Origin of the sequence: Acinetobacter sp. YH12128 (assembly GCF_013418655.1) — a bacterium.
GTDB classification, from domain to species: Bacteria; Pseudomonadota; Gammaproteobacteria; order Pseudomonadales; family Moraxellaceae; genus Acinetobacter; species Acinetobacter amyesii.
This window is the reverse complement of sequence record NZ_VPBO01000013.1, coordinates 1-57,671: the sequence shown is the minus strand read 5'-3', so window position 1 is coordinate 57,671 and position 57,671 is coordinate 1. Positions and strand designations below refer to the sequence as shown.

Genomic DNA, 57,671 nt, shown 5'->3' with positions numbered 1-57,671 from the left:
CATAACCTACGATTTCAATATCTTCAAATTTAAAATCGAAAAGATCGGTAATTTCAGGATTGAGTTTTAATTGGCACAGACCCATTGGTTCACGTGTCAGTTGCAACTGCGCTTGTTCGAAATGGTTGGCATATAAATGTGTATCCCCACCGGTCCAAACGAAGTCGCCTACACCTAGACCACAAACTTGCGCAATCATGTGTGTTAACAGGGCATAGCTGGCAATGTTAAACGGCACACCCAAAAAAACGTCAGCACTGCGTTGATATAATTGGCAGGATAATTTTCCGTTTTGGACAAAAAATTGGAACAAGGTATGGCATGGTGGCAATGCAACATTACCTGCCTCATTTGGGTTCCAACCCGACACGATTAGACGACGAGAGTTAGGATTGGTTTTGATTTCATTGACCAACCATTTAATTTGGTCAAAACCATCTTGTTCATATAGGCCATCGGCTTTTTTGGTTGCACCGAAATTACGCCATTGATGACCGTAAACAGGACCTAATTCGCCAGCAGGACGACCAAAACGCGCAGTTTGTTCTGCTGTAGACCATTCATCCCAAATGGAGACTTTATTGTCTTGCAAATATTGAACATTGGTATCGCCTTTAAGGAACCACAGTAGTTCAATCACGATAGAGCGGAAATGAACTTTTTTGGTGGTGAGTAAAGGGAAACCTTGAGAAAGATCGAAGCGCATTTGATGACCAAATACAGAACGTGTTCCCGTACCCGTACGGTCGCCCTTGTCGCCGCCGTTGTCGAGAATGTGTTGTAAAAGGTCTAAATACTGGCGCATGTCTCTCTCATAATTTGCTAAATTTCTTGTGGCACATATTAGCTTGTTTTGCGTGTGGAAGGAACTGCGATGGGCGCTTGAATATGGTCAGGTTTAAAAAATCAAAAACATACGGTGTTTATTGGGTGATGAGAAAATTTTGCAGGCAACAAGCGCTGGATTTTCTGAGTTGAAGACGTCTATTCATAACAACTACATCAAGCGTTAACGAGACAATATGTCTGTTAAATCAAGCATGAGCTTAGAAGACTTAAACTTTATTGTTTACTTATTAAGCGATGTTCCATTCGCAGCGGTGAAAAAAAATACAGATAAGTTTGATTAAAAAATAAACGTGATTTTTCTCATTATGAAGAGGTGATTTTGAACAACTATTTTTGATTAAAAGTTTGATATCAAAAATAAATCTATTTGAATTAAAAATAGACGGTCGTATTTAATTGTGAAGATTTGTTTAAGAAATCTTACATTTTTTACATGAAAAAACATGATTTACGCGGTACTATCACCCTCGTTAAAATTTTTGAATGCCTAAATATAGGCGGGAGTGTGGGGTAAAGAATGGCTTATGATCACAATGTAAACTTGAGTGAAGTGCATGCTCCAGTTCAGGCAAATATCATAATTCGTTCTCAGGCGAGTAAAAATACGGGCAAGTCCAATACCACTCAAAAAGCAGCGACTAAAAATGTGGTATCCCGAAATGGTCAGCGTATCGATATCGATCGTTTGACTGGATTTTTACAAGGCATTACCCGTCAAAGCAGTACTCAGAAATGTGCCCGCAGTGTTCGTCTAGCACTTGAGTCCGCTGGGGCACGTTTTAACGGTCACCCCGTTGCCGCAGCAGATTGGGGCAGCACATTACAAAAAATTGGTTATCAAAAAATTAATTTAGCGTTTGATCGACCAAAGAAAGGCGATATTTATATTATCGACCGCAATCAAAGTAGTCGTTATGGTCATATCGCAGCATATTCAGGTAAGGATTGGGTGTCTGATTATCGTCAAGCGGGTTATGCGGTCTATCGAACTCCAAATGTGAAATATAGCTATTATCGCTTAGCGGATTGATAGTCCTTCAGTGAAAAAAGGTTAGTCTTCAATTCTTTTTGCACGTTGACTGTAGATCGAGACAATAAATAATCCAATTGCAGTAAAGCCCACACATTGCAGCGCTAAAATCCAGCGTTGCTCATCGGGTAGAAAATAAATTAAGCACACTAAACATAAAATTGGCAAACCAGCCAAACCGCATTTTAATGACGGAGACAGTGTTTTTAGTTTGTCTTGTCTGAGCTTATAAAGCAGATCAATCATCAAACCAATGGCTAAACTTATGCCCGCAAAGCGGGGATCAAGTTGTTTTTGTTCAGCGCATAGAAAAATAAGCACGCAGGTACTGATACAAATGATGAGCTTGATTTGTCGGTTACAGCGCTCAGAGTACCAAAACGTCAGCATTTAAACTTTACCTTCGGGCGAAGAGTTCTCGTTTTTATTCAGCAGTGAAATCGGGGAGAGCAGGCAGATCGCCAAAGCCATAAAGCCAATGCCTTGAGCACCCGGAATCAAAATTTCACCCTTATTCATGTTGATAAAAACCAATGCCAACAGCAGTGCAATCGGAATCCACGTCAATAAACGATAGAGCAAACCTGTTGGATTTTTTGCTGCAAAATGAATCTTGCAATAACGACAAATCAGGAAAATCACGCCTGTACCCATGAACATGAGAATGGCTTGAAGTGTTAGGGGTTCCATCCAATACAGAACACCGGTCAGTACGGCCATCGCAATAAAAAACAGGATTTTTTTAAGTACAGAAACGCTGGGGTTAAACCAAAATTCAAGCATGGATCGATAGTTTAAAAATAAGCTGAATAAACTGTAGCACAGATCGGTTGTCTAATTCAGTCACTTCATGTGCAGTAAATGCGTATGAAGGAGTAAATTTCAGCGCATAAAAAAGCGAGGCTTAGACCTCGCTTGCTTAAAGACTTTTAGAAAATATTAGTGATTCTTTTGTGGACCCCAGTCATAGATTTTTTTCTGGTAGGCATACCACATCATCCATAGGCCAATCAGAATCATTGGAACTGTCAGGAACTGACCTTTACTCATCCATCCAATGAACAGTTGACCATTGTCCGGCTCACGGAAGAATTCAACGGTGAAGCGTGCGATACCATATCCGATGAGGAACAAGGCTGAAACGGCATAACGTGGACGAGGTTTTGAACTAAACCACCACAGCACGATAAACAGAATCAAACCTTCACAGAGGGCTTGATAAAGCTGCGACGGATGGCGCACCAACTGAAGCGGATCGGTCGGGAAGATCATGCCGAAAGCAAAATTAGGGTCGGTCACTGCACGACCATATAGTTCGCCACCAATAAAGTTGCCAATACGACCAAACATTAAGCCTGTCGGAACGCAGGGTGCAATAAAGTCGAGGGTCTGGAACCAAGTCATTTTATATTTCTTGCACCACAGTAACATGGCAATCATGACCCCAAGGAAACCGCCATGGAAGCTCATGCCGCCTGTCCAAACTTGGAACAGCCACAGTGGGTTGGCAAGGAACTGATCGAAACCATAAAAGAAGACATAGCCAAAGCGTCCACCAATCACGACACCCAATGCACCGTAGAAAATCAGGTCAGAGACCATTTCTGCGTTCCAGCCGTCACGTTGTTTTGCGCGGTAGCTTGCCAAGCCCCATGCAAATAAAAAGGCCAATAAATACATCAGACCATACCAGTGAACTTGTAGTGGCCCCAGTGATATCGCCACAGGGTCGATATTTGGATATGTCAGCATTGCTGTTCCTTGTCATTATGTTTTGCACAGATTTTAGCTGAATGCGCTGAAAAATGTTGTACATTCAATGTGTAAAGATATTGAGAATTGAATATGTGCATTGTGGCTTTTGCTTGGCAGGTCTTGGATGACATGCCACTCTGCCTGATTTCGAATCGTGATGAGTTTTATCATCGACCGACGGCAGGCCTAAAACAATGGGTGGATAGTCCGATTATTGCAGGGCAGGACTTACAGTCTGGTGGAACATGGATGGGGATAACCGCTCAAGGGCGTTGGGCGATTGTGACCAATTTTCGTGACGGTCGTGATCAGACCACATATCCCACTTCACGTGGCGCTTTGATTCAGCAATTTTTAGAATCTGAGCAAACGCCCATTCGTTTTGCGCAAGCAATTGAACAAATCCAATGTAATTATGCTGGCTTTAATTTATTCGTTGGCGATGCCACTCAAGCCGTTTATATGAGTAATCGCGGTGAAGCACCACAAGTCTTAGCCAAAGGGGTGTATGTCACATCCAATGGTTTAATGACTGAACATTGGGAAAAGACCCGACATTTACGCAAACGTTTCACGCAAGAATTTTTACCGATGCTACAAAGCCAGCAACCACAGGCGGATATAGACGCTGCTGCGTGGGATATTTTGGAAGATGAACGTAAAATCATTCCATCATTGTTACCCAATACTGGGATTCAGGCGGAAATGGAACATTTGTTGTCTTCAACCTTTATTCAAAGTCCAGTGTATGGCACTCGCTGTTCAAATTTATTATGTATGCGGGATTCACAGTGGCATTGGCAGGAAAAACAGCAGCAAGGTGAGCAACAAGGACAGATCACCCAGATAGAAGTGCATTTAAAGCCATAAAAAAAGCCGACGATTCGTCGGCTTTTTTTTTAGAGATGTCTTATGCGGTTTTTTGCGTTGGCTGAGCTTGTTCTACCGCTTCGCCAGCAATCACACCACCATCTTTACGGGTGATGACTACGGTCGCTGAGCGAGGACGTGAAGTCGCTGCTGCATTGGTTTGTGATGCAGGCCAGTGGCTGGTCGGTTCAGCATAGGATGCTGAATCTTCGCCGGGATGTTGCACATTGATAAAAATCGCTTTGTAGTCAGGTGTCATCGTCACACCTGTGATTTCACATTCTTTAGGTCCAGTCAGGAAGCGACGTAAGTTTTCATCATTCAGTTTTGCACCCACAATGGTTTCTTGACCCGATGATGTCGTGGCTTTTGTGCCATCACCGACTTGACCTGGAAGTGCAGCAAGCATCATACAGTTGGTGGTATCGGTATAAGCACCGTCATCGGTTTGAATCCATAACACACCACGTGGGTCGAACCACATCCCATCAGGTGATGACAAGTCATTATTGTCATTTAGACCAGATAAGTTAATGTTGCTTGCCATTTTTGCTTCAGCACCAAACAGGTAAATATCCCAAGTAAAGCTGAGTGCTGTGGTTGTATCACCATCTTCACGGAAACGGATAATATGACCGTTGACGTTGCCTTTACCACCTTCAGGGTCGGTGTAGTTACGAGGGTTGGCAGCATCTAGTGCATGCGTCGTACCACGGTTCGAGTTATTGGTGAGGGTCACATAGACTTCACCATTGTCTGGATGCACAGCGACCCATTCAGGACGGTCCATTTTGGTAGCACCGACAGCATCTGCGGCAAGACGTGCGAAGGTCAGCACATCTGCTTGTGAGCTAAAAGGATACACGCTGTTGCTTTGGTTTAAACCATTGACGTTATAGCTCAATTCAATCCATTGACCTTTGCCATCATTGTTAAATTTGGCAACGTATAACTTACCGTTGTTCATGTATTTGTCGCCCGCGGCATAGCCACCGTTGACATCTTTTTTATTCCATTTTTGGTCTGATACAAATTTATAGATGTATTCACCGCGCGAGTCATCGCCCATGTAAAACGCAAGGTTGTCATCTTCACGTAAGCGACTTGCACGGCAGTCTTCATGTGCAAAGCGACCCAGTGCTGTACGTTTTACTGGGTTTTCACGGCGGTCAAATGGGTCGATTTCGACAATCCAACCAAAGGTGTTTGGACCATTACGATAATCTTCTGCTGCCTGAGTACCGGTAACATTCGCTGACCAACGGTCATATAAATCTTGTGACTCATTACTTCCAATCGCCGTTTCCCAACCATAGCGTGAGTTTGCACCCGCTTTTAGGCCATAACGGTTGAGTGCCACAATTTCAGCAGGACTACGTTTGGCATCATCGTCTTTTGCACGAGCGAAGTAACCAATGAAGTTTTCTTCTGTTGTCAGGTAAGTGCCCCAAGGGGTATAGCCATTACCGCAGTTGTTGTGTGTACCACGGGTTTGCTGGCTATTGGTTGAAAATTTCGTGCAAACTAAGCTTGAGCCTGCTACAGGGCCTTTAAAGTCCATTACGGTCGATGCGGTAATACGACGGTTAAATGGAGAATTTTGTACCAGTTTAACGGCTTGAGTCTTGCTGTCTTTTTCAATTTGAATCACAGAAACACCGTGTGCATTGACTTCACGGATGACTTCATCTTCAGGGCGACGGCCTTCCACTTTGGTTGGGCCTTGTGGGTGTAAGAAGGTTGGATTGATGTATTCATGGTTCATCACCAACAAACCTTGGTCTGACTGCTTGGCATCATAGCGTCCAGAGGTGGTATTTAAACCAAAGAAGCTCATACCGTCATGGCAGTCACCAGAGCGGAATTGGAAGCTCGGGCCAGAAGGAACATTGTTATCATCCCATGCTGGGTATGCAGGGTTAATCGAGTCACCCATCGCATATAGCACATGCGCTTGATAGCCTTCAGGAACAGTCACAATATCGTCTAAATTCTTTTTCACTGGTGTGAAATTGAACTTGGTCGGTTTTTGATTTGGATCAGTGACAGGTGGTTTGGTATTGCTATTTGAATCTGAGTCATTGTCATCATTACACCCCGTTAATGAAGATGCCAATGCAAGTGCGACTGCACCACTCGCAGTCTTGGTAATCAAGCTACGACGGCTGATGCGCTGTTCTAAAATGTCACGAAAATGAAGGTTATCCGAAGTGTTGTTATCAAGTTCTTGATCTTCGTTATATGGCATGTTTGTCATGAATTTAAATCCTGGCAAAGGTGTGCTGGGTAAAAGTTGATCACATAAAACTATCGATAAAATATGACAATGCTTTGAAGCTAATGTTGCAAACTGATGAAATAGGCATTTGGATTTCGCTGCATGTAAATTGCAAAACATTAAATGGACGCATAAAAAAAGAGGCTATCTCAGCCTCTTAGGTGTAAAACTCACCAAAATTGTCGAAACATCAGTTTGTTTAAGTTGTAGTTGTACGTCGTTTTTCAATCAGCTTGCCAAAGAACAAACCCAGCTCAAACAGCATCCACATGGGGATGGCCAACATGATCATCGAAAGCGCATCGGGTGGCGTTGCAAACATGGCGACAAAAAAACAGCCGACGATAATAAAACGACGCTTCTCTACCAAAGTTTGAGTAGATACCACCCCGATCAAAATCAAAATTAACGTGATGATTGGAATTTCAAAGGTCAGTCCAAACACCAAAAAAAGCTTTAAGCAGAAACTTAAATAACTATTGATGTCCGTCATTGGGGCGACCGTTTCAGGGGAAACACTCATAAAAAAATGTAGGATGGATGGCAGGGCAACCCAATAGGCAAAGGCAATACCGGCATAGAAGAGGACGATGCTGCCGAATAATAAGGGCATCGCCAAATGCCGCTCTTTTTCATACAGTGCAGGTTTGATGAAGGCCCAAAGTTGATAAATCACGAAAGGCATCGCGAGCATAAGCGCGACAAAGAAATTTAGCTTAAACGGCGCCATAAAGGTGGCGGTCACATCCGTTGCGATCATGGATGAGGTCATCGGCAACTGAGCACGCAGAGGCTCTGACATCAATTGATAGCTTTGATTGGCAAAGGGCAATAAACAAAAGAACAGAATCAAAATGAGCCCTGTAATTTTGATCAAATGCCGACGCAAAATCACCAAATGTTTGGTGATCGGCATTTCTTCCAAATCAGGCACAGTGTTCTGTGAATTATTCAGTGAAAGATCTGTCATACGGCCACCTGATATTCTGCTAATGCATCGGTCGAACTTAATGTGGGAGCTTGATCTGTTTTAATTTCGTGCTTTATTTTCATTTGGGGTGTAACCACGGCAAATATCGTGCTCTGACCACGTTCGATGTACTGATAACGTGGGGATAAATTTTTATTGTCAGGTAGGACGGCTTCTTGTTGTTTTTGCGCAGTCTGTTCTATGGGGTGTTGCGTTTGTTGTAATTCATTCATCTGCGCTTGCATACGCGCTTCGAGCTGTTGAATACGTTGCATTTCTTTTTGCATTTCTTCACGAAGTTCGGACATGCGAAGCTCACGATCAATATCTGTTTGCACGTTACTGATCAGTCGTTTAACTTTCCCGTACCATTTACCTGCAAAGCGGATACCTTCAGGCAGTTTTTCCGGGCCAAGTACGATCAGCGCAATAATGCTGAACACCAGTAATTCGCTAATACCAATATTGAGCATTATGACAACTCCTTAGCTTTGAACTGAGGAATTGGTTTTATTTTGAGCTTCATGCTCTAGCGTGCGAGGCTCATTAAGCTGTGTCTTTGCTGCGTCTTCATCACGCATCGATTTTTTGAAATCTTTGACAGCGCCGCCGACATCTTTGCCCAAGTTTTTTAGTTTTGATGTACCAAAGAGTAAAATCACCACAATTGCAAAAATCAGTACATGCCAAATCGATAGTCCAGCCATCTTGTTATCCTCTTGTTGGTCTGCACAACATTTCAGCAGTTGTAGATGACAGTGAAGTGACCAAGATGTTGCAGTTTAAAGACAGCCGCGAAGCTTATGTTCAGTGTTACTATGCATAGATTGAGCAGTGAGGGTGGTGTAGTGGCGTTTCTTCTTCCGATATTGGGTTTTTTAAGTGGCCTCGGATTGGCATCATTATCAGGAACCGCATCGCTCAAATCGATTTTCTCGAGCTTACTTGCACGCTGTTTTATTCCAGCCGTGATCATCTACAACATGGTGTTCTATCAAGCAGGCAGTTTAGCACTCATGCTCTTTAGCTTTAGTGTTGCCGTGCTGATGTTTTATTTATTTCGCTGGCTGTTAAAAGATAGTTTACGTGCCTTGTGTGTCAGTTATTTGAACTTGGCTTGGCTGGGTTTTCCTTTTGCCTTAGCACTGTTTGGCCCTGAAATTAGTGCAGCGATGGTGGCTCTGTATGTCGGTGGCTCTATCTTTGGCAATATGTGGGCCGTGACAGCCGTCAGTTCAGCCCAATTACCATGGTCGAGCGTGATGCAAAAAGTGGCGATGTCTCCCCCTGTATTTGCCTTGATGATTGCAGGCGTCTGTCGAATAGTTGGACTGCAGCATTTAGAAGAACATCAGATCTTAGATTGGCTCTATCAAGCTGCAAAAATTGGAATGAGTTTCACGGGGATGTGTGTCTTAGGCATGTGGCTGCGTCAAACCAAGGTACAATGGCGTGATCTGATTAACAGTAGTCGTATTTATGCGATGAAACTCACCGTTGGCGCGGTGATCTGTAGTTTGAGTTATGCCTTTCTTCCGATTCCCCAGATCGAGAAATATATTGGGGTGATGTTTATGCTGTTCTGCTTACCCCCTGCAGCGAATATTGTGGCTTTAGAAACGCATTATCAAGGAACAGGCACTTCGGCACGTTATATTGCTTCAGGCACGATTATGAGCTGTATCGTCGTCAGTTTTTATGGGTTAATTTTGCATCTTTTTTCGCTTTAAAATGAAAAGTGAATTATAGATGCCCACAAAGGGCGACTACTTGGGCTGTTTTCAAATCTGCCAATCACGCACGAGGGCGTATATCATTGCGATACCTATCAGGCCTGGAAATCCAACCTGACCTTGCGACAGATTAAGCATGATCGACAGTACGATCAACACTGCAAAAATAGCGTAGGTGGCACGAAAGCCTGAGGTGAGCGGGTAGGTTAGTTGCACATGGCAATGAGGGCAGCTTATTTTTTGAAAACCAAGAAAAGAGCGTGTTGGGATTTCAGTTGAGGTGTGATGACATGCGTTGCATATGATCTGTATCGGTTGAAGTGCCATAATTATTCTATTTTTATTCAGGGATTGGAGTTAATCTTTGGCATTAAGATTAACTCCAATTTAAATTATTTCAAACTTGCTTTAAATAATTTCATCGCCTGACCACGATGGCTGATTTTATTTTTTTCTTCTTTTGATAATTCAGCACTAGAAACATTCAGTTCTGGCAGCCAAAACAGTGGGTCATAGCCAAAGCCATTTTCACCACGTGCTGCTTCCATCACTTCACCGCGCCAAACACCTTGGAAAATTTGTGGGAGTGGGTCTTCTGCATGTTGGACCAAAGCCAAGACACATACAAACATCCCTTCGATGGCTTCACCCTCTTTACGGAGTGGTTTGAGGTCAGCAAGCAACTTGGCATTGTTAGCGGCATCATTGCCATGTTCACCTGCATAGCGCGCAGAGTAAATCCCTGGTGCGCCACCGAGTACAGGAACGCAAATGCCAGAATCATCTGCAATGGCTGGCTTGCCTGAAATTTTCGATGCGTGACGCGCTTTGATAATGGCATTTTCAACAAAGCTTAGACCGTCTTCGATGGCATCTTCAATGTTCAACTGACCTTGTGGAATCACTTCAACAGGAAGATTAAGCTCGGCAAACATTTTTTCAAATTCTGCAATTTTGCCTTTGTTATTACTTGCAAGCACCAAAGTGCCTTGAGATAACCAATCAGTTGAAGCCATGTGAATATTCACCATAAAACAAGATTTGAGGCTATTTTAACAAGATGCTGTGGCTGACAGGCAATAAAAAAGCACCCGAAGGTGCTTTTTAAGATTCAAAAAACTTATTGCGCTTGAATCCATTTGTCTGCACGGTCACGTGCTTGACGAATTTGGTCTTGGCTTAAGTTGGCTGCCAAAGCGGTTTTCTTACCTTCAGACAAGCTAATCACTTTGTTGTCGAGCATGCCATCACGAGTAGAAAGCTCATACCATTGGTATGCACCCATGTAGTTTTTCTTTTGCTCTTCCATCATGGCTAAGTTAAAGCTTGCGCGGTTATCACCACGGCTGGCTGCTTTTTCGAAATATTGACGAGCAAGCGCTTCATCTTTTTTAGTCCCAATGCCATCAGCGAGCATACGACCCACATTGAGCTGAGCTGCAGATAAACCTTGATCGGCAGCAGCTTTGTACCATGCAAAAGCTTGACGTTCATCTTTTGCAACGTCTTTACCTTGTTGATATTTAGTGCCTAAGTAAAACTGAGCACCAGGCTGACCTGCTTTAGCAGCTTTACTTAAGCTGTGAATATCCATAATTGAATATTGTGCAGCTTGGCTAGAAACTGAAGATGATGGAGCAACATAATCCGCATGGGCTTGTATGCTAAAAAGTCCAATCAGTAGCGTCGTGCTTAATAATAATTTTTTCATAGAGCGCTCACTCGATAAATTGCGACTTCACCAAATAGATTTGGGAGACGTTTACTCAGTAAACTATCTTGTTGATCCCCATTCACGGCAAGTCGGTTAATAATCCGGATGTTATTTTCAGCACACAGCGCTTCAAAATCACGGAAAGTACATAAATGAATATTGGGCGTGTTATACCACATATAGGGTAACGCGTCTGAAACAGGCATCATTCCTTTTAATGCAAGGAAAGAACGAGTCTTCCAATGTGCAAAGTTTGGAAAGGTGATAATGGCCTGTTTCCCCACACGCACCATGTCTCTTAAAAGAACGTCTGGTGCATCTACAGCTTGCAAGGCTTGTGCCATAACCACATAGTCAAAAGACTGGTCGGCAAAGCGACTTAAACCTAAGTTCAAGTCCTGTTGGATGATATTTAACCCGCGACTGACCGCAATTGCAATCTTTTCTTGATCAATTTCTAAGCCATATGCACGAATATTGTGCTTTTTGCTCATATGTGCAAGCAGTTCACCGTCACCACACCCTAAATCGAGTACGCTTGAATCTGGTTTAATCCAACGTTCAGCCAGTTGATGATCAATACGCATTAGTTGGTCTCCTTCGGTGTTTCTTGCAGGTGTTTTACACCGCCTAGGAATGCACGTAAGCTTTTCACATATAACGGAATCGGGAACAAGAAAGAGTCATGACCTTGTTCAGCATCAATATCCACATAGCTCACAGGCTTATGATTACTAATTAATGCATCTACAATTTCTTGCGAACGAGCAGGGGTAAAACGCCAGTCCGTTGTAAATGAAACAACTAAAAATTGACACTTGGTTTTAGACATCGCGGTTTTTAATGATTGCTCATATTCACGTGATGGATCGAAATAATCTAAAGCCTTGGTCATGATCAAATAGGTATTGGCATCAAAGTTACGGCTAAATTGCTCACCTTGATAACGCAAATAACTTTCGACTTGGAATTCGACGTCAAAGCCATACATAAATTTACCTGACTTTAAGTCACGGCCAAATTTTTGTTTCATGGCTTCTTCAGAGAGGTAAGTGATATGACCGACCATACGGGCCAAGATCAAACCTCGCTTAGGATAACTATCATTTTCTAAATAGCGACCATCATGGAAATCAGGGTCAGACAAAATCGACTGACGCGCCACTTCGTTAAAGGCAATGTTTTGCGCAGACAGTTTTGGTGTACTGGCAATAATCACGCACTTTTGTAAACGATCTGGATAGTCCACAGACCATTGTAGAGCTTGCATGCCGCCTAAAGAGCCGCCAATCACCGCATACCACTGCTGAATTTCTAAACGATCAGACAACATGGCTTGGGTTTTGACCCAGTCACGGACAGTCACTAATGGGAAATCAGGACCATAAGGGCGATTGTCATTTTCAGGATTTGGAGAGGTCGGTCCAGTAGAACCGCTACAGCCGCCAATATTATTTAATGCTACGACAAAGAATTTTGACGTATCAATGGCTTTGCCTGGTCCAATACATGCGTCCCACCAACCCGGTTTACGGTCATCTTCATGATGATAACCTGCTGCATGATGATGGCCTGACAGTGCATGACAAATCAAAATTGCATTAGATTTGTCTGCATTCAGTTCGCCATAAGTTTCAACCATGAGCTCAAAACGTGGGAGTATGCGATCGCATTCGAGCTCTAACGGCTCTTCAAAAATAAACTTTTGTGGGGTAACTAAGCCCACTGAGTCAGCTGGAAAAGACACAGGAATAATTCGCCTTAAATCTTTAGTATGAATAATAAAAGGATACCACTTGAGGGTATCCTTCTAAAGTCATTTTATTGCTATTTGATATTTATAGCATTGAATTAGACTGCAGCAGCAATCACTTGTTCAGTACTCAAAACACCTTGTTCAATTAAACGGTTAGTGCTGGCAATAATCGCCTCGATAGATGCGGTCACGATGTTGTCATGCACACCTGCGCCGAATGCAGACTTACCTGTACCTTTCACTTGAAGCTCAATCAACGCCAAGGCTTTAGCATGTGCGCCTGAACTGATGCTACGTTCTTCATAGTTCAAGACATCAATCGGTAACTGCAAGGCATTTAAGATAGCAGAGATTGGGCCGTTGCCTTCACCACGTAATTGCTGGATCTCACCGTTCACTTCGACATCAAGCTCAATGACTTGTTTGCCATTTTCATCATGTAAGCGGTAGTTTTTCGCCGCATAATGCGTGTCTTTGGCAGCCACATACGTGTCTTTAAATAAAGACCAGATTGCTTGCGCAGAAATCTCGGTACCGTCTTCATCTGTTTTTTGCTGTACGATTTGCGAGAACTCAATTTGAATACGACGAGGCAACACCACGTTGTAATTTGATTCTAACAAGTACGCAATACCGCCTTTACCAGACTGTGAGTTGACACGAATCACGGCATCATAGTCGCGGCCCAAGTCTTTCGGGTCGATTGGCAAATAAGGCATATCCCACATTTCTTCGTTCTTTTGGAACTCGAAACCTTTTTTAATGGCATCTTGGTGTGAGCCAGAGAACGCGGTGAAGACCAAATCACCAGCATACGGATGACGAGGGTGTACCGGCAAGCCTGTGCATTCTTCAATGATTGAAATGATTTCGTTAATGTTTGAGAAATCTAAGTTTGGCGCAACACCTTGGGTATACATGTTCAATGCAATCGCTGCAACGTCCACGTTACCTGTACGTTCACCGTTACCAAACACACAGCCTTCGACGCGGTCAGCACCAGCCATAATGGCCAACTCAGAAGCGGCAATACCACAGCCACGGTCGTTATGACAGTGCACAGAAATAATCACACCGTCACGGCGTTGAATGTTACGGTGCATCCATTCCACTTGGTCTGCATAGACGTTCGGACCTGAAACTTCAACCGTTGCAGGCAAGTTTAAAATCACTTTGTTCTCTGGAGATGCTTCCCAAATTTCAGTGACCGCATCACAGACATCTTTAGCAACTTCTAATTCTGTTGCAGTAAAACACTCTGGACTGTATTGGAATACAAATTCAGTTTCAGGCTGTTTTGCAGCGTATTCTTTGACTTTCGTTGCGGCATTAATCGCTAATTGTTTTGCACCAGCAACATCAACATTCAACACTTTATTGCGGAAAGTTGGAGAATTTGAGTTGTAGATATGCACGATTGCGCGTTTTGCGCCCTGCAATGATTCAAATGTGCGTTGAATCAGATGATCACGCGCTTGAACCAAAACTTCGATGTACACATCATCAGGAATATGGCCGCCTTCGATCAACAAACGCGTGAAATCGAAGTCGATTTGTGATGCAGAAGGGAAGCCGATTTCAATGTGTTTGAAACCAATTTTCACAAGCATTTGGAACATTTTGAACTTTTGTTCAATGTTCATTGGCTCGAAGATCGCTTGGTTACCGTCACGAAGGTCGGTACTCATCCAGATCGGCGCTTTATTGATTTCGTTATTTGGCCATTGACGGTCTGGTAAGTCTACACGTTGGTACATGCGACGGTATTTTTTGCTTGGATCTGCCAACATCATGTGAAAACTCCTTATAGCACCGTGGATAAATGTCGTGGATAAACGGCAAGGTACTACTTATATAGATTGTGTCTATTCTAGCAATTTACAAGTTTAATTTCGGAGTCTTTAGCCGAAAGTCGAAATAAATCTGTAAAGATTCACATGACTTAGCTTTACCGTAAGCTCGTAAATGTATAACTAAATATTAGTCCATATATTCCGGAAATAATTTCCTATTTTTGCGTCAAGATGCCATTACTGGAAAATATTTTTCTATAAAATTAGCTTTTTTGAAAAATATAATCTTTATTAATCTCATCGACGGTGGCTGTTCCCATCAATGCCATCGTAATCTCAAATTCTTCTTTCAGTATTTTGAGTACATGTGCAACGCCTAAAGCACCCGCAGTCGCTAAACCATAAATGCAGGGACGGCCGACTAATACGGCAGATGCACCCAAGGCTATCGCTTTAAACACATCTGAACCACGACGAATACCACCATCATATAAAACTGGGAAATCCAGAGGCACAACTTTTTTAATCAGTTCTAAGGCGGTGAGAGGGGAAATGCAACCGTCCAGTACGCGCCCACCATGATTCGACACAATAATGCCTTGTACACCGTGTTGCAGGGCAAGTTCAGCATCATGTGGACTGACAATGCCCTTTAAAATAATCGGTAATGAGGTGTTTTGACTGAGCCAAAGGATATCCGCCCATGTCGGCGCGATTTTCATCAGACCTTGAAATAATGGGTGTTCATTTTGCTTGCTTTGAGGTTGTTGAATAAAATGATGAGGCTGAGGTTCATACTTAGGAAGTTCAAAAAACGCATGTCTCTCTCGGTCACGAATTCCTGAATGTGGAGAATCAACGGTCACCACAATCGCTTTAAAACCATGTGCTTCTGCCATTTTGACCAGTGATAATGACTTTTCGCGCTCACCTTGCCAATACAATTGGAACCATTTGAATGGATTGCCCTGCTTTAACTCACGCATATCTGTATTGGTAAACGTACTGAGGATCATATTGCTGCCAAGGACTTCGGCGGCGAGGGCTGTTGCAGCTTCAGCATCAGGATGAAATTGTTGTTGATGTCCGATCGGGGCAACAAAAATAGGGTGCGGAAAGCGCTGTCCTAATATCTCAATTTGGGTATGACCTTGGGTCAGATCTCTGAGCATACGTGGTAGAAGTTGTATCTGTTCAAACTGAGACAAATTGCCACGTACACTGTGTTCATCCATAGAACCACCTTGTAGGTATTGCCACACCATGTGTGACAGGTGCAGTTCAGCCTGTTTTTCGTAATCGGCAATGGTTTGTAAATGAGCAGGAATCTGAGTCAGTGGTTGCAATGGAGAATGTTGACTCATAGAACTGCCCATTGACGTAAAAGATTATGGTAGTGATTCGTCAGTTGTAATATTTCTTTGCTATCGCCTAAATTTTGTCGTAATTGCATAATGGTCTGATCTAAATTAAAAAGCATGCTTCTTTGCCAATCATCTTTGACCATGCTTTGTACCCAAGTACAAGCTGCTATACGGGAGCCTGAAGTCACAGGTTCAACACGATGTAGACTGGTCGCTGGATAAATAATTGCATCGCCAGCATCTAACTTAACTTCATGTTCACCATAAGTATCCTCAATGATCAGTTCACCACCTTCATATTCATCGGGTTCTGATAAAAAAATGGTCATTGAGACATCTGTACGCACAGTTATATTTTTTTCATGATAGTAATGGATTGCATTATCGACATGATTACCGTAGTGACCGGTATCTTGGTAGCAATTGAAAAGCGGAGGCAAGATTTCTTTAGGTAATGCAAAAGATTGAATGAGCAGACTTTCTTTAATTTGCGGTAATACTTGCTGACTTAACTGCTGATAGAGCTGACTGTTTGAATTGATTTGTAAATTTTTTTTGATGTTTTGAGCTTGTGCTCCGGCCGAACTTTTTCCTGAAACCCACTGATTATCTTGGTTCATCGCTTGTCTGATGCTTTGAACGTGTTGCTTTGAAAGGACATGAGGGACATGAAGAAGCATAATTTAACCTTAATCTAATTTTAATCAAATCTACATAAGATAAGCATAAATAAAAAAGCCTTAATACAAGATTAAGGCTTTTTTTAGAATATTTAATTTAGAACTTAAAATTAAATGTTAAGCGATAGTTACGTTCAGCACCTGCGATGTAACGTAATCCACCACGGTTGATGCTGTTAATGTAGTCTTCATCAAATAAATTGTTGATGTTGAATTGAATCCCTACATTTGGTGTTGCTTGGTAACTAACCATTGAGTCAAATACCCAGTAGTCAGGGATGACAGCAGGACCGACCTGATTGCCATCTTTGTTTTTAGTCATTTCACCATTGTAACGCGCGCCGCTACCAATGCTCCATTTATCCATATTGTAGGTCGTCCACAATGTGAATGCATCAGAAGGCGTAAATGGCATATTACTTGAACCATCTGCTGAAACTTGCTGGTTACTCGCAGCTTGGGTTACATTTTTAATGTCTGTTTTTTGATGTGTATAACCAGCAATAACTTGCCAATTGTCATTTAAGTTACCAATCACGCCAAGTTCAACCCCTTTAACTGATTTTTCACCAGTTTGGTAGTATTCTTCACCATCTTTTTCCAACTCATTTGTGAGTTCAGTTTGGAAAAGTGCACCTGTTAAGAGTAAACGGTTGTCAAAAAATTCCCATTTAGCACCAACTTCAATGGTTTCAATTTCTTGAGGATCAAGATCTAAGTTGTTATTGCTGCTCGCTGAACCAGATGGGGCAAATGCATTGGCATTACCAATACCGTCACCACCTGTAATAGTACCCGGTGCTTGTTGTTGGATGGCGTAGTTAGCATACAAGCTACCGTTTTCAGTTGGTTTATATAGTGCCCCAACTTTCCAGTTGAATAGGTTGCCGTCATCCTTAAAGCTTTGTGCAACATAATTTGCCGGTTGACCTGAAGCAGCCGTATTCACAAATGTATCGGCATCAAGTTTATAACGATCTAGACGAACGCCACCATTCACAGAAAATTGTGGTGAAATTTCAATAGTATCGAAGGCAAAAATAGAGTAGGTATCCATTTGAGCTTCAGAATCACCATTACCATTGGTATTTCTGACTAAAGCGGTATGTACAGTGCCTTGTGGGTTATACAATGAACTTGTACCGGTAACCGTAGCAGTCCAACCACGTGTTTTCATTTCTTCACGTGTAAATTCAACCCCTGTACTGACATCATGTTTTAAGCGACCTGTATTGAAACTTGTAACCAAGCTAGTTTGGTTAGTTATAATTTCATTTTCAGTATCACTATTATTTGCACTGCCTGAAACGCGCATCGCAGTAGGATCATTCAGGTCAGTTGACGTTGTAGTGAAGGCATTACCTGAGAATGTCGTTAAATATTGATGCTCTGTTTTGCCCCAACGAGAAGTATTTTTGATTTTCGTATTTTCTGATAAATCATACTCTAAACGAGCAGTTGCCATGTCCGCAGTGACATCATCAAAATCTTCAGGTGCACCATAATAATTTGAAGTATCAACTTTATGGCTATTTAGATATGGCGCAAGACTTTTAATACTTGCATTCGTACTTTTATTTGCATCAAACCCTGGTAAACCTACAGTTGGGATACCACCATCCAAGACATTGTCTTGTTCAATATGTAGATAGTCTAAGAAAAAGCGAAGATCTGTGCCTAAACCAAAGCCTGCTGAAAGTGCAGCAGCCCATTTTTCATTTTCAACACCGTCACGACCAATACCGTCTGAGTTTTCACCCATGGCATTAAAACGGATGGCCGTTGTATCGTTTATTGCTTTATTAATATCCGCAGTTGCTCGGTAATATTCATCTGAGCCGAAACCAAGAGTTGCATTGTTAGCGTCTTGAAGTTTTGCTTCTTTTGTTGATAAATTAATTGAACCTGAGGCAGCTGTACGACCATTATCTGTACCAGCAGGGCCTTTAAATACTTCAATTTGTTCGTAATTAAACATGTCTCGAGTAACGTTACCCAAGTCACGTACTCCATCGATGAAGATACTATTTGCTGTATCAAATCCACGCATGGTAACAGCATCACCAGTATTCATTCGTCCGTTTTCACCTAGGGAGAATGTGCCGACACCAGGAACGTTTCGAAGTGCTTCTGTTAGGGTCGTTGCATTTTGTTCTTTTAATACTTTCTCAGGGATAATGGCCATAGTCTGAGTCGTATTTAGTTGAGATTGCGTAAACTTATCTGAAGACGCTTTTTCTACTTTATAATTCTCTTTATTTACAGTTTGATTAATCGTCTCGAGTTGGACAGCTTTTTCTTCAGCCATTACATTGCCTGCAATGATTGAAAGTGATGAAGCAATCGCTGTAGAAACAATTTTCTTACGTGTTTTAATGAAGGCCATTTCGAACCCGATTCGGAGTAGTGAATTTGTATGCGAATAATAATGATTCTTATTTGTTCTTACATCTTTATGTAATTGTTATTCACGATAAATAATCGTATCGTGATAGCCATATTTAATGTAATGATATAACAAGTATTAATTAAGTATCTGTTTTTTATTAAGTATTGATAAAACATATTATTGGTTTGTAATTGATTGAGATTACAAATATAGCCATGATTGTGAATTAAATAAGAATAAATCGTAAATTGTTGATGCAAAAAAACCTGCCGAAGCAGGTTTTTTTATAAAGTGTTATTTAGAATTTAAAGGTTGTACTTAATTGTACGCGGCGGCCTTCTTGAGTATTGCTATAATGGTTGTAATAGCTATTTGCGACTTTCTCATAATCGTTAAAGTCTTTATCAAAGACATTGTACAGAGCAACACCAATATCCCAGTTTGGCGTGACATTAAAGTTTGAACCGACATGTAATAATGCGTATTCCTTGTAGTCACCAAGGGCATCATAAACCTGTTGATTCGCTGCAGTTAGATTGTCATGGGTTGAGGTGAAACGTGCACGTTCACTTCGATACTCACCACGCGCCCATAAATTCATAAAGTCAGCAGCTTGCCATTTAAGCGACGCATTAACTATGTGTTCTGGTGTGTCATTAAGTACAGGATTGCCTAAACTGCTATCTTTAATTTCAGTTTCAGTCCACGTGTAGTTCAGTCCAAATTTCCAATTATCGGCAAATGCCCAGTTTAAACCAGCTTCAATACCATAGACTTCAGCTTCTTCGGCATTCACAGGGCGAGTCACATTCCATGAGTCTGGTGTGCTACGGTTATAATCCATCACCCATGGCGTTCCAACCGATGCCATGAAAGCTTCACAGTCAGCTTTAGACCAATTAATACCCGAAGTCGTTGTGTTATCAGTATTACAGCTAATTTCCTTGTTACCCGTCATGATTTTATCTTCGATTTGACTAAAGAAAGCCGTAACGTTGAAGTCAAAATTATGATTGGTTGAGAAATATGTACCAAATTCAAAGTTTTTACTGGTTTCAGGTTTTAGATTTGGGTTACCAAAAGTTGGTGTACGGCCCTGACCACTGACATTGACCACACCGTCAGTTAAGCGTTCCAAACGTGGGGCTTTATAACCCTCACTATATCCGCCTTTGAAGGTCCAGTTTTCATGTGCATTCCATACCAAATATGCACGTGGCGTCCAAAAATCACCAAACGTATCGTGGTCGTCATAACGAAGACCAAGTGTTAATGCTAGATTGTCGTTCAGCGACCAAGTATCTTCGGCAAATAGACCCAATTGCTCAAAAGAAACTTCTTTTTTTACACGTAAACCATCACTGATACTGGCTTCCCACCATTGACCGCCTAGAGTAATACGGTGGTCTTCAAAATGTTGAGTGGTAAATTTAGTATCAAAAATCGTATCTTCACTTTCTAACACACGAGGAGTGATGGCTGTTGACATCCCTTGTGCACGTGCAGGAATTAAACGTCCAACCGTTTCTGTTTGAGTATTGATAATACTTGACTCAAGTTTACCAATAGCATTATTCCAAGTATGTGCGAGGATCATTTTCTCACGGTTATATTCTTGAGCATCACCATAACCACCGTTTGCACCAAGCGTCCCTAATTGACCTTTGCTATTGTCATACCATTGTTCAGTTTTTTCATATTCAACTGAAATATCATGGTCGCTGTGCGGTGTCAGTGTTAAGCGAGCACCGATAGTTTCTAGATCTGATTTAGTTGGGCTATTTCCGCCACTAAGTTCAGCACCAGTATCATCGTCATCACTACGTATTAAATCTGATTGATCACGTTCCGCTTTACGTGCACGGATTTGTAAGCCCAATAAATCTTGAATGATTGGCCCTGTTAAAAATGCATCGACAGCGCGTTGGTTACCAAAGTCTGAGTGATTTGGCAGCACTGTCCCTTCTAACGTGACCGAACCTGTCCATTCTGGTGAAACTTTTTTGGTAATGATATTGACTACACCACCAATTGCATCAGAACCATATAAAGTAGAAGCTGGTCCGCGGATGACTTCGATGCGTTGGATAGCCGAAACAGGGGGGATAAAACTATTATTCGACTCACCAAATCCATTAGGGGCAATGTCACCTGTACTATTTTGTCGGCGGCCATCAATTAAAACCAAGGTATATTCGGCGTCCATACCACGAATACGAATATTTAATCCGCCGGTTTTCCCTGCTGTAGGGCTAATATCGACACCTTCTACATCACTTAATGCATCTGCAACGGATGTAATTCGTTTATTTTTTAAGTCTTCAGCCGTAATCACGGTAATTGAAGCAGGAGCATCCTTTACTTTTTGTTCAAAGCCCGCTGCAGAAACAACAATGGTCTCCATCTGTTGAGCTTGAGATTCAGCTGTTTCAGCATGTGTGAAACTCGTAGTAGTTACAATTGCCCCAAATAAAGCAGCGGAAAGAGGGTTGAGATTAAATTTACTCATAAAAGAATTCCAAATATGGACGAGATAAATATATGAAAATAAATTAAAAAAAATATCATTAAGAATAATAGTGAGAAAGTTTCTCATTTTTAACAATTAATTAAAAAATAATCAATATTTCTTCGAAAAAAGCTGAAAAATTCTAAAAATAAGAAGGGCATCCATGCCTGAATTTATAGTGTTATAATCCATTTTTGTATATCTTTAATTGTTGTCATATAATGTGGCACTTTTTTTTAAAACTGTTTTAACTAACAAATTATCGAGGAAGCCATGCAAGTAACTTCTGAAGCGGTTTCGGGCGTTGCCCGTCGTTTAAATGTATCTGTACCGACGAGCCGTATTAACGAGCAGTTTGAAGCTCGCTTGAAACGCACTGCCAAAACTGTGAAGATCAACGGCTTCCGTCCAGGTAAAGTACCTGTAAACGTTGTTCGTCGTGAATACGGTGCTGGTATCTATCAAGAAGTTGTAAACGACATCATTCGTGACACAGTATTCGAAGCGATCCAACAAGAAAAAATCAATGCTGTTGGTATGCCAAACATTGAAAAAACTGAAATGAAAGATGATGCTTTAGTTTATGAAGCAACTGTAGAAGTTTATCCAGAAGTTGAAGTTAAGTTCGAAGGTCTAGAAGTTGAACGTAAAACAACTTCAGTTGACGACAAAGACGTTGAGAAGATGATTGAAAATCTTCAAAAACAACGCGCTTCATGGGTTGAAACTAAAGGCATGGCTAAAAAAGACATGCAAGTAACTTTCGACTTTGAAGGTACTGTTGATGGCGAGAAGTTTGAAGGCGGCGCTGCTGAAGACTTTAAACTCGTTCTTGGTTCTGGTCGTATGATCCCTGGCTTCGAAGACGGTATCGTTGGTATGAAGAAAGGCGAAGAGAAAGTTATCGATGTAACTTTCCCTGAAGACTACCAAGCTGAAAACCTTGCTGGTAAAGCTGCTCAATTCAAAATCACTGTTAAGCTTGTTGAAAAACAAAAACTTCCAGAAGTTGATGCTGAATTCTTAAAAATCTTCGGTCTAACTGAAGAAGAAGGCGTTGAAAAGCTGAAAGCTGACGTGCGTAAAAACATGGAACGTGAAGTGAAAAACGGTCTTCGTAACCAAGTGAAAGGTGCAACTTTTGATGCGCTTGTAGCTGCAAACGAAGTAGAACTTCCAGAAGCAATGGTTGCTCAAGAAATTGACCGTCAACGTCAACAAATGATCCAACAATTCACTCAACAGTTTGGTGCTCAAGGCGCTAAAGCGTTTGATTCAAGCATGCTTCCAGATGACCTATTCAAAGAGCAAGCTGAAAAATCAGTTAAACTTGGCGTATTAGTCAGCAAAGTATTAGCTGATGCTAAAATTGAAGTTGATGCTGCACGTGTTGATGCTTACATCGAAGACATGGCTTCTTCTTACGAAGATCCTAAAGAAGTAATTGAATACTTCAACAACGATAAACAGCAACGTGCTCAAATCGAAGCTGTTATTCTAGAAGACCAAGTTGTAGATCACATCTTAGCTTCTGCTAAAGTAACTGATACAACTGTGAGCTATGAAGACTTATTGAAAGAGCAACAAGCTCGTCAACAAGGCTAATTTCTAGCTTTCAAAAAAAGGCGCATTAAGCGCCTTTTTTTATCGAAATTTGCCCCCAAATAAGTTGTCCTGATTTCACAATGCTTATGAAAAAAATATCTGTTATTTAATTGGGAATCTTTTGCAATTTCGACAAATATCCCTCATATTGTGAATTATGGGTTGAGTCAGAAAAATTTAGGAATAAATAACGTATGTATGTTCCAACAATTGAAAACGCACTAGTGCCAATGGTGGTAGAACAGTCATCTCGTGGCGAGCGTTCTTTTGATATTTATTCACGCCTTTTGCGTGAACGTGTGATTTTTTTAACCGGTGAAGTTGAAGACAACATGGCAAATTTGATCGTTGCCCAAATGTTGTTCTTAGAAGCAGAAAACCCAGATAAAGATATTCATTTATATATCAACTCACCAGGCGGTTCGGTTACAGCAGGTATGGCGATTTACGATACCATGCAATTTATTAAACCTGATGTTGTGACTTATTGTATGGGTCAAGCAGCATCGATGGGTGCATTCCTGCTCAATGCTGGTGCTAAAGGCAAACGTTATTGTCTTGAAAATGCCCGTGTCATGATTCACCAACCACTTGGTGGTTTCCGTGGTCAGGCATCTGACATTGAAATTCATGCACGTGAAATTCTATTCATTAAAGAACGTTTAAACCGTTTGATGGCAGAGCATAGTGGTCAAGACTACGATACTGTTGCTCGAGATACTGACCGTGACAACTTTATGACAGCGCAAGCTGCAAAAGAATACGGTCTTGTGGACGAAGTTTTATCTAAACGTCCATAAGTTTTAAAGAATTAATTATTGGAGTGAATATGTCCGAACATCCTCAAGGACAAAAGCATTGTTCATTTTGCGGTAAAACGCAGTCTGAAGTCGGGAAACTGATTGCAGGTGAGGACGCGTACATCTGTAATGAGTGTGTGGACGTATGTCTTGACCTAGTTCAGACCAGTCAGCAAGTTGAATCAAATGACTGGGCAACTCGTCCTTTACCAAAACCGCATGAAATCCGTGCTGCGCTTGACCAATATGTGATTGGGCAAGATGTTGCGAAAAAGACCCTCTCTGTTGCGGTATACAACCACTATAAACGCCTAAAAGTTGGCACCAGTGGTAAAAAACCAGAAGACGGAGTAGAGATTTCGAAAAGTAACATTATGTTGGTTGGACCAACAGGTTCAGGTAAAACGCTGCTTGCTCAGACACTTGCGCGTCTTTTAGATGTGCCATTTGCGATGGCAGATGCAACGACTTTAACTGAAGCCGGTTATGTGGGTGAAGACGTTGAGAACATTGTTCAAAAACTCCTTCAAAAAGCCGATTACGATGTAGAAAAAGCACAAAAAGGCATTATCTATATCGATGAAATCGACAAAATTACCCGCAAGTCTGAAAACCCATCGATTACTCGTGATGTATCGGGTGAGGGTGTTCAGCAAGCGTTATTGAAAATGATCGAAGGTACGGTTGCGTCGATTCCGCCTCAAGGTGGTCGTAAGCATCCGCAGCAAGAATTTATTCAAATTGATACTTCAAATATTCTGTTTATCTGTGGTGGCGCATTCTCTGGTCTAGAGAAAATCGTACAGCAGCGTCAGGAAAAAGGTGGTATTGGCTTTACGGCTGAAGTGCGTAAGAAAGATGAAACTAAAAAATTATCTGACTTATTCCGCCAAGTTGAAGCGACAGATTTGGTTAAATTCGGTCTGATTCCTGAATTTATTGGTCGTTTGCCAGTCATTGCAACCTTGGAAGAACTCGACGAAGAAGCATTGATGCAGATTCTGACTGAACCAAAAAATGCATTGACACGTCAATACCAATATTTATTTGAAATGGAAAATGTTGACCTCGTATTTGAAGACTCAGCATTGCGTGCCGTGGCTAAAAAAGCCCTTGACCGTAATACGGGTGCACGTGGTCTACGTTCGATTTTAGAAAATTCATTGCTTGAAACGATGTATGATCTACCAAGTCGTTCAGATGTGGGTACGGTTGTCGTCAATGAAGCGGTGATTAATGGTGAAGCGGAACCTGAATTTAAATCAGAACGTCAACCAAAGAAAACTGAAGAAGCTGCACCGAAGTCAGATTTAAAAGTTGTGAACTCTAAATCTGCTTAGCGCTATTCGTCTGAAACGTGTGTAAATCCAAGATTTGCACACGTTTTTTATTTCCAAAAATAAAAGCAGAATGTTAATCTCAGCAGGATGGCGTGGATGCCTGAATGTAAAAAACTGAAAACAAAAGTGTAAAAATAAAAAAAGACGCAGTGAGGGATAATCATGCGTGAAGTTGCAATTCTACTTTTAAGCAGTGTAGCGCTGCTGGGTTGTCATGGAAAATCAGCCGTTGAGCAAACGTCATTGGCTTCGACATTAAAGCCTGTGGATCCTGAAAGTACACCGGGTCATATTGAGCAATATCGATTGGGTATGTTTACCATTGGTGGTTGGGTCAATCAGAAACAAGGCCGACATTTTCAAGAAGTAAAAGCTCAGCATGATCAAGCAGCGATCGTGTATTTATATCGTCCAGACAGTAAATGGAATCGTCAAGAAATTGTGGCCAGCAGCTTATTTCTGAACAGTGAGCGTATTCCAAGTTTATTGAATAATCATTATTACTGGGTGGAGTTACCGGCAGGGAATTACCGCTTATCGTCCAGTCGCCCTTTGGGGGTGAATCATTTTCAAAAGCCTAAATATTTAGACTTTGATGTTGAAGCAGGTCAATCCTATTTCATCAAATATGATGAAGAGAATTTATCCAGTAAAAGAACGGTTTCAGGGCCATTGCTGCTCATGCCTGAAAAAATTGGTCGAAATGAAATCGCATTTACAGAGTTGAAATCCAACAGTTTTAACTTTGTGGCAGAAGATCAAAACACTGGAAAAGTGCGGAAAAGTGCGCAGAAGTTGAAGGCACCTCATTATGATCCTGCGGAAGATGTACAGTTGACCAAGCCTTTTAAACTGTGGAATCCATTAACTTGGTAATGTAATTAGCTCGTGTTTTTTAGTGTAGGAAAATATTAAATAGAGAATGTCATTCGGCAAACAGCCTAAATATTGACATTAAAAAAGCACCCGATGGGGTGCTTTTTTAGATCTTGAATGTGGCGAAATTAGTTCGCAGCAGCATCAACTACTGGGATTTTACCAATTTTTGCTTGCCAGATTTTTGGTGCAGTTGCGTGTACAGAAGTACCATTCACGTCAACAGCTACCGATACAGGCATGTCTTTTACAACAAATTTGTAGATCGCTTCCATACCTAAGTCAGCAAATGCTACAACTTCAGCTTCACGAATCGCTTTCGATACTAAGTAAGCAGCGCCGCCGACAGCCATGAGGTAAGTCGCTTTGTTGTCTTTGATTGCTTCAACAGCAGCAGGACCACGATCCGCTTTACCAATCATACCGAACATGCCAGTTGCTTCAAGCACTTGACGTGTGAACTTATCCATGCGTGTTGCAGTTGTTGGGCCAGCAGGACCAACGACTTCGTCACCGACAGGATCAACAGGGCCAACGTAGTAAATAAATTTACCTTTTAGGTCAACTGGAAGTTCTTCACCTTTGTTTAACATGTCAACCATACGTTTGTGCGCAGCGTCACGACCTGTATAGATTGTACCGTTAAGAAGCAGTGTGTCACCCGGTTGCCAAGAGTTCATTTCTTCTTGAGTGATGTTATCTAAGTCAACACGTTTAGATGTTGATGAATCCCAAGTCACCGCTGGGTAGTCTTCAAGGCTAGGCGCTTGAATATGTGCTACACCTGAACCGTCTAATTGGAAATGTGCATGACGAGTTGCAGCACAGTTAGGAATCATACCTACTGGTTTACCCGCAGCATGACATGGGTAGTCTTTGATTTTGATATCAAGAACAGTCGTTAAACCGCCAAGACCTTGAGCACCAATACCTAAAGCATTTACTTTTTCGAAGATTTCGATACGAAGTTCTTCGATTTGGTTTTGTGGGCCACGACGAAGTAATTCGTCCATGTTGATTTCTTCCATCAATGCTTCTTTTGCAAGCATCATGGCTTTTTCAGCAGTACCACCAATACCGATACCGAGCATACCAGGAGGACACCAACCTGCACCCATTGTTGGAACAGTTTTAAGTACCCAATCTACGATAGAGTCAGAAGGGTTAAGCATTGCAAGTTTAGATTTGTTTTCTGAACCGCCACCCTTAGCAGCAACAGTAATATCAACTTTATTACCCGGAACGAGCTTGTAGTGAATTACAGCAGGGGTATTGTCTTTGGTATTTTTACGACCAAAAGCAGGATCAGCTAATACTGATGCACGAAGAATGTTTGAGTTTTCAAGATAACCTTGACGTACGCCTTCGTTGATTGCATCGTCTAGGCTCATGGTTAAATCAAATTTAACGTCTAAGCCCACTTCAAGAAATACGTTCACAATACCCGTATCTTGACAGATAGGACGATGGCCTTCTGCACACATACGAGAGTTAATTAAAATTTGTGCAATCGCGTCTTTTGCGGCTTTGTTTTCTTCACGGTCGTACGCACGGCTCATCGCTTGGATGAAGTCTTGTGGATGATAGTAAGAAATGAACTGAAGCGCATCTTTTACCGATGTGATCAAGTCATCTTGCTTGATAATAGTTGTCATACAAATATCTCTTGAGCGGGCTGTTAGCTAGCGGGCTAAATTATAAGACAAAAACACAGTTGTGTGGGTATTTCGCTTAATCTTTGGCCGAAAGTTTAATAGGCTTAAACAGCGCCATGTTTCGCAGTCATAAATGGCCTGAAAATGACGTTTTAACTGTCATATTTCATGAAATATTTGTCACAAAACTAGAGGGAGAGATATGTTTTTATTTTCAAACTATTGAAAATAAATGATATTTTTTGTTTTTGAATATTTCATATTTGTCATATAACTGTCATAAAACTTTTACATAATGACGTCATCAAAGTTAGAGTGTGAAATATATGGTTACTCCAGTGTTGTCAGTTATTGGTTTTTCTCTGTTTATCGCAGCAACTTGGTTCTACGGTCAACAAGAAGATCAAGCCTAAAGCTTTATCTTCTTTTTTTTGCTTTAAATTTTATAAAAATAATATTCTTCTTCAAATCTTCAAATCTTCAAATCTTCAAATCTTCAAATCTTCAAATCTTCAAATCTTCAAATCTTCAAATCTTCAAATCTTCAAATCTTCAAATCTTCAAATCTTCAAATCTTCAAATCTTCAAATCTTTAGTTTCAATGATCAATTTTGTGTAAAAGTGCTTTAAAATTGAGTCTAAACGCGACAACATTTGATTATTTAACATATTGCCAAACATCAGGATCTTCATAATTTTCATCGATACGGTAGCCTTGTACTATAACTTCTTTTTCATCAATTTCTCTTGATTTTTTATTTCTTATCAGCTCATTTGCAAATGCTTGTTCTAACTCTTTTGAGGTCATTTTGTAAGTATCAATATTATTCTCTGAATCATCCATTGAATTTCTTTCATCATAACGAATCGTATTGAAAGCATAACGAACCATATATTGTTCTTTACCATCTTCAGTTTTTTGAGTTTGTTTTATACTCAGATCCAAAAGGATACCATTGGCATATAATCGGTAGCCAATAGAGTTCCCTCCAACTGTATTGATTATTTTTTTCCATTCTTCATAATTAAAGATATAAGTCGGGTCAATGACATCACCTGATTTCATTAGATATCGAATATTATCTTCCTTTGCTATTCGTGCAGAAAAACGATAGAAATAATTTTTCCATTCGGCCTGATTTATACGTTTCATTAAGTCAACATAAGCTTGGTGGGCTTGTTCAGGACGTACAAATTCTTCTTTGTTTAGCCCTGCATTAACATCAAGCCCTTGTATTCCATCCTCATTATTAAACGATGTTCCTAGAACTGAAAATACATGATCTATCACTAAGCTATTCTCACCATTTTCAACTTTAATCTGACCTAAGTTGGGCGGTGTAAAATCTAACTCTTTAAAACCTGCTCCAGATGGATGACTATCGGGATGCCCAAGATTATGTTGAGAAAAATCTTTAAATCCTTGTTTGCCTAAATGTAAACTAAAACGCAGTTGATTCATGACATTATTCTCTGTATTTTTTGCACTAGGTTGACAAGCTGAAAGGAGATAACCCACCATAAAAATAACAATGCAGTAATTAAATTTTTCCATCATTACTATCCTTTCCAACTGTAAAATTAGCTTTGCTATCGCCCCATTTCGCAATAATTTTTAGTTCTTCTTCTAAAAAGTATCTTCCTTTATCACTTTGCATTAAACGATGATATTTTTCTGTTGCTTTATTAATCCATTCCATACGGCTATCATAATTGGCGACTTTAGTGTTTGATAATGGTTCGCTGTATACTGTTTCTGGTACCTTATCAAGTACACCGGCGTGTCGCCCCTGATATTCTCTTTCCATGTTTTTGATATTATAAGAACTCGGCAGAATACTTTTCAATTTTTGGTAGATATTCAAAAGCACTTTTAATTTCTAAAGTGCTTTTAAGTTTTTAATTATGGGTAAACAATTTGACCAAGGAATGTTTATAACTTCTTCTTTAATATGAGTAAATTTGGAAACATCACGTTGAGTTCGGCATTGATTGAAAGAGGTTGAAGACATGCTCCAAGCATAATGCCAAGGTGCAATATCCATAAATAACCATAAGTTACCTTTTGCAAAAGTATGTACAGGATCACGAATTACCCCTAGTGGAATCCATTTATATCCCCATGCAGTTAAACCATGTTTAACAATGGCAGCTAAGATTATTTGAAGCAAATGCACCTAAGCCCATCCAATAGTAACGACCAACTAAATCCTTGTTTCCATGTTTTTCTTTTTCTAGATAAATATTGGCATAAACTGAAGCAAGACGTCACGCCCTAGCTTCATATCCAGGCTCTAATTTATGTAAATTTTTCCTTTTATTTTTTAAATTAGATATGTGTATCAGAGCTTTGATTTCTTTTTTTAAGCGAAGAATGAATATATTATTGGTCATGTACCAAATACTCAAAATTCAGCCATAGAATTTAAAAGAAATTTCCACTAATTCTGAGCCATTTTTAATATAATGGAAGTTATATAAAACAAAAAACCACCCAATCTTTCGAAAGGGTGGTTAAGAACTCGAAACTAAAATTAAGCTTCTTGTTGTTCGGATTGGATTGCCGTTAATGCAATGGTAAACACGATGTCATCGACCAATGCGCCACGAGACAAGTCATTTACAGGCTTGTTTAAACCTTGCAGCATTGGGCCAACACTGACTACATTTGCAGAACGTTGAACTGCTTTATATGTAGTATTACCTGTATTTAAGTCAGGGAAGATAAACACATTGGCACGACCAGCCACTTTCGAGTCAGGTGCTTTAGAGCGTCCCACACTTTCCACCGATGCAGCATCGTATTGAAGCGGGCCATCAATAAGTAAGTCTGGGCGGCGTTCTTTGGCAATACGTGTTGCTTCAGCCACTTTCTCGACATCTGCTCCTGCACCTGAAGTACCTGTTGAATATGAAATCATCGCAATACGTGGGTCAATACCAAAAGCTTTCGCTGAATCTGCAGATTGAATCGCAATCTCTGCAAGCTGTTCTGCATTTGGATCTGGATTAATGGCACAGTCACCGTAGACATAGACTTCATCTGGTAACAGCATAAAGAATACAGAAGAAACCAATGAATAATCAGGTGCAGTCTTAATCAATTGGAATGCTGGACGCACTGTATTCGCCGTAGTATGTACTGCACCAGATACAAGGCCATCCACTTGATCGAGTGCAAGCATCATGGTGCCTAAAACCACGGTGTCTTGTAGCTGTTCGCGTGCTTGTAGATCATTGAGTTTGCCTTTACGCAGCTCAACCATTTTAGGCACATAGTTTTCACGAATCAGGTCTGGATCAATGATTTCCAAATCATGAGGAAGTTCGATATTACGTGCTTTTGCAACTTCAATCACGGCTTCAGGTTTTGCCAATAAAATACAGTGTGCAATGCCACGTGATTGACAAATGGCAGCCGCTTGAATGGTCCGTGGTTCATCACCTTCAGGTAGAACAATTCGTTTTTTCGCAGCAATGGATTTTTGTACCAATTCATGACGGAATGCAGAAGGGGATAAGCGTGGTTGATATGAACCATTTAATACTTCAGTAATCCACTCAGCATTAATGTGGCTTGAAACAAAGCGGGTCACTTGTTCTGCACGTTCTACGTCATCGACAGGAATTTCATTGCCTAAATTTGAAAGTTGTTGTGCCGTTTCAAAAGTGCTTAAAGGCGTATGTAAAATCGGTAAGCCTTGCTTAATCGCGGTTTGGCAGAAATCCAAAACTTGTGGGTTCGGTTGATGATGTTCAGTCAAAACTAAACCGGCAAGTGGAATACCATTGCTACTTGCAAGGCTAGAAGCCAACAACACATCAATACGGTCAGAGGCGCTGATAATCAGTTCGCCTGCCACAAATTTGTGAAGTTCATGTTCAATATTCGACGCAACTAAGCTGCTATGTAGTACACGGCGATGAGCAGCATCGCCTTGGTTGATCCATTCCGCTTGAATATGCGTCGCCAAGTCAGACATGCGCGGTACGCTGAGCGTATTACTAAATGGAACGAGGCCAATAACAGGTAGCTGTGTAGAACCAATTTGCGGATTACTTTGTTGTAATTCGAGTACAAATTTATTGGTGTCACTAATTAAACGCAGATTTGGATCAAGTGTGACAGGAATTTGCGCAGACTCTTCTGGCAAGCCACGTGTGCGCATAAACAAAACACCCGCAGTACGTTCAGATGCAGCACCACCAAATTGGCGTAGTGAACTGTCAATTTTCTCAGCCGTTTTCGTGGCATTTTGAATATCTGCTGTGCTGACAATAATCACTTTGGCATCGAGTGCTTTTGCTACAGTCGCATTCAGTTCTGAGGCAAAGTTATCTCGGCTGTTTGGAACCAAGCCTTCAACAATAATTAGGTCATGCTTTTTTGCAATTTCACGGTGCAAACGAACCGCTTCTTCGAGCAGTTCATCACTTTCATCATGACTGAGTTGTTTCACGATGGTGGCATGGTGAATGGGTTCTACCGTTTCATTATTAAATAAATGACGATAAAGAGCCGTTGTACGGTCTACAGTATCTGCGACATTTTCCTGTGAAAATGGTTTCAGAAAACCTGCTTTGACCCCTTGGCATTCCAAAGCATAAATTAAACCTAAGCATGCAGATGTTAAACCTACACCTTCCCCAGTTGGCACGAGTAAAATTGTTTTCATACGGTGTCTAAATTAAAGCTAAAAATTAATATTGAAGGCGAAGGGGCTGATGCGATTGCTTATGCAATCGCAGCTTCAGCATCAGGCTTTTTTGTAGCAGACGCTGTCACCTCGTCTACAACATGCTCAGTTTCTTTGGCAATACGGCCTTCTTCATCGGTAGGAACAACCCAAATTTGTGGGCCAGTACCGTGGTCAATACGACCTTCAGTACCGCGTTTTAAGTTGTCATTTAATTCTTTACTCAGGTTGAAACCAAAGTGCGGTAAGTATGAAACCGTTTTTTCACGAATGTAGGCAGAGTTTTCACCAATACCACCTGTGAAGAATAAACCGTCAATACGTGGTAGACCACAGCTGAGGCCTGCCAAAGATTTTGCTAAACGGTAGCAGAATACTTCAATGGCAAGTGCGGCATCTTCGTTGCCTTGTTCTGATGCTTCGATCAATGTACGCATGTCATTTGATAGATCAGACAAACCGAGTAGGCCTGATTGGCTGTTCAGCATTTTGTCGATTTTGTAGATATCCCAACCTAAGTTGCTCGCAAGGAAGCTATGAATACTTGGGTCGACATCACCACTACGCGTGCCCATTACGACACCTTCAAGTGGTGTTAGACCCATTGACGTATCTACAGATTGACCATTCCAAATCGCACAAGTCGAGCTACCATTGCCCAAGTGAGCAGTTAACCAGCCACCTTGTTTAAAGCTGCCTGCCAACATTGAGCCACGCTCAGATACGTAGGCATGGCTAGTACCGTGGAAGCCATAACGACGCACGTTATGTTGTGTGTACAAAAATTTTGGTAATGCATAACGGTATGCATGAGACGGCATGGTTTGGTGGAATGCTGTATCAAATACGGCTACTTGCGGAAGTTCAGGGAACAAACGCATGGTTGCTTCGATACCCACCAAGTGAGCAGGGTTATGCAATGGAGCAAGCGGTGTTGCTTCACGAATACGTTCAATAATTTCTGGTGTTAATAGCTCAGCTTTGGTTAATGTACCGCCGTGAACAACACGGTGACCAATCGCTTGAGGATTATGGTGAGCCAAACGCTCTAAAATAGTTTCGAGGGCTTTTTCATGGTCAGCATGTGGAATAGACAGCTCAAGCGCAGCACCACCCGTAGTGACCCCTTTAATACGTGCATCAGCAGAACCTAGGTTCTCGGCCAGACCAAAAATACGATCTTCACGGCGCTCAGAAACTAACGCATATTTGATAGAAGAAGATCCGCAGTTAATTACTAATACTGATGTAGACACGTTTAAATACCCGAATTCTAATTGAAATACTTATCCATAATGTTGATCTGATTGCAGTTGTATTGATTGATGCAATTTAGATCTGTGATGATGTTTTATCATGGGTTTTTTTATCGTCCTAGATAGACTTTAGGAGATTAGACTTAAGCACTATCGACCCTGAGCACAATAATAATTAAAATTTATCAGTTCATAGTTTTCATTTATTAATAAAATAATCCTCAAAATTTATACGATTTAAGAGATATACATAGAACATAACATGCGGTTGCTGCGCTGTAATCCTAAAATTGTTGCAAAAAAGCAGGTAATTTGAACTTCTCTTATTTTTCTGAAGCATTTAATTGTCAAAATATCTGTTTTTCGATTCTAGATCCTGTGTGTTTGCAGGCTTATATTTCAATATGTGAACCTTGGGTCTAGTTTTTTAAATTGCCATAAAAAAAGCTGTGCCTTTAATCAGAAAAGCACAGCTTTCATTGTCTTATTGGGTGTTATTGGCGAATTTGACCATCACCAAATACAATCCATTTTTGAGAAGTCAGACCTTCAAGACCGACTGGACCACGTGCATGGATTTTATCGGTTGAAATGCCGATCTCAGCACCAAGACCATATTCAAAACCATCTGCAAAACGCGTCGAGGCATTGATCATCACTGAACTCGAATCTACACGCGCCAAGAACTGACGAGCCAGACTAAAGTTTTCGGTAATGATCGAGTCGGTATGGTGTGAGCCATATTTGTTGATGTGCTCAATCGCTTCATCTAAGCCAGTAACGACTTTCACTGCCAAAATCGGGCCTAAGTATTCGGTATACCAATCTTCTTCAGTTGCAGGAACAATCGATTCACCCAAAATGCGCTGCGTTTCAGCACAGCCACGAAGTTCAACTTTTTTCTCCGCATAAAGTTCAGCAATGCGTGGTAAAAACTCTTCAGCGACATTTTCATCGACAAGTAAGGTTTCCATGGCATTACATACGCCATAACGGTGTGTTTTGGCATTGAGCGCAATAGGTAATGCTTTTTGCAAATCAGCCTGAGCTTCCACAAAAACATGGCAGTTACCATCAAGATGTTTGATGACCGGCACACGTGCTTCATTGGTAATACGCTCAATTAAGCCTTTACCACCACGAGGTACGATCACATCGACATATTCAGGCATAGTAATTAATTGGCCAACCGCAGCACGGTCTGGGGTATTAAGCACTTGAACGGCATGCTCAGGTACACCTGCAGCAGTTAAGCCATGTTGAATCGCTGCTGCAATTGCTTGGTTAGATTCCAAAGCTTCAGAACCACCACGTAAAATAATCGCGTTACCTGATTTAAGCGCTAAAGATGCGGCTTCAAGCGTTACATTGGGGCGAGATTCGTAAATCATGCCGACAACACCTAGCGGCACGCGCATTTTGCCCAGCTGAATACCTGTCGGACGAAAGGCCATATCGGTAATTTCGCCAATCGGGTCAGTGAGTGCGATTACATCTTTTAGACCTTGGAGCATGCCTTTAAAGCGTGTGGGGGTAAGTTCTAAGCGATCAAGTAGAGCACTATCCAAGTTGTTGTTATGCGCTTTGGTCATATCCACTTGGTTAGCTGCCAAAATTGCAGTTTCACTGTTTTGTAAAGCAGTATAAATTGCTGATAAGGCATTATTTTTAGTCTGGGTAGAAGCCCCTGCGAGCACACGTGATGCTGTGCGTGCTTGCTGTCCTACCGTTTGCATGTATTGTTCAATAGACTCTTGCATAGCGGTTTGATCACTTAGAAATTTCAACTCGATATTAACAGCCTGTGACTGAACAATGAAGCACTTAAGTGCATATTCGACTGTACTTGCTGACCAGAATTAACATTTTGAAATTGTTTTTAGAACAAAAGTAGATAAGCGGCGGGGATATCAGTTGCTTGTAAAATGAACCTCTGTATAGAATGAAACAATAGCGACATTGAAGTCGTACAAATAACGATTAAAGAGCAGGACGCTAAGTCGAGCAGAGTCTCTAAATGAATTCCTGACAATAAAAATAAGGCAGGAATGGAGGAAAGGAATATGAATTCCATTATCCAAATGGATCCCACCGTACAGGAAAGTACGCATTACAGTTTTTTCGATCTATATGACAAGCAAAGCTTTAAACAGCCTGCCAGAACGACATGGATTGATGGCTGGAAGGTCGAATATATGGCCATTGCACAACCTGAAACGATTCATCGCACCCCGATTGTTATTATTGGTGGGGCATTTCAAAACTTTAATTCCTACAAATATTGTGTCGAACAATTATTTGCGGCAGGCCCAATTATTTTAATTGATTTACCCTCCATGGGCTCAAACCAGCAAATTACCAATGTCGATACTTCGGTGTCGGCAGGGACTTTAGAGTTGGGTGATCTGGCGCAGATGTTGGGCGTTTGGTTGGATATCGTCGGGCTAGAAAAAGTATCCGTGATGGGGATGTCACTAGGTTCAGTGGTGGCAGCAGGTCTGGCCGATCAACGTCCTGAATTGATTGATCGCATGATTTTAATGGGCGTGATGCAAAAAACGCGCAAGAGCTGGCGCATGTTGCTTGAAGAATCCTTGCACTTAATGAAAGAACAGCGCATGGATGAATTTGGTCAAGCGGTGATTTTGTATTTGGTCAATCATGCCAAACTGGATGTGACGCGGATGTCACCGACAGCGAAGCGTTTGTTCTTTAGACAAATGGCTGAATTCACCAATACCGAACAAGAGCGTTATGACATTAACTGTAATCGTTTGCTGCGTTTGCAAGACGTGCCGATTCCACAGTGTGATGTATTGGTGTCATGCGGGCAGTACGACAGTTTTACTTTGCCACATGAAAATGCGGGCTTTGCATTGCAATGTCCGAATATGCAATTTGCTATGATTGCCAATGCGGATCATTTACCGCAGTTGCAACGCCGTAAGGAAACCATGAATTTGTTTGCAACTTATCTACGCGGTGAGTCTATTCAGCAGTTGGAAGGGATCATTCCAATGAGCCGTGAGCAAATGCAAAATATTGAACGCCGTGGCGAAGCGCGTGTAAGTGTACAACAGCCATTCACGCATTTATCTCATCGCCATTCAGACCTTGTGGTTGATACTCAAATTATGGATTTAAATTATTTTGGTGTGTTGTTGAATGTGCAGGCTGAAATGTTGGACTCCATGCACGCATATCCACGAGATTTGGCTTTACATCTAGAAGACGAAGAAGGTGAGTTTAAAATTGAATGTCTCATCTTTGACGTTGTGGATACACAGGTTCGCGCTTTGTTTAAGCATGGTAGTTTTGAGTTGGCAGAGCGCTTATTACGCTTTGTACAACGCCAAAAAGAAGATGTATTGTTATTAGAAGCCGTCAGTTAAAACATGAACAACTAAAAAAAACAGCGCTTTAGCGCTGTTTTTTTGTTTTGGCATGGACCATCCAAACCAAATCGCCACAGTGCTGCTCTGCATCGTGGAAAGGAATCACTTGTTCATGTTGCTGTTGTGGAAAGTATAAGGCCGGCTGAACGACTTTTACTTCTTCAAATCCTGTATGGGTGAAAAACTGCTGTAATTCAGCAGGGGATTGAAAATGAAAAGTAAAAGCGCTGCGAGACATGACTTTGAGTAATTTACTACTGGCCCAAATAAAACGTGCTAAACGGTTTTTAACGGGTTCTGGATAGATGTCGGTCAGATAATGTAATTCCTGAAACGAGGCGCCATATTCGGTGATCCCTTGCAATAACTTATTCAGTAGCGTTTGATCAAAATAATTAATTAGCCCTTCACTAATCACCACCAAAGGACGTTCAGGGTTGAAACTCTGAAAAATACGTTCAAAATCTTGTGTGAAAATGTCGCCAGTTAAGACCTCGGGGGCATGCGGGTCAATCTGTTTGAGTGCCTGTGTTTTGATTTTTGCCATATCTGGCAAGTCGAGTTCACGATAGTCAATTTCAGGATGTTTGGTGCGAAAATTCCAACCGCGCGGGGAGAGGCCACAGGCAATTTCAAGGACTTGTAGCTGAGGGTGTTGGGCAATGAGTTGATCTAAATGTTGATCGATCATGGCATGGCGCTGTTTGAGCGTCGAGCGCATGCTACCGCCCACATTCTTTTCTGCCCAGCTTTCTAAAGGATGGACTAAACGTGCTAAAAATTTGCCTTTACGTGTGGCAAAAACGGGATGCGAAATCCCCATGCTGTACCAAATATAGCCGGTGTAATGTGCAGTAAAGGAAATGTGTCGATGTTCCGATAAACTTTGTGTCATGTCGTCCTGACCTAATGTTGTTTTTATTGGCAATTTTTGTATAGCGCCGAAGCACTTATTTTGTCTTCATCATAAATCAAAAAGGAGCACCTTGTCGTGCTCCATTTTCTAGAATTTTGAAAGTCTTGGATTAGCAATATTGATTTTTAAAATCCACAATACGGTTACGCACGTTTTGCCAGTCCGCCCCGAGTTCAATGCTTTGTCCAATCTCAATCTGTGGGATTTTACCGCGCATACGTTCTAGGCGTTCTTGATTTGGGAGAGCCAAGTTTTGAATGCCATCCAGCGCAATGCATGCAGATTCACGGTTATTACATACAAGGCCCATATCACAACCTGCATTTAATGCTGCTTGCATACGAGCATCTGCGCCGCCAGCGACACAAGCGGCTTGCATGCTTAAATCATCGGAGAATAAAACGCCATCAAATTGGAGCTCTTGACGTAAGACTTTCTGAATCCAATACGGTGAAAATCCAGCAGGATTAGGATCAATATTTTCATAAATCACATGCGCAGGCATTAAGGCATCAAGCTGTGGTTGCAGTTGAATAAAGCTTTGCATGTCTTTTTGGTAGATCTCTTCATAACTACGATGGTCAATAGCAGCAGCGACGTGTGAGTCTGCTTTCACTGAACCGTGGCCTGGGAAATGCTTACCTGTAGATGCCATTCCTGCACGTTTCATACCTTTTAAGAAAGCACTTGCCAGTGGAATGATATCTTGCATATTTTTGGCAAAACTACGGTCACCAATCACATCACTAACATCATTTAGGTCCAGCACTGGTGCAAAACTAAAATCGATGCCGACCGCAAGGACTTCAGCTGCCATCAACCAGCCACATTGTTCAGCCAGTTCAACAGCTTTTTCAGGTTCAGTTAAGTAAAGTTCTCCAAACTTACCCATAGCTGGTAGGAGTGTGAAGCCTTGTTTTAAGCGTTGTACACGACCACCTTCCTGATCGACCGCAATTAAAATATCAGGACGAATTTGACGCATATGGTCGGTTAGGGCACGAACTTGTTCAGGAGATTCAATGTTACGACCAAATAAAATCATGCCGCCAACTTGTGGTGCCTGTAATAGTTCAATATCTTCTTGGGTAAGTTCTGTGCCAGCAATGTCGAGCATTAATGCGCCAATCATATTCGGTGTCCGTGTTGGAATTTTTAAGGAAAAACAATACCTGAATTCTGCAATGATTTGCTACACTTTGTCAGCAGAGAATATGATAAAACTACACGACATAAACATATTAAGTTGTTTAAGATTTTGAATCTATTCAATTCAGGTCGAAAACCAACACGGTAATATTGGTCTTAATACCAAGGAAGTACAAATTATTTATGAAACTTCAAACATTAGCTTGTGCCGTTGCGATTGCGACAGGTGGATTCTTTTTCACTCATGTGGTGAATGACGCAATTGCTGCCAATAATACAGAAGCAGTGAGCGCGGGTACCATTCAGCCCACACAAGAGCAAGCCTTGGTCTCACGTCAGCTTGCAACATTGGTAGACCGTCAACACTATTTAAATCAGCGTTTAGATGCCAATACCTCTAACCGTATTTTAGATTTTTATATTGATAGTTTAGACGCTGAACATACGTTGTTCTTGGCATCGGATATTGAAAATTATAAAAAACGTTATGGTTCAACTTTTGGTGCAAATCTCAAAGCGGGCAATTTAACAGGGCCGTATGCGATTCATGCGCAATATCGTGAGCGCTTAAAACAGTTCTACACCTATATGTTGGAAGAGCTGAAAAAGCCACAGAATTTAAATCAACCGAATAACTACATCGAAACTGATCGTGAAAAAGCACCATTCTTTAAATCGACAGAAGAGCAGCGTGCGCATTGGAATAAAATGTTGGTCTCTCAGCTGATCAATTTAACCATCAGCAAAGAAGAAGAGAAAGCCAAACAAAAAGCGTTGAAAGATGACCCAACACTGGCAAATGGTCAAGACTTAACAGGTCCTGAAGACTTAACACCTGTACAGACTTTAACCAAGCGTTATACACGTCAGTTAGAGCGGATTAGTCGTTTAAAAAGCGATGATGTGCTTGATAAAACTCTGAATGCCATGATGCTGACGTATGATCCGCACAGTAACTATTTTCCGCCTGTAGATGCGATGGAATTGAACCGTCAAACCACGTTGCAATTGGAAGGGATTGGGGTGTCGATTCGTCCTGAACGTGGTAACGAAGACTACACCAAAATTGAAACGATCGTGGAAGGTGGTCCAGCCAGTAAGTCAGGGCAAGTCAAGTCGGGCGATCGCATCGTTGGTGTTGCTCAAGATGGCGACAAAATGGTGGACGTGATCGGCTGGCCGAGCAATGAAATTGTCGGACTGATTCGTGGTAAACGTGGCACCAAAGTGACTTTACGTTTATTGGGTGCTGGTGCGTCCATGAATCAAGCGCGAAATGTCACGATTGTACGTGATGTAATTCAAGAAGAAGATGCAGGCGTGCGTTCACGTACCGTTGAAATTGAGCGTGATGGCAAAAAACATAAGTTTGGTGTGATTGAAATTCCATCGTTTTATTTAAATTATCGTGCACGTCGTGCGGGTACAGACTACCGTTCTGTGTCGGAAGATACCAATAAAGCCTTAAAAACATTAGATGCGCAAAATGTTGAAGGCATCATCATTGACTTGCGTAACAACCCAGGCGGCTCACTTGAAGAAGTGGCACGTATGCTTGGACAAGTGATTAAATCAGGTCCAGTGGTGCAAATCCGTGATGGTAATGGCAATGTCAGCGTGTTTGAAGATGATGATGGTGGCGCGCAAACTTATGCAGGCCCATTGGCGGTATTGATTAATTTGGCTTCGGCTTCTGCGAGTGAAATTTATTCTGCTGCGATTCAAGACTATGAGCGTGGTGTGGTGATTGGTAGTACCACAACGGGTAAAGGAACAGCGCAGGTACAACTTGACTCTTTAGCCTATGGTCAAGCAACCTTAACGCAACGTAAATTTTACCGAGTGACGGGCGGCAGTACCCAAAATAAAGGGGTCGTACCGGATATTAAGCTGGTCGATATTTACAATGAAGAGTTTGGTGAGCGTAAATCGAAAAATGCTTTACAGTGGGATACTATTCCAACCGCACCGTTTAAACGTGAAGGCTCGATCCAAGCCTATGTTCCCGATTTGATTAAGTCATCTCAGCAACGTGTCAGCATTGATCCGCAATTTAAATATTTAGAACAACGTACTGCGATTGCGAAAAAGACAGAAGAGCAAAAGCGTGTGGTGCTTGACTTAGCGAAGCGTAAAGCCGAGCTGTTGGCACTAGAGCAAAAGTCTTTGGATGCTGAAAATCAGCGTCGTAAAGTGGTGGGTCAAAAACCTTATGCCAACTGGGAAAGCTACCAAGCGTCTATGGATGCATTGGTGGAGGCACGTGCAAAAATGAAGGCAAACCAGCGTCCAGCACTGCCTGAAGAAGAAGTCTTTGTGACGGAAGCAGCAAACGTGCTAATGGACTATGCCAAATTACAAGGCAAAACGCATACAACAACAGCCAAAAAGTAAGTAATTCATCCATAAATAACATTGAGATGATTGCTTGAGTTTTTGACAGAAAAGATGAATTTATCCATTGAGAAATAGCGAGCTACGGCTCGCTATTTTTTTGTGAGTAGGGCGGTGTTCGATTTAAATCTAGAAAGCAATCTATAAATGATTCTAACTTATTCATTTTATTATGGTTAGAAACTGTTCTAAAATAAAAACCACCTGATGCATTTTTTATCAAAAGTTTAAGTTTTAGTGAACTTCATCAAGCTTTCTTTTTTTAAATTAATCAGTTGCTTAAAATCTTGAAAGAAAGACTTGACCATTATCGTAGACTAATAGATTCTAAGGGAAAATAAGTAAGTAATTGAAAACGTAACAAGTTAAAGGGAAGAGATAGATTGGGTAATTCGGTTAAAGAAAGTGCCACGATAACCTAAGCGGAACGCTTGATATGACCCATATTCATTATGATTACAATCTGGTCGTTGGTTCAATCGTAGTTGCATTATTAAGTTGTTACTTAGCGGTTTCACTCGAACAAATGTTGTTTCGTGGAACACGACCAAGATATGAAAATGTCATTTTATTATTCAGCGGCGCAATTTTAGGTGCTGCGATTTGGTGCATGCATTTTGTAGGTATGATGGCCAGCCATTTGCCTTCAAATCATAGTTTTGATACCAGTCTGACTCTAACTTCCTATTTTATCGCCTTTGTTGCGTCCACTTTTGCAGTGTGGCTGACCACTCGTCCGACCTTACCTTTTCCGCGTTTAATTTTAGGCTCCGTGTTAATGGGACTTGGCATTTCCGGCATGCATTATACCGGCATGCTGAGTTTAGCCGTTCAGGGCTATGAACAACGCTACGAACCTTTAATTGTTATCTGTTCAATTTTGGTCGCGATTTGTGGTTCAGGTTTAGCATTTTGGCTGACATTTAAAAATAAGTATTCGTCTAAACGTAACATCATGAATGCCTTTGTTGCAGTCATGCTGACTTTTAGCATTGTCGCTATGCATTATATAGGAATGGCGGCTGTAGATTTTGTACCGCTAAACTCGATGGATGTATTGGTCGCGGCTCAAATTAATCACAATTTATTGCTGTTTATTGTCTTATTTGTCACCAGTTTATTGTTGATGGCAGCCTTTAGCGTTGCAGTACTAGAGCAACGTTTAGAGCATCGCAGTTTGCAGTTGATGCGCGCAAATCGAGAACTGGCCAATCAAGCGGTACAGGACAATTTGACTCGTTTACCTAATCGACTGTTTTTGGCTGAATATGCACATTTCCTATTTACAGAGCATCGCTTAAGACAAGATAAAATTGCTTTTATTTATATTGATATTGACCGTTTTAAAGCGGTCAATGATGTGTTTGGACACCATGTCGGTGATCAACTGCTGATTCAAATTGCTACGCGTATTCACCGTTTAATCGATGATCAAGCCAAATTGCTACGAATCGGTGGCGATGAATTTCTGATTGTGCTCGAGTCGGCAAGCAATGACTCTGCCACAGCAATGTCTGAAAAAATATTGGAATTGATGCAAGAAAGCTTCTTGATTGCAGGCAAGGAAATCAATATTTCAGGCAGTATTGGTATTGCGATGTACCCTGAACATGGTGCGAACTTGCAAGATCTGCTGATCAATGCAGACACTGCAATGCTGAGTTCGAAGTATCAGGGGCGTAATACCTATTCGTTTTTTAATTATACTGCCGACCAATTTGAAGAAAAAAGTCAGACGAAACTGATCAATGATTTATATAAAGCGGTAGAAGAACAGCAGTTTAGCTTGTTTTATCAGCCAAAATTTAATGCCACTGATCTTGAAATTTGTGGGGTTGAGGCCTTAATTCGTTGGAATCATCCAACCTTAGGTATGCTGACGCCAAATAAGTTCATTAATGGCGCGGAAAAAACAGGACTAATTATTGCCATGGGCTATTGGGCGCTTGAAGAAGCCTGTAAGCAAATTCAGCACTGGGAAAAGCTGAACATGCCGCTGTATCCGATTGCGGTCAATTTATCAGCGATTCAGTTTGAGCATAAACATTTATTTAGTACCTTAGAGTCGCTTTTTGCAAGGTATGAAATTAACCCATCAAATTTAATTATTGAAATTACCGAGTCAACAGCGATGCATCATATCGATGCCAGTATCTTGACTTTTGAACATTTGAGAAAGATGGGAATTAAAGTTGCGATTGATGACTTTGGTACGGGACATTCAAGTTTCTTGTATTTAAAAGAACTGCCTGTAGATGAACTGAAAATTGACCGTGAGTTTATCCGCAATTTGAGCGTCGGCTCTAAAGAAGAAATTATTTTAGAAAGTATTATTCACTTGGCAATTCGACTGGGTTTAACGGTCACTGCAGAAGGTGTAGAGACAGAACAACAAGCAGAAATTTTAAAACGTTTAGGTTGCCAACAGTTGCAAGGATATTTGTTAGGAATGCCGATGCCAGTGGCACAGCTTGAAGAACGCATGAAAATGAAAGTTGAATAAAGTCCTCGTAGTCTGATCGCATTGCCAATGAGTGAGAAAAAAAGACAGAGAAATGCTTTATATCGTCGATAAAAACAGGTCGTCATCCAATGTAAAACATCAAGACACACCACGCTAAGATTTTGACTCAACCCGATGTGGTTGATTATTTTTAATGGTCAATCTGATACAATATCGCCAATTTTCCATATTGATCAGATCTGATCTTTTGCACTGCGAGTTTTGCAGTAGGTGTCTTTCATGAGTTTTAAAGAAGAATTAGCGACACAGGTCGCTCAGCGACGTACTTTCGCTATTATTTCCCACCCCGATGCCGGTAAAACCACAATGACAGAAAAACTGTTGTTATGGGGACAGGCGATTCAGGTTGCAGGTATGGTAAAAAGCCGTAAATCTGATCGTGCGGCAACGTCTGACTGGATGGAAATGGAAAAAGAACGTGGGATTTCGATCACCACCTCTGTTATGCAGTTCCCGTTTAAAGACAAGATGATTAACTTGCTCGACACCCCAGGGCATGAAGACTTTTCTGAAGATACTTACCGTACATTAACCGCTGTTGACTCTGCGCTTATGGTGATTGATGGTGCAAAAGGTGTCGAAGATCGTACGATCAAATTGATGGAAGTGTGTCGTATGCGCGACACGCCGATTATTTCATTCGTCAACAAAATGGACCGTGAAATTCGTGAGCCATTAGAACTGCTTGATGAAATCGAAAACGTATTAAAAATTAAATGTGTTCCGATTACTTGGCCACTGGGTACAGGTCGTGACTTTGCCGGTGTATTTAACCTACTCGAAGAAAAATTCTACGTTTATAAGGCAGGTTTCGGTTCAACCATTACGGATATTGAAGTCCGTGATGGCTATGACTATGCAGATTTGCGTGAAAAAGTCGGCGATCTCGCTTGGGCCGCATTTGAAGAATCATTGGAGTTGGTTCAAATGGCCAATGAGCCTTTAGACCGTGATGAATTTTTGGCAGGTCGCCAAACGCCAGTCTTGTTTGGTACGGCACTCGGTAACTTTGGTGTAGACCATGTTCTGGATGCATTTAGTCAATATGCGCCTGAACCTAAAGCACATCCGACTCAAGACCGCAAAGTTGAAGCGACTGAAGAAGGCTTCACAGGTTTCGTCTTTAAAATTCAAGCCAATATGGATCCAAAACATCGTGACCGTATTGCATTCATGCGTATCTGTTCAGGTAAGTATGAAAAAGGCTTAAAAATGAAACATGTGCGTCTAGGTAAAGATGTACGTATTAGTGATGCCTTAACGTTCCTTGCCGGTGACCGTCAACATCTTGAAGAAGCATGGCCGGGTGACATTATCGGTTTGCATAACCATGGTACGATTCAGATCGGCGATACCTTTACTTCAGGTGAAGATTTACACTTTACCGGTATTCCTCACTTCGCACCTGAAATGTTCCGTCGCGTGCGTTTAAAAGATCCATTGAAGTCAAAACAGCTACAAAAAGGCTTAAAAGAACTGTCAGAAGAAGGTGCGACTCAGGTCTTTATGCCGCAAAACAGTAACGACTTAATCGTGGGTGCTGTGGGTGTGCTTCAGTTTGAAGTGGTGGCTTATCGCCTGAAAGAAGAATACAAAGTTGATTGTATTTACGAGCCTGTAAGTATCAATACCGTACGTTGGGTATCTTGTGATGACGAGAAAAAATTCAACGAATTTAAGAAAAAAGCACATGACCAATTGTCTGTCGATGGCGGTGGTCATTTAACTTATCTTGCACCAAGTCGTGTGAATTTACAGTTAATGCAAGAACGTTATCCGGATATCGTGTTCCGTAATACACGTGAACACTAAGTTGTTCTTTTACAGAAATAAAACAGCTTCTTCGTGAAGCTGTTTTATTTTGTGGTAGAGTTTTTAAATCCATACATTACGCAATCATTTGGTCGTTTAGGACATCATGAAAATATTCAAGGATGCTACAGTTTTTGCACTTTTGGGGAGTGTTTTGCTGCTCAGTGCATGTGATTCAGGAAAAGAAAACAAAGCGACAAAGCCGGCCGATGATGGCGCTTCTGAAGCGGCCGTGATCAATCCAGATGTTTTGCCTTATTTAAATATCCAAGAGCAAGCCGCTAAAATTGCCAAACCGTTTTGTGAAAATAAAAGTTGTATTGATTTAGAGATACAAACCATTCAGACCGTAGATACGTGGTTGAATAGCTGGATTGAAAAGAATCAGGCGAGCGTCGTACAAGATCAGATTGCACTAAAGCAGAATATGAATCTCCAACAAGCTGTCGATGCGTATGTGAAAAAATCAGATGCTTGGCAGGCCGAGTTTAAAACCAATAAAGCCTATGAATTGGCGATGTACACACGAGTTCCATATCAACGGAATCAATATGTGCTGCTGCAAATCGGTGTCGATACCAAACAGGAAAATATCACGGTCAAAGAGCGCTATTATTTTTTTGTGGCAGACCGTCGTGCGAAAAAAAATCTCAAACCCTTAGATATTATTGATGCAAAGCAGCAGCAAAATATGGATGCCATTGTGCAGCAAGCCTATGGCAAATGGTTAGATGAACAAGAGGTGGATGTCAAAAAATCGGCACCGAAAAAGCTCTATTGGGGCCAAGCAGATTGGTTCTTTGATCAAGAAGGTGTCGGTTTGCATTACCGTACAGATGAAATTATCAAAGATAGTACACAACTGGATATTTATCTCAGCAAAGCGCAAACACAACAAGTCTTGAAAGCTGATGTGTATCAGCATATGTTCTAAACAACGAAAGTATTTAATTTGATGAGATATTTACTGAGATAAATATCAATTATTCGAAATGAAAGGTTGAAGCAATGGTGCAAAAAAATAAAATTTGGGCAAGCTCAATATTGGCAGTTTCTGTTGCATTCACGGCGTGTCAGCCACAACAAGCTGAACCTGAAAAAAAGCCGGATCAAGCCAAAACTGAACAGCCAGATTTGAGTGCAAAACTGATTGGTGATGCGGAAAAATTACAACTGAATTTACCTGAATGTGATGGCGGGGTCTGTCCTGAAATTTCAGTTGAACGCTTAAACAGTAATCAAGCCTTTATTGATGAATTTATTGATGCGGAAATTTTAAAACAGTTGGGAGAGATCCTGTCTGTTTCGCCTTTAGAAGATAAAACGCTGAGCAAAGACGCTCCCGCTGCAAGTGAAGTACCTGCAGCGTCTGAAGCAAAATCTGCTTTGGCAAAGGTTGAAACGCCCAAATTAAAATTGGAAAAAGCCACGCAGCCTTATATGCAAGCATTTTTAAATTTAGATAAAGAATTGAAATCTTTAAGTGCCAATCAGCAAATCAGTTTGATGATTAAACCTAAAATATTGAATGCTGAAAAACCCTTGGCAACAGTGGTTTTAAATACCAGTTCATATTTAGGTGGAGCGCATGGTTCTTCTGCACAGCAATATTATAACTTCGATTTAAGCACTCAAAAATTGGTGCAGCTCAACGACATATTATTGCCAAATCAACGTGCTGAGCTTGAAAAGCGGGGCTATGAAGTCTTTAAAACTTGGGTTAAAGATGCCAAGTTGGCAGACAATATTCAAGAATACGAACAGATTTGGAAATTTAAACTTTCTGATAATTTTTATCTGAGCCAGCAAGGTTTAATTTTGCAATATGCCGAATATGAAATTGGGCCGTATGTGGTGGGTTTACCACGTTTGACCATTCCGTATGATCAATTGCAAAGTGTATTGAAAAAACAATATCTACCACCAGTTGAAGCTGCTGAAGCCTCAGCCGCAAAAGCAAATTAATTAGTTCAATGGCTTACTCACTGTTTGATACGCATACACATTTTGATGTTCCCGATTTTGACGCTGATCGGGAACAGTTGGCGTATGCTGCCAAACAGGCGGGTGTCGATGCTTTGGTATTAATTGGTTTTTTACAGTCACGTTTTCAAGATTTGCTGCATACCCAAGAGTTTTTAGCTCGTTTATCTAATGCTCCAACAAGCTATTTAGCTCCCGGCTTACATCCGTTTTATATTGAGCAACATCGTACAGAACATTTGTTGGATGTGGAACAGATGCTAAAGCAGCATGATTGTGTTGCTGTCGGTGAAATTGGTTTAGATACCTTTTTGAAACAGCATAAGCAGCCTGAACTTTTTCAAAAGCAGCAGCAGTATTTTTCCGCACAACTTGAGTTAGCACAGCAGTTTGATAAACCGATATTGCTGCATATTCGCAAATCCCATGCGGAGGTGCTTTCGATGTTGAAAAAGCATCAATTTAAGCTCGGTGGTATTGCACATGCATTTAGTGGTGGTGTTGAAGAAGCGAAGGCATTTACCAAGCTAGGTTTTAAAATTGGTGTAACGGGGCAAATCACCAATCCCAATGCAAAAAAATTACGTCAAGTGGTTCAGACTTTGGGTGCAGCGCATTTGGTCTTAGAAACCGACTGTCCCGATATGACACCCTTATGTTGTCAGCATTCGACGGAAGGGCGTACCCGTAATACGCCGGTCAATTTGCCCTATGTCTTGCAGGGGCTAGCTCAGAGCTTAAACCGTACTGAATCTGAGATTGCAGATATATTATGGAAAAATTCATTACAAGCATTGCATCTGGACGCTTAAGCGGCAACAAATATTGACGCCGCTTGATTGAATCTGATTTTATTCGCATCGTGCATGCAATGATGGTTTTATAAAAAAAGGCGCATTATGCAATTTCTAAAATGCTTTAGACTTGGCATTATGCTGTTAAATTATTTTGAGTGAGTTTCACATGGCACAAGGACTATTGGCTGGCAAACGCTTTTTAATCGCGGGTATTGCAAGTAAGTTATCAATCGCATTTGGTATTGCGCAAGCTTTACATCGCGAAGGTGCAGAACTGGCTTTTACTTATCCAAACGAAAAATTAAAAAAACGTGTAGATGATTTTGCTGAACAATTTGGTTCAACTTTAGTTTTCCCATGTGATGTAGCAGTGGACGCTGAAATTGATACCGCTTTTGCTGAACTTGCTAAACATTGGGATGGTCTAGATGGTGTTGTGCATTCAATTGGTTTTGCACCGGCACATACTTTAGATGGCGATTTCACTGATATTACCGACCGTGAAGGTTTTAAAATTGCTCACGACATCAGCGCATATAGCTTTATTGCGATGGCTCGTGCGGCAAAACCTTTATTGGCTGCACGTCAAGGTTGCTTATTGACGCTGACTTACCAAGGTTCTGAACGCGTAATGCCAAACTATAACGTTATGGGTATGGCAAAAGCGTCACTAGAAGCAGGCGTACGTTATTTGGCTACAAGTCTTGGTGCTGAAGGTATTCGTGTAAATGCAATTTCAGCAGGTCCGATTCGTACCTTAGCGGCTTCAGGGATTAAATCTTTCCGTAAAATGTTAGATCTAAATGAAAAAGTTGCACCGCTTAAACGCAATGTCACCATTGAAGATGTCGGTAATGCAGCATTGTTCCTTTGCTCACCTTGGGCAAATGGTATTACAGGTGAAATTCTGTATGTTGATGCAGGCTTTAATACTGTAGGTATGAGCGCTGATCTAATGGCAGATGCTGAGTAATTTGCTCCTCCCTTTTTAAAAGGGAGGGTGGGAGGGATTTTGTTAAGTAGAAGTAAATCCCCCTCATTCCCCCTTTAGTAAAGGGGGAAGCTAAAAGGCAATAAAAAAGACCGCAAAAGCGGTCTTTTTTAGATTTGAAGATAAGCGATTAAGCTTGGCCTTCAGCAGCAGTTTGCGCACGTTGCAAATTCGCTTCGAATTCAGCATCGAAGTTAATTGGTGTAAGCAACAATTGTGGGAAGCTGCCTTTAGTAACCATATCGTTCACTGCTTCACGTAGGAATGGGAACAAGATATTTGGGCAGTAAGCACCAAGAATGTACGGAAGACGTTCTTCTTCAACGCTATCGATCAGGAAGATACCTGCTTGAGTAACGTCAACGATAAATGCTGTGTCACCCGCATTGTTCGCTTGAACGACAACTTTCAGTGAAACTTCGAAGTGTGTTGGATCAACTTTTTCTGCAGAAGAAGAAAGGTTGATATTTAGTTCAGGCTGCCATTCTTTAGTAAATACTTGAGCCCCAGGTACTTCGAAAGAAATATCTTTAGTATAAATACGCTCTAATGCCAATTGTGGTTGAGCTTGTTGTTCTTCACTCATTGTTTATTCCTTAATATGAGGTGACGATTTATGTTTAAAATTAAGATAGCATGCCGTCGAGTTTGCCTTCACGCTCTAAAGCATAAAGTTGGTCAAAACCGCCAATAAACTGATCATTAATAAAAATTTGAGGAACGGTACGGTGGTTGGTGCGTTGCATCAATTCAACACGTACTTCAGGCGCTTCATTTGATAAATTAATTTCTTTATAAGCCACGCCTTTACGCTCTAGGAGCTGTTTTGCACGAATGCAGTAAGGACATACAGTTGTTGAATAAATCGTAACTTCAGCCATGTTAATCTCCTAAGAAGCGCTTATTTGCTTTTAACTAAAGGTAAGCCTTGAGCTTTCCAGTTGCTAATGCCGCCGTCTAAACGGTATGCATCTGCATGACCGACTTGTTGCAATGCAGAACCTGCCACTTGACCAAGGTTACATACAAAAACCAACGGGCGATCAGAAGTTTTTAACTCTTCAATGTGTTTTGTAATTTGGCTATATGGAATATTACGGCTACCGCTAATATGACCTTCGCGGAAGTCTTTCGCATCACGTAAGTCAATCAATTGAGCATTTTTAGCTTTAACTAAAATCCCTAAAGATTGAGGTGAAATTTTGCGACCATTACGCTGGCCTTCAAGAATAAAGAACAGCACGACCAATACAGCCAGCGTTCCAAATAAGAAGGGGTGATTCCCCATAAATTCGAACCAACGTTCCACAATTCACCTAACTACAATTTTAAATTGCCAAGAGTATAGCCCATAAATATGGTGATCAAAATCACCCCTTCAAGGGCATGAACAGAATAAAAATTAATTTTTTTGCTGCGCTTCCGTGATTTCGTCGATCAGACGTAAATAACTGTCTAATCGGCGCGGCAAAATTTCGCCATTTTGAGCTGCTATTCTAAGCGCACATTGCTTTTCATGTTTATGCGTACAGTTACGGAACTGACAATAACCCAAATGTGACTCAATCTCAGGGAAACCTTGTTGAACTTTCTCCAATTCTAGGTGCCATAAACCAAATTCACGGATTCCCGGTGAATCAATCAATGCAGAACCTTCACCAAACGCAATTAAGCGCGTAGACGTGGTGGTGTGCTGACCGAGCGCGGAGTTTTCCGAAATAATATTGGTTTTTTGCGCGGCATCCGGAACAATGGCATTAATTAAAGTGCTCTTACCAACCCCAGACTGACCTACAAATGCGACAGTTTCACCTGAAAGGCGAGCAGAAAGTGCGCTTAAGTCACCATCAGATTGGGTTTGCATGACCTCATAGCCCAAGTCACGATATTCTTGTAATAGCGTTAAAATCGGATCATTGTCTTCAAGCAAATCGGATTTATTTAAGACCAATAAGGCTGGAATATCAGCATCTGCACAGGCCACCAAATAGCGGTCAATCAGGCCAGGTGCTGGCTCAGGAAGCGGTGCAAATACAATCACAATCAGGCTGACATTGGCTGCGACAGGTTTCACTTTGTGATAACGGTCAGGGCGTGTCAGTAAAGATTGGCGTGGATGAATCGCGGTAATAATCCCTAAACCTGTAATCGGGTCAGCTTGCCATTTGACACGGTCACCCGTCACCAATAATTCGAGATTGGTACGGGTATGGCAGCGCCAAACACTGCCTAATTCGATGGGTTTCCAATGTGGTTCAGGTTCACCTGCTTGCACAATGGGTTTTTCAGGATGCTGGTCGGGTGTAGACAGCGCTTGAACTTCAAGTTGACGACCATAATGTTGGACGACCAAGCCTTCCAAATCTGCAGAAGTATCGATTTCTTCCTGACGAGATTTATGTTGCTTCTGAATGCGACGTTGCTGCTGTTCAGTCAGTCGGCGCTTACGAATTAAAGCCATTCATATCCTAAAAAACCATGAAAACTAGATGGCAAAAATAGCATGAAAGCAGGGTCTATTTACAGCGCAAGCCCAATAAATTTGCTACTATGTTCATTTTTACAGCCTAATAAGATTGCACATTTATGAGCAGCACACCTGATACACGCCTGATTTGGATTGACCTTGAAATGACAGGTCTAGATACAGATAACGACCAGATTATTGAAGTTGCAACAATTGTGACGGATGATAATTTAAATATTCTGGCGGAAGGGCCTGTGCTTGCGGTACATCAGTCTGACCGTGTGCTCAATGCGATGGATGAATGGAATACTCGCCAACATGGTCAATCAGGTCTGATCGAACGTGTACGTCGTAGTAAATTGACAGCACAAGATGCTGAACAGCAAACTTTAGAATTTTTGAAAAAATGGGTGAATCCAAAATCATCACCGATGTGTGGTAACTCAATTTGCCAAGATCGTCGTTTCTTACATCGTTTAATGCCTGAAATGGAACAATACTTCCACTACCGTAATCTTGATGTATCATCAGTGAAAGAATTGGCGAAACGCTGGCGCCCAGAGATCATGGGTGGCTTGAAAAAGAATGCCTCGCATTTGGCGATGGATGATATCCGTGACTCCATTGCAGAGCTTAAATACTACCGTGAATATTTCTTTATTATGAATAAAGACTAAGGTTGTAAGATTGAAAAAGAGGCGAAAGCCTCTTTTTTTAGCGCTACTTTCTCAACTTTTCTGCATTGAGTTTTTTGAGGTTTAATGCCTCGAAAACTACCCATAAACACAACATAATTATAAATTGTTGTTCACTTTCATAGTGTGCAAAAGCCACCAATGCGAACAGAGTGAGAAATAGAATTCGGATGATATTGCTTAGATTCAAATTTTTCTTTTGATATATCACGATCAGTGTGGCGTAGGCCAAAATAAGTAGGGTATTCAGACACAATAAAATAGAAAAAAACATGGCGATCCTACATAGGCGGATAACAATATTATTTGAGTTTTAGTATAAATTTTAATCGAAATTATTGTGCTTATTTTCATTTGTTGGATCAAGCCATCTGTGTGATAGAAATATTACCGCAGTCAAAATGAAGGAGTTTTGTTAGAATGGCGCTTCTGTTTCCTGCTTTTGTACTTTTATGACTGAACTGCTCCAAGATGATGAATATGACCGCCGTTTTGCTGGCGTAGCCAAAATATATAGTGATGAAAGTTTTCATCATTATGAAAAAAGTCATGTCATGGTGATCGGGATCGGTGGTGTAGGCTCATGGGCGGTAGAAGCTTTAGCACGTACAGGTATTGGTGAGCTAACCTTGGTCGATATGGATGTGGTTGCTGCATCGAATATCAATCGACAATTGCCTGCCATGAGCACGACACTGGGACATGAAAAAATTGAAGTGATGGCAGAGCGCTGCCGTGCGATTAATCCCCGAATCAAAATAAATTTGATTGATGATTATCTTACGCCTGAAAATGTCAAAGAAATTTTGGCAGGTGCTCCTGACCTAATTTTAGATTGCATTGATGATGTGAAGGCAAAATTTGCCTTAATGCTACATTGCCGTTTTAATAAAATTCCGTTGATCGTTTCGGGTGGAGCAGGGGGTAAACTTGATCCGCTGAAAATCCGAGTCGCAGATTTATCAAGAACAGAGCAAGACCCGATGTTAGCTAAATTGCGGACACAATTACGCGGCAAAGGCATTTGTAAAAAGCCGAAAGAAAAGTTTGGCATCACCTGTGTTTATTCAATTGATAATCCATTTTCCAGTGCTGATGTTTGTCCAAGTGCAGGCTTACGTTGTGGTGGATATGGTTCAGCAGTAGTCGTGACGTCCAGCTTTGCGATGGTGGCTGTGTCAGAGGTGCTCAAAAAACTTGATGCAAAACGAGCAAAAGCATGACAGCTATCTCATTTTGAAAAAAATAAAGCACCGAATTCGGTGCTTTTTTTGTATATAGAATTAAAATCAGACACAATGTTGGAATAATTAAAATATTGATTTTTTTGGGGCGAGTATGTGGTTTTTACTGATACTAATTTTGGGGATGGGAGCACTTGCGTTTTGGATGTGGAAAAGACCCGATCCAGTTAAACGCGATCAGGCTAAAGCGGTTGGGCATGACTTGTGGATAGACCAATTAGATGCACAGCTGAAATTTGCAGAACGTTTAATGCTTGATGCACCAACCGACTATGCGCGTGCCTATGAGTTGTATCAAAATTTGGCCAAACAGCATGAAATTCCGCAGGCCTATGTCGCTATGGGGCAGATGCATTTACAAGGCTTAGGCAGAGAAGTCAGTGTGGAAAATGCGCTGGCTTTATTGGAAAAAGCCAATAGTTTAGGTAGTGATGATGCTGCATATGTGTTGGGGCAAGTTGAAGAAGGTATCTATGGCGGTGTGCCCAATATTGAAAAAGCGCAATATTGGTATCGACATGCGATTTCACGCGGTCATTTGGATGCACAATATCGACTCGCCGAACTAAACCCAGAAGATCAGACACATGCCGAGCAGCAACATTTAGATTTGTTGCAAAAAAATGCGGACAATGGACATGCCAATTCACAGTATCAATTGGCACAGTTCTATTTAAAACAAGCCACGCCAAATATTGCTCTGGGATTGGAATATTTACTGAAAGCTGCCCAACAAGACCATATGGCGGCTATTCAGCAATTGCAGCAATTCTATGCACAAGGAAAGTATCTTGCGCAAAATGATGAAAAGTCATTGCAATATTTAAAGCGAGGATTGCTACTCGGGCACCAGCAGCAGTTGTATGAATATTATCAAGCAGTATTGATGGGTAAAATCGACGTCGATCAGCGTCAGCGGGTTTATCATGATCTTTTGCAGCAGGCCAAAGAGCACAAAGTTGCAGCAGCCAGCCGATTATTAGGCATTGCACATTTTCATGGTTGGTACTTGGAGAAGCAGGAAACTTTAGGTTTTCGCTTTCTGACCGAAGCTGCTCAACTTAAAGATGCTGATGCAATTAGTCTTATTGCAGCGCTGTATTTTGAAAAGTATTTGGTTAGTGATGATCCACAAAAAGCATTTGAGTTATATCAAACAGCGTATCAATTCAAACCATTATTCATTAACCAAGTCGGTTTGGCACTATGCTACCTACATGGGGTCGGTGTTGAGCGAAATATCAAGCAAGCACAGCAACTTTTAATTGAAGCTGCTAGGCATTTAAATGATATGTCCATTACTTGTGTGGCCGATCAGAATTATGTGATTGGGCGTTTTTATGCATTGCCAGAGTATCCATTAGCACATCGTGATCAGTGTTTGAGTTATCTCGAAAAAGCCGCAGAACAAGGTTCGCAGGATGCTGCTTGGTATCTCTACCGTTTAGCCGTGGACAATATCTTGCCTGATGTACAGTTTGATGAAGCTCAAACCCAGCGAGCATTGTTGAAGGCGGCGAAATTAGGCCATCCTGATGCACTTACGCAACTAGGTCTAGTTAATTTAAAAGGACAATGGGGAACACAAGATTTCCAACAAGCGTTGCAGTATTTCTCGCAAGCGGCGGGATTAGGAAATGTGACTGCCTTGTACCAGCTTGGTGAAATGTCAGAACATGGTTTGGGTGTGCAGCAAGATTTAACTCAGGCACATAGTTATTATGCACAAGCTGCTCAGGGGATGAATGCGGCGGCGTTAACGCGATTGGGCTATTTATATATTCATGGCATGGGCGTAGAGCGTGATCTTAAAATTGCACAGCAATATTTGGAAAAAGCGGCCTTGCAAGGCTATGTCGAAGCACAAGAACAATTGGAGAATATTCACGCATTTTTAAATACCAATTAATATTGATGCAAGGCAGTAAGGTGGTATGAAGAGACCTGAAGTTTAGTTTGATGGTCTCTATATTTTTTTAATGCAGAAATAAATAGAGTAAAAATAACATAAAGAATTAATGTGGAAATTTGAATTTTTACTTACATAAAACCCAACAAAGCAGGCAGTTTATGCCTAGAAAAATATGAGTTTTTTTGATTAAATACCCCGCATATTTTATAAAAATCTGATTTTAGATAATAACGATGCTGAACAATATATATTCTGCAATTGAAAAATTGGGCATTAGTCCACAAAAACGTGCTTTGCACATTCAATTTTCCAATACCACGCTGAATGAACAAGTATTCTTGCAACGTATTGATGGGGAACATGCCTTAAGTGAAGGTTTGAATGTTCAGCTCATCTGTCTCTCAACTTCTGCCACGCTCGAACTGAAACAATTTATTGGCACGCAAGTCGCAATCGATCAGGTGACCGATGCGGGGCAACTTTTTCGTATTACCGGGATCATTACAGAAGCATTTCAAGGCCAAAGTGATGGTGCATTAACGCTATATAAGTTGACCTTAGAAGATGCAACGGCACTATGGCATAAGCGTCGTAATAGCCGCGTGTTTATGAATAAATCGGTCAAAGATGTGGTCGAGATTATTTTTAAGGAATGGCAAAAAAAGAGCCCACTTTTTGCAGCGAGCTTAAGTTTGGACTTAAGTGGCTTAAAAAAAGAGTATGACGTTCGACCATTCATGATGCAAAGTAATGAAACCGACTATGATTTTATTACCCGCTTACTACGCAGTGAAGGCATTCATTGGTTGGTCGATGAAGCTCAATCTTTTGTAACATCGTCTGCGACACCCATAGCAGCTCAAAAGCTACGTTTGATTGATGAAAATAGCCAATATCAAGCTTTGGAGCGACGTAATATCCGTTTTCATCGCAGTAGTGCAACTGAAAAAAATGACAGTATGACCAGTTTTATCGGTCAGCGCAGTCTGCAACCGACGTCGGTACATGTGCAACGATGGCAAGCGGATGTGCTTGAACAGGACGAGGGTGGTGGTGCAGTACAAAGCAAGCATCTACATAGTCAAAATCAAGATAATGCGAGCTTAAGCTTAGAGCAGGCATGGCATGTGAGCCCTGCATGGATGCAAGATCTGAATGGTGAAGATGCTGCAACTGCCTCTAATAGTGCTCAAGTTGAACGTCTCAATCAAAATTTTAGTGATTATTATGCGGCTCAAGCCAAACAATTTATTGCTAAAAGTACCGTGCGTGATACACAAGTTGGTTATTGGTTCAAATTGGATGAGCATCCAGAGATTGACCAACATCGTGGTGCCGATCAAGAATTTTTGATTTTATCTAAGTCTTTTTATAACCAAAATAATTTACCCAAAGACTTAACCGATCAAGTTACACAGTTAATCCATCAAAGTCAGTGGCAAGTCAAACAAAGCGATGCGGATGAACGCCAAG

The 57,671-nt window shown here is 41.2% G+C and carries 47 protein-coding genes and 1 pseudogene (1 of these 48 running past the window's edge); 19 read left to right on the top strand and 29 right to left on the bottom strand.

Going from position 1 to position 57,671, the window contains the following annotated elements; genetic code table 11:
* Window positions 1–805, bottom strand: the 5' portion of a protein-coding gene (gene thyA, locus FTU64_RS08240; protein ID WP_078189681.1) for a thymidylate synthase. It extends 38 nt beyond the left edge of the window; only the first 805 of its 843 coding nucleotides appear in the window; its start codon is at window positions 803–805; its stop codon lies beyond the left edge, outside the window.
* A 561-nt stretch (window positions 806–1,366) separates the two neighbouring features.
* On the opposite strand from thyA, the gene FTU64_RS08235 reads away from it, so the two are divergent.
* The gene (locus tag FTU64_RS08235; protein ID WP_078189680.1) at window positions 1,367–1,879 is read left to right on the top strand and encodes a peptidoglycan amidohydrolase family protein; all 513 of its coding nucleotides are present in this window, start codon (window positions 1,367–1,369) and stop codon (window positions 1,877–1,879) included.
* Between the two features lie 21 nt (window positions 1,880–1,900).
* Here FTU64_RS08235 and FTU64_RS08230 read toward each other — a convergent pair whose 3' ends face one another.
* The 3 genes from FTU64_RS08230 to lgt all read right to left on the bottom strand — a co-directional run bounded on the left by FTU64_RS08230 (window position 1,901) and on the right by lgt (window position 3,631).
* Complete coding sequence (locus FTU64_RS08230; protein WP_180059547.1) at window positions 1,901–2,269, bottom strand: hypothetical protein; 369 nt, start codon at window positions 2,267–2,269, stop codon at window positions 1,901–1,903.
* Complete coding sequence (locus FTU64_RS08225; RefSeq protein WP_180059546.1) at window positions 2,270–2,662, bottom strand: hypothetical protein; 393 nt, start codon at window positions 2,660–2,662, stop codon at window positions 2,270–2,272. It abuts the gene before it with no gap.
* A 156-nt stretch (window positions 2,663–2,818) separates the two neighbouring features.
* The gene (gene lgt, locus FTU64_RS08220; RefSeq protein WP_180007176.1) at window positions 2,819–3,631 is read right to left on the bottom strand and encodes a prolipoprotein diacylglyceryl transferase; all 813 of its coding nucleotides are present in this window, start codon (window positions 3,629–3,631) and stop codon (window positions 2,819–2,821) included.
* A 93-nt stretch (window positions 3,632–3,724) separates the two neighbouring features.
* Between lgt and FTU64_RS08215 the strand changes: the two genes are divergently transcribed.
* Entirely contained in the window at window positions 3,725–4,504 is a 780-nt protein-coding gene (locus tag FTU64_RS08215; RefSeq protein WP_180059563.1) for an NRDE family protein, read from the top strand.
* Between the two features lie 40 nt (window positions 4,505–4,544).
* On the opposite strand, the gene FTU64_RS08210 is transcribed toward FTU64_RS08215, so the two are convergent.
* The 4 genes from FTU64_RS08210 to tatA all read right to left on the bottom strand — a co-directional run bounded on the left by FTU64_RS08210 (window position 4,545) and on the right by tatA (window position 8,459).
* Window positions 4,545–6,761 carry a PhoX family phosphatase gene (locus FTU64_RS08210; protein WP_180059545.1) on the bottom strand — a complete coding sequence of 739 codons (2,217 nt, stop codon included), beginning with the start codon at window positions 6,759–6,761 and terminating at the stop codon, window positions 4,545–4,547.
* 220 nt (window positions 6,762–6,981) lie between these two features.
* Window positions 6,982–7,752: a twin-arginine translocase subunit TatC gene (tatC, locus tag FTU64_RS08205; protein WP_180059544.1), complete on the bottom strand. Its 771-nt coding sequence runs from the start codon at window positions 7,750–7,752 to the stop codon at window positions 6,982–6,984.
* Window positions 7,749–8,225, bottom strand: a complete 477-nt coding sequence (gene tatB / locus FTU64_RS08200; protein ID WP_168377875.1) for a Sec-independent protein translocase protein TatB — start codon at window positions 8,223–8,225, stop codon at window positions 7,749–7,751. The genes tatC and tatB overlap by 4 nt, the downstream gene beginning before the upstream one ends.
* Before the next feature lie 12 nt (window positions 8,226–8,237).
* Window positions 8,238–8,459 (bottom strand): Sec-independent protein translocase subunit TatA, encoded by a 222-nt coding sequence (tatA, locus tag FTU64_RS08195; protein WP_168377874.1) that lies wholly within the window; start codon window positions 8,457–8,459, stop codon window positions 8,238–8,240.
* A gap of 141 nt (window positions 8,460–8,600) precedes the next feature.
* Here tatA and FTU64_RS08190 point away from each other — a divergent pair, with 141 nt between their 5' ends.
* A complete protein-coding gene (locus FTU64_RS08190; RefSeq protein WP_168377993.1) occupies window positions 8,601–9,482 on the top strand; it encodes a permease in 882 nt (293 codons plus the stop codon).
* Window positions 9,483–9,877: 395 nt separating this feature from the next.
* Here the strand turns inward: FTU64_RS08190 and rdgB are convergent, their stop codons facing one another.
* The 9 genes from rdgB to FTU64_RS08145 all read right to left on the bottom strand — a co-directional run bounded on the left by rdgB (window position 9,878) and on the right by FTU64_RS08145 (window position 21,690).
* The gene (gene rdgB / locus FTU64_RS08185) at window positions 9,878–10,501 is read right to left on the bottom strand and encodes an RdgB/HAM1 family non-canonical purine NTP pyrophosphatase (protein WP_180055642.1); all 624 of its coding nucleotides are present in this window, start codon (window positions 10,499–10,501) and stop codon (window positions 9,878–9,880) included.
* A gap of 104 nt (window positions 10,502–10,605) precedes the next feature.
* Window positions 10,606–11,196, bottom strand: a complete 591-nt coding sequence (locus FTU64_RS08180) for a tetratricopeptide repeat protein (RefSeq protein ID WP_078189669.1) — start codon at window positions 11,194–11,196, stop codon at window positions 10,606–10,608.
* On the bottom strand, window positions 11,193–11,786 hold the full coding sequence (gene metW / locus FTU64_RS08175) for a methionine biosynthesis protein MetW (protein ID WP_067763682.1): 594 nt from the start codon (window positions 11,784–11,786) through the stop codon (window positions 11,193–11,195). Before metW ends, FTU64_RS08180 begins: the two co-directional genes overlap by 4 nt.
* Complete coding sequence (locus FTU64_RS08170) at window positions 11,786–12,946, bottom strand: homoserine O-acetyltransferase (RefSeq protein WP_168377871.1); 1,161 nt, start codon at window positions 12,944–12,946, stop codon at window positions 11,786–11,788. The genes metW and FTU64_RS08170 overlap by 1 nt, the downstream gene beginning before the upstream one ends.
* A 104-nt stretch (window positions 12,947–13,050) precedes the next feature.
* Entirely contained in the window at window positions 13,051–14,748 is a 1,698-nt protein-coding gene (leuA, locus tag FTU64_RS08165; RefSeq protein ID WP_111884051.1) for a 2-isopropylmalate synthase, read from the bottom strand.
* A 263-nt stretch (window positions 14,749–15,011) separates the two neighbouring features.
* The gene (locus FTU64_RS08160) at window positions 15,012–16,112 is read right to left on the bottom strand and encodes an alpha-hydroxy acid oxidase (protein ID WP_180007180.1); all 1,101 of its coding nucleotides are present in this window, start codon (window positions 16,110–16,112) and stop codon (window positions 15,012–15,014) included.
* Window positions 16,109–16,792, bottom strand: coding sequence for a Fe2+-dependent dioxygenase (locus tag FTU64_RS08155; protein WP_180007181.1), 684 nt, complete (start codon window positions 16,790–16,792; stop codon window positions 16,109–16,111). Before FTU64_RS08155 ends, FTU64_RS08160 begins: the two co-directional genes overlap by 4 nt.
* A 97-nt stretch (window positions 16,793–16,889) precedes the next feature.
* Window positions 16,890–19,178 (bottom strand): catecholate siderophore receptor Fiu, encoded by a 2,289-nt coding sequence (locus FTU64_RS08150; protein WP_180050499.1) that lies wholly within the window; start codon window positions 19,176–19,178, stop codon window positions 16,890–16,892.
* 301 nt (window positions 19,179–19,479) lie between these two features.
* Window positions 19,480–21,690: a TonB-dependent receptor domain-containing protein gene (locus tag FTU64_RS08145; RefSeq protein ID WP_180055645.1), complete on the bottom strand. Its 2,211-nt coding sequence runs from the start codon at window positions 21,688–21,690 to the stop codon at window positions 19,480–19,482.
* Window positions 21,691–21,963: 273 nt separating this feature from the next.
* Here FTU64_RS08145 and tig point away from each other — a divergent pair, with 273 nt between their 5' ends.
* The 4 genes from tig (at window position 21,964) to FTU64_RS08125 (ending at window position 26,311) form a co-directional block, all read left to right on the top strand.
* Window positions 21,964–23,295, top strand: a complete 1,332-nt coding sequence (tig, locus tag FTU64_RS08140; protein ID WP_078192708.1) for a trigger factor — start codon at window positions 21,964–21,966, stop codon at window positions 23,293–23,295.
* Between the two features lie 194 nt (window positions 23,296–23,489).
* Entirely contained in the window at window positions 23,490–24,095 is a 606-nt protein-coding gene (gene clpP / locus FTU64_RS08135; protein ID WP_078189662.1) for an ATP-dependent Clp endopeptidase proteolytic subunit ClpP, read from the top strand.
* A gap of 29 nt (window positions 24,096–24,124) precedes the next feature.
* Window positions 24,125–25,435 carry an ATP-dependent protease ATP-binding subunit ClpX gene (gene clpX / locus FTU64_RS08130; RefSeq protein WP_078189661.1) on the top strand — a complete coding sequence of 437 codons (1,311 nt, stop codon included), beginning with the start codon at window positions 24,125–24,127 and terminating at the stop codon, window positions 25,433–25,435.
* Window positions 25,436–25,597: 162 nt separating this feature from the next.
* The gene (locus FTU64_RS08125; RefSeq protein ID WP_168377865.1) at window positions 25,598–26,311 is read left to right on the top strand and encodes a DUF2846 domain-containing protein; all 714 of its coding nucleotides are present in this window, start codon (window positions 25,598–25,600) and stop codon (window positions 26,309–26,311) included.
* 128 nt (window positions 26,312–26,439) lie between these two features.
* On the opposite strand, the gene FTU64_RS08120 is transcribed toward FTU64_RS08125, so the two are convergent.
* From FTU64_RS08120 to FTU64_RS08095, 6 genes and pseudogenes are all read right to left on the bottom strand, one after another.
* Entirely contained in the window at window positions 26,440–27,966 is a 1,527-nt protein-coding gene (locus FTU64_RS08120; protein WP_078189659.1) for a fumarate hydratase, read from the bottom strand.
* A gap of 658 nt (window positions 27,967–28,624) precedes the next feature.
* Window positions 28,625–29,524: a hypothetical protein gene (locus FTU64_RS08115; protein WP_180059543.1), complete on the bottom strand. Its 900-nt coding sequence runs from the start codon at window positions 29,522–29,524 to the stop codon at window positions 28,625–28,627.
* Window positions 29,508–30,360: pseudogene (locus FTU64_RS16495) on the bottom strand (DUF2515 family protein). The gene FTU64_RS08115 and the pseudogene FTU64_RS16495 overlap by 17 nt, the downstream one beginning before the upstream one ends.
* 140 nt (window positions 30,361–30,500) lie before the next feature.
* Window positions 30,501–32,642, bottom strand: a complete 2,142-nt coding sequence (pta, locus tag FTU64_RS08105) for a phosphate acetyltransferase (RefSeq protein WP_168378405.1) — start codon at window positions 32,640–32,642, stop codon at window positions 30,501–30,503.
* Window positions 32,643–32,701: 59 nt separating this feature from the next.
* Window positions 32,702–33,919 carry an acetate/propionate family kinase gene (locus FTU64_RS08100; protein WP_078189653.1) on the bottom strand — a complete coding sequence of 406 codons (1,218 nt, stop codon included), beginning with the start codon at window positions 33,917–33,919 and terminating at the stop codon, window positions 32,702–32,704.
* 494 nt (window positions 33,920–34,413) lie between these two features.
* A complete protein-coding gene (locus FTU64_RS08095; protein WP_078189652.1) occupies window positions 34,414–35,679 on the bottom strand; it encodes a glutamate-5-semialdehyde dehydrogenase in 1,266 nt (421 codons plus the stop codon).
* A 303-nt stretch (window positions 35,680–35,982) separates the two neighbouring features.
* On the opposite strand from FTU64_RS08095, the gene FTU64_RS08090 reads away from it, so the two are divergent.
* The gene (locus tag FTU64_RS08090) at window positions 35,983–37,311 is read left to right on the top strand and encodes an alpha/beta fold hydrolase (protein WP_180055650.1); all 1,329 of its coding nucleotides are present in this window, start codon (window positions 35,983–35,985) and stop codon (window positions 37,309–37,311) included.
* Between the two features lie 28 nt (window positions 37,312–37,339).
* Here the strand turns inward: FTU64_RS08090 and FTU64_RS08085 are convergent, their stop codons facing one another.
* Together FTU64_RS08085 and nagZ are read right to left on the bottom strand one after the other, a co-directional pair.
* The gene (locus tag FTU64_RS08085; RefSeq protein ID WP_180021060.1) at window positions 37,340–38,209 is read right to left on the bottom strand and encodes a class I SAM-dependent methyltransferase; all 870 of its coding nucleotides are present in this window, start codon (window positions 38,207–38,209) and stop codon (window positions 37,340–37,342) included.
* Window positions 38,210–38,339: 130 nt separating this feature from the next.
* Window positions 38,340–39,362 (bottom strand): beta-N-acetylhexosaminidase, encoded by a 1,023-nt coding sequence (nagZ, locus tag FTU64_RS08080; protein ID WP_180055651.1) that lies wholly within the window; start codon window positions 39,360–39,362, stop codon window positions 38,340–38,342.
* A gap of 200 nt (window positions 39,363–39,562) precedes the next feature.
* Between nagZ and FTU64_RS08075 the strand changes: the two genes are divergently transcribed.
* The 7 genes from FTU64_RS08075 to FTU64_RS08045 all read left to right on the top strand — a co-directional run bounded on the left by FTU64_RS08075 (window position 39,563) and on the right by FTU64_RS08045 (window position 49,862).
* On the top strand, window positions 39,563–41,773 hold the full coding sequence (locus FTU64_RS08075; protein WP_180055652.1) for a carboxy terminal-processing peptidase: 2,211 nt from the start codon (window positions 39,563–39,565) through the stop codon (window positions 41,771–41,773).
* 436 nt (window positions 41,774–42,209) lie between these two features.
* Complete coding sequence (locus tag FTU64_RS08070; RefSeq protein WP_180055653.1) at window positions 42,210–44,276, top strand: EAL domain-containing protein; 2,067 nt, start codon at window positions 42,210–42,212, stop codon at window positions 44,274–44,276.
* Between the two features lie 240 nt (window positions 44,277–44,516).
* Window positions 44,517–46,109: a peptide chain release factor 3 gene (locus FTU64_RS08065; RefSeq protein WP_078189646.1), complete on the top strand. Its 1,593-nt coding sequence runs from the start codon at window positions 44,517–44,519 to the stop codon at window positions 46,107–46,109.
* Between the two features lie 106 nt (window positions 46,110–46,215).
* Window positions 46,216–47,043, top strand: coding sequence for a hypothetical protein (locus FTU64_RS08060; protein ID WP_180010218.1), 828 nt, complete (start codon window positions 46,216–46,218; stop codon window positions 47,041–47,043).
* 74 nt (window positions 47,044–47,117) lie between these two features.
* A complete protein-coding gene (locus FTU64_RS08055; RefSeq protein ID WP_180059542.1) occupies window positions 47,118–48,074 on the top strand; it encodes an RsiV family protein in 957 nt (318 codons plus the stop codon).
* Between the two features lie 8 nt (window positions 48,075–48,082).
* A complete protein-coding gene (locus tag FTU64_RS08050) occupies window positions 48,083–48,904 on the top strand; it encodes a TatD family hydrolase (RefSeq protein WP_180059541.1) in 822 nt (273 codons plus the stop codon).
* A 151-nt stretch (window positions 48,905–49,055) separates the two neighbouring features.
* Entirely contained in the window at window positions 49,056–49,862 is an 807-nt protein-coding gene (locus tag FTU64_RS08045; protein ID WP_078189642.1) for an enoyl-ACP reductase, read from the top strand.
* 148 nt (window positions 49,863–50,010) lie between these two features.
* Here the strand turns inward: FTU64_RS08045 and secB are convergent, their stop codons facing one another.
* From secB to rsgA, 4 genes are all read right to left on the bottom strand, one after another.
* Entirely contained in the window at window positions 50,011–50,466 is a 456-nt protein-coding gene (secB, locus tag FTU64_RS08040; RefSeq protein WP_078189641.1) for a protein-export chaperone SecB, read from the bottom strand.
* Window positions 50,467–50,506: 40 nt separating this feature from the next.
* Window positions 50,507–50,761, bottom strand: a complete 255-nt coding sequence (grxC, locus tag FTU64_RS08035) for a glutaredoxin 3 (RefSeq protein WP_078189640.1) — start codon at window positions 50,759–50,761, stop codon at window positions 50,507–50,509.
* 20 nt (window positions 50,762–50,781) lie between these two features.
* The gene (locus FTU64_RS08030) at window positions 50,782–51,189 is read right to left on the bottom strand and encodes a rhodanese-like domain-containing protein (RefSeq protein ID WP_078189639.1); all 408 of its coding nucleotides are present in this window, start codon (window positions 51,187–51,189) and stop codon (window positions 50,782–50,784) included.
* A 93-nt stretch (window positions 51,190–51,282) separates the two neighbouring features.
* On the bottom strand, window positions 51,283–52,341 hold the full coding sequence (gene rsgA / locus FTU64_RS08025; RefSeq protein WP_180059540.1) for a ribosome small subunit-dependent GTPase A: 1,059 nt from the start codon (window positions 52,339–52,341) through the stop codon (window positions 51,283–51,285).
* 125 nt (window positions 52,342–52,466) lie between these two features.
* On the opposite strand from rsgA, the gene orn reads away from it, so the two are divergent.
* From orn to FTU64_RS08005, 4 genes are all read left to right on the top strand, one after another.
* The gene (gene orn / locus FTU64_RS08020; protein WP_067763591.1) at window positions 52,467–53,024 is read left to right on the top strand and encodes an oligoribonuclease; all 558 of its coding nucleotides are present in this window, start codon (window positions 52,467–52,469) and stop codon (window positions 53,022–53,024) included.
* 470 nt (window positions 53,025–53,494) lie between these two features.
* Window positions 53,495–54,265, top strand: a complete 771-nt coding sequence (locus tag FTU64_RS08015) for a ThiF family adenylyltransferase (protein ID WP_180004537.1) — start codon at window positions 53,495–53,497, stop codon at window positions 54,263–54,265.
* A gap of 115 nt (window positions 54,266–54,380) precedes the next feature.
* Window positions 54,381–56,195, top strand: coding sequence for a tetratricopeptide repeat protein (locus FTU64_RS08010; RefSeq protein ID WP_180055660.1), 1,815 nt, complete (start codon window positions 54,381–54,383; stop codon window positions 56,193–56,195).
* A gap of 236 nt (window positions 56,196–56,431) precedes the next feature.
* Window positions 56,432–57,671: phage late control D family protein (locus tag FTU64_RS08005; protein ID WP_180059539.1), on the top strand; the 1,240-nt coding region annotated here is incomplete at its 3' end.

What these genes read in the sequence shown, in the direction of transcription:
- FTU64_RS08235 (WP_078189680.1), top strand. Translation starts at nt 1,367, where the DNA reads ATGGCTTATGATCACAATGTAAACTTGAGTGAAGTGCATGCTCCAGTT.
- FTU64_RS08230 (WP_180059547.1), bottom strand. Translation starts at nt 2,269, where the DNA reads ATGCTGACGTTTTGGTACTCTGAGCGCTGTAACCGACAAATCAAGCTC.
- FTU64_RS08225 (WP_180059546.1), bottom strand. Translation starts at nt 2,662, where the DNA reads ATGCTTGAATTTTGGTTTAACCCCAGCGTTTCTGTACTTAAAAAAATC.
- lgt (WP_180007176.1), bottom strand. Translation starts at nt 3,631, where the DNA reads ATGCTGACATATCCAAATATCGACCCTGTGGCGATATCACTGGGGCCA.
- FTU64_RS08215 (WP_180059563.1), top strand. Translation starts at nt 3,725, where the DNA reads ATGTGCATTGTGGCTTTTGCTTGGCAGGTCTTGGATGACATGCCACTC.
- FTU64_RS08210 (WP_180059545.1), bottom strand. Translation starts at nt 6,761, where the DNA reads ATGACAAACATGCCATATAACGAAGATCAAGAACTTGATAACAACACT.
- tatC (WP_180059544.1), bottom strand. Translation starts at nt 7,752, where the DNA reads ATGACAGATCTTTCACTGAATAATTCACAGAACACTGTGCCTGATTTG.
- tatB (WP_168377875.1), bottom strand. Translation starts at nt 8,225, where the DNA reads ATGCTCAATATTGGTATTAGCGAATTACTGGTGTTCAGCATTATTGCG.
- tatA (WP_168377874.1), bottom strand. Translation starts at nt 8,459, where the DNA reads ATGGCTGGACTATCGATTTGGCATGTACTGATTTTTGCAATTGTGGTG.
- rdgB (WP_180055642.1), bottom strand. Translation starts at nt 10,501, where the DNA reads ATGGCTTCAACTGATTGGTTATCTCAAGGCACTTTGGTGCTTGCAAGT.
- FTU64_RS08180 (WP_078189669.1), bottom strand. Translation starts at nt 11,196, where the DNA reads ATGAAAAAATTATTATTAAGCACGACGCTACTGATTGGACTTTTTAGC.
- metW (WP_067763682.1), bottom strand. Translation starts at nt 11,786, where the DNA reads ATGCGTATTGATCATCAACTGGCTGAACGTTGGATTAAACCAGATTCA.
- leuA (WP_111884051.1), bottom strand. Translation starts at nt 14,748, where the DNA reads ATGATGTTGGCAGATCCAAGCAAAAAATACCGTCGCATGTACCAACGT.
- FTU64_RS08160 (WP_180007180.1), bottom strand. Translation starts at nt 16,112, where the DNA reads ATGAGTCAACATTCTCCATTGCAACCACTGACTCAGATTCCTGCTCAT.
- FTU64_RS08155 (WP_180007181.1), bottom strand. Translation starts at nt 16,792, where the DNA reads ATGCTTCTTCATGTCCCTCATGTCCTTTCAAAGCAACACGTTCAAAGC.
- FTU64_RS08150 (WP_180050499.1), bottom strand. Translation starts at nt 19,178, where the DNA reads ATGGCCTTCATTAAAACACGTAAGAAAATTGTTTCTACAGCGATTGCT.
- FTU64_RS08145 (WP_180055645.1), bottom strand. Translation starts at nt 21,690, where the DNA reads ATGAGTAAATTTAATCTCAACCCTCTTTCCGCTGCTTTATTTGGGGCA.
- tig (WP_078192708.1), top strand. Translation starts at nt 21,964, where the DNA reads ATGCAAGTAACTTCTGAAGCGGTTTCGGGCGTTGCCCGTCGTTTAAAT.
- clpP (WP_078189662.1), top strand. Translation starts at nt 23,490, where the DNA reads ATGTATGTTCCAACAATTGAAAACGCACTAGTGCCAATGGTGGTAGAA.
- clpX (WP_078189661.1), top strand. Translation starts at nt 24,125, where the DNA reads ATGTCCGAACATCCTCAAGGACAAAAGCATTGTTCATTTTGCGGTAAA.
- FTU64_RS08125 (WP_168377865.1), top strand. Translation starts at nt 25,598, where the DNA reads ATGCGTGAAGTTGCAATTCTACTTTTAAGCAGTGTAGCGCTGCTGGGT.
- FTU64_RS08120 (WP_078189659.1), bottom strand. Translation starts at nt 27,966, where the DNA reads ATGACAACTATTATCAAGCAAGATGACTTGATCACATCGGTAAAAGAT.
- FTU64_RS08115 (WP_180059543.1), bottom strand. Translation starts at nt 29,524, where the DNA reads ATGATGGAAAAATTTAATTACTGCATTGTTATTTTTATGGTGGGTTAT.
- pta (WP_168378405.1), bottom strand. Translation starts at nt 32,642, where the DNA reads ATGAAAACAATTTTACTCGTGCCAACTGGGGAAGGTGTAGGTTTAACA.
- FTU64_RS08095 (WP_078189652.1), bottom strand. Translation starts at nt 35,679, where the DNA reads ATGCAAGAGTCTATTGAACAATACATGCAAACGGTAGGACAGCAAGCA.
- FTU64_RS08090 (WP_180055650.1), top strand. Translation starts at nt 35,983, where the DNA reads ATGAATTCCATTATCCAAATGGATCCCACCGTACAGGAAAGTACGCAT.
- FTU64_RS08085 (WP_180021060.1), bottom strand. Translation starts at nt 38,209, where the DNA reads ATGACACAAAGTTTATCGGAACATCGACACATTTCCTTTACTGCACAT.
- nagZ (WP_180055651.1), bottom strand. Translation starts at nt 39,362, where the DNA reads ATGATTGGCGCATTAATGCTCGACATTGCTGGCACAGAACTTACCCAA.
- FTU64_RS08075 (WP_180055652.1), top strand. Translation starts at nt 39,563, where the DNA reads ATGAAACTTCAAACATTAGCTTGTGCCGTTGCGATTGCGACAGGTGGA.
- FTU64_RS08070 (WP_180055653.1), top strand. Translation starts at nt 42,210, where the DNA reads ATGACCCATATTCATTATGATTACAATCTGGTCGTTGGTTCAATCGTA.
- FTU64_RS08065 (WP_078189646.1), top strand. Translation starts at nt 44,517, where the DNA reads ATGAGTTTTAAAGAAGAATTAGCGACACAGGTCGCTCAGCGACGTACT.
- FTU64_RS08060 (WP_180010218.1), top strand. Translation starts at nt 46,216, where the DNA reads ATGAAAATATTCAAGGATGCTACAGTTTTTGCACTTTTGGGGAGTGTT.
- FTU64_RS08055 (WP_180059542.1), top strand. Translation starts at nt 47,118, where the DNA reads ATGGTGCAAAAAAATAAAATTTGGGCAAGCTCAATATTGGCAGTTTCT.
- FTU64_RS08050 (WP_180059541.1), top strand. Translation starts at nt 48,083, where the DNA reads ATGGCTTACTCACTGTTTGATACGCATACACATTTTGATGTTCCCGAT.
- FTU64_RS08045 (WP_078189642.1), top strand. Translation starts at nt 49,056, where the DNA reads ATGGCACAAGGACTATTGGCTGGCAAACGCTTTTTAATCGCGGGTATT.
- secB (WP_078189641.1), bottom strand. Translation starts at nt 50,466, where the DNA reads ATGAGTGAAGAACAACAAGCTCAACCACAATTGGCATTAGAGCGTATT.
- grxC (WP_078189640.1), bottom strand. Translation starts at nt 50,761, where the DNA reads ATGGCTGAAGTTACGATTTATTCAACAACTGTATGTCCTTACTGCATT.
- rsgA (WP_180059540.1), bottom strand. Translation starts at nt 52,341, where the DNA reads ATGGCTTTAATTCGTAAGCGCCGACTGACTGAACAGCAGCAACGTCGC.
- orn (WP_067763591.1), top strand. Translation starts at nt 52,467, where the DNA reads ATGAGCAGCACACCTGATACACGCCTGATTTGGATTGACCTTGAAATG.
- FTU64_RS08015 (WP_180004537.1), top strand. Translation starts at nt 53,495, where the DNA reads ATGACTGAACTGCTCCAAGATGATGAATATGACCGCCGTTTTGCTGGC.
- FTU64_RS08010 (WP_180055660.1), top strand. Translation starts at nt 54,381, where the DNA reads ATGTGGTTTTTACTGATACTAATTTTGGGGATGGGAGCACTTGCGTTT.